53 protein-coding genes and 1 tRNA gene (1 of these 54 running past the window's edge) are annotated in these 57,196 nt (G+C 62.2%); 22 read left to right on the top strand and 32 right to left on the bottom strand.

Annotated features, from left to right (window positions below; translation table 11 throughout):
• The 19 genes from mtrB to BP869_RS09540 all read right to left on the bottom strand — a co-directional run.
• Window positions 1-120, bottom strand: partial view of a tetrahydromethanopterin S-methyltransferase subunit MtrB gene (mtrB, locus tag BP869_RS09630; protein WP_342679093.1) — the 5' end (the start) only. The gene continues 165 nt to the left of window position 1, outside the view; only the first 120 of its 285 coding nucleotides appear in the window; the start codon lies at window positions 118-120; the stop codon falls past the left edge of the window.
• On the bottom strand, window positions 120-986 hold the full coding sequence (gene mtrC, locus BP869_RS09625) for a tetrahydromethanopterin S-methyltransferase subunit MtrC (RefSeq protein WP_342679091.1): 867 nt from the start codon (window positions 984-986) through the stop codon (window positions 120-122). Before mtrC ends, mtrB begins: the two co-directional genes overlap by 1 nt.
• Window position 987: 1 nt before the next feature.
• Window positions 988-1,827, bottom strand: coding sequence for a tetrahydromethanopterin S-methyltransferase subunit D (mtrD, locus tag BP869_RS09620; RefSeq protein ID WP_342679089.1), 840 nt, complete (start codon window positions 1,825-1,827; stop codon window positions 988-990).
• Window positions 1,824-2,723 (bottom strand): tetrahydromethanopterin S-methyltransferase subunit E, encoded by a 900-nt coding sequence (gene mtrE / locus BP869_RS09615; protein ID WP_342679087.1) that lies wholly within the window; start codon window positions 2,721-2,723, stop codon window positions 1,824-1,826. The genes mtrD and mtrE overlap by 4 nt, the downstream gene beginning before the upstream one ends.
• 232 nt (window positions 2,724-2,955) lie before the next feature.
• A complete protein-coding gene (gene mcrA, locus BP869_RS09610) occupies window positions 2,956-4,662 on the bottom strand; it encodes a coenzyme-B sulfoethylthiotransferase subunit alpha (RefSeq protein WP_342679085.1) in 1,707 nt (568 codons plus the stop codon).
• Window positions 4,663-4,667: 5 nt separating this feature from the next.
• Complete coding sequence (gene mcrG / locus BP869_RS09605; RefSeq protein WP_342679084.1) at window positions 4,668-5,432, bottom strand: coenzyme-B sulfoethylthiotransferase subunit gamma; 765 nt, start codon at window positions 5,430-5,432, stop codon at window positions 4,668-4,670.
• A 14-nt stretch (window positions 5,433-5,446) separates the two neighbouring features.
• Window positions 5,447-6,076: a methyl-coenzyme M reductase I operon protein C gene (mcrC, locus tag BP869_RS09600; RefSeq protein WP_067048376.1), complete on the bottom strand. Its 630-nt coding sequence runs from the start codon at window positions 6,074-6,076 to the stop codon at window positions 5,447-5,449.
• Between the two features lie 4 nt (window positions 6,077-6,080).
• On the bottom strand, window positions 6,081-6,551 hold the full coding sequence (gene mcrD, locus BP869_RS09595; protein WP_067048380.1) for a methyl-coenzyme M reductase operon protein D: 471 nt from the start codon (window positions 6,549-6,551) through the stop codon (window positions 6,081-6,083).
• Between the two features lie 12 nt (window positions 6,552-6,563).
• Window positions 6,564-7,871, bottom strand: a complete 1,308-nt coding sequence (gene mcrB, locus BP869_RS09590; protein WP_342679081.1) for a coenzyme-B sulfoethylthiotransferase subunit beta — start codon at window positions 7,869-7,871, stop codon at window positions 6,564-6,566.
• 339 nt (window positions 7,872-8,210) lie between these two features.
• A complete protein-coding gene (locus BP869_RS09585; protein WP_342679080.1) occupies window positions 8,211-9,011 on the bottom strand; it encodes a formylmethanofuran dehydrogenase subunit C in 801 nt (266 codons plus the stop codon).
• Window positions 9,012-9,021: 10 nt separating this feature from the next.
• On the bottom strand, window positions 9,022-10,731 hold the full coding sequence (locus BP869_RS09580) for a formylmethanofuran dehydrogenase subunit A (protein WP_342679079.1): 1,710 nt from the start codon (window positions 10,729-10,731) through the stop codon (window positions 9,022-9,024).
• A 2-nt stretch (window positions 10,732-10,733) separates the two neighbouring features.
• Window positions 10,734-12,050, bottom strand: a complete 1,317-nt coding sequence (locus BP869_RS09575; protein WP_342679078.1) for a formylmethanofuran dehydrogenase subunit B — start codon at window positions 12,048-12,050, stop codon at window positions 10,734-10,736.
• Complete coding sequence (locus tag BP869_RS09570) at window positions 12,050-12,451, bottom strand: molybdopterin dinucleotide binding domain-containing protein (RefSeq protein ID WP_342679077.1); 402 nt, start codon at window positions 12,449-12,451, stop codon at window positions 12,050-12,052. The genes BP869_RS09575 and BP869_RS09570 overlap by 1 nt, the downstream gene beginning before the upstream one ends.
• An 18-nt stretch (window positions 12,452-12,469) precedes the next feature.
• On the bottom strand, window positions 12,470-12,895 hold the full coding sequence (locus BP869_RS09565) for a hydrogenase iron-sulfur subunit (RefSeq protein WP_342679075.1): 426 nt from the start codon (window positions 12,893-12,895) through the stop codon (window positions 12,470-12,472).
• A complete protein-coding gene (locus BP869_RS09560) occupies window positions 12,896-14,911 on the bottom strand; it encodes a CoB--CoM heterodisulfide reductase iron-sulfur subunit A family protein (RefSeq protein ID WP_342679073.1) in 2,016 nt (671 codons plus the stop codon).
• 13 nt (window positions 14,912-14,924) lie between these two features.
• Complete coding sequence (hdrB, locus tag BP869_RS09555; protein WP_342679071.1) at window positions 14,925-15,815, bottom strand: CoB--CoM heterodisulfide reductase subunit B; 891 nt, start codon at window positions 15,813-15,815, stop codon at window positions 14,925-14,927.
• Window positions 15,815-16,366 carry a CoB--CoM heterodisulfide reductase subunit C gene (gene hdrC, locus BP869_RS09550; RefSeq protein ID WP_394339036.1) on the bottom strand — a complete coding sequence of 184 codons (552 nt, stop codon included), beginning with the start codon at window positions 16,364-16,366 and terminating at the stop codon, window positions 15,815-15,817. Before hdrC ends, hdrB begins: the two co-directional genes overlap by 1 nt.
• A 36-nt stretch (window positions 16,367-16,402) precedes the next feature.
• Complete coding sequence (locus tag BP869_RS09545) at window positions 16,403-17,569, bottom strand: 4Fe-4S binding protein (protein ID WP_342679067.1); 1,167 nt, start codon at window positions 17,567-17,569, stop codon at window positions 16,403-16,405.
• Window positions 17,570-17,585: 16 nt separating this feature from the next.
• Complete coding sequence (locus BP869_RS09540) at window positions 17,586-17,858, bottom strand: 4Fe-4S binding protein (protein ID WP_342679065.1); 273 nt, start codon at window positions 17,856-17,858, stop codon at window positions 17,586-17,588.
• 345 nt (window positions 17,859-18,203) lie between these two features.
• Between BP869_RS09540 and fhcD the strand changes: the two genes are divergently transcribed.
• From fhcD to BP869_RS09490, 10 genes are all read left to right on the top strand, one after another.
• Complete coding sequence (fhcD, locus tag BP869_RS09535) at window positions 18,204-19,088, top strand: formylmethanofuran--tetrahydromethanopterin N-formyltransferase (protein WP_342679063.1); 885 nt, start codon at window positions 18,204-18,206, stop codon at window positions 19,086-19,088.
• Between the two features lie 1,165 nt (window positions 19,089-20,253).
• A complete protein-coding gene (locus BP869_RS09530) occupies window positions 20,254-21,219 on the top strand; it encodes a tRNA(Ile2) 2-agmatinylcytidine synthetase (protein ID WP_342679061.1) in 966 nt (321 codons plus the stop codon).
• Window positions 21,191-22,099: a methanogenesis marker protein 11 gene (gene mmp11 / locus BP869_RS09525; protein ID WP_342679059.1), complete on the top strand. Its 909-nt coding sequence runs from the start codon at window positions 21,191-21,193 to the stop codon at window positions 22,097-22,099. The genes BP869_RS09530 and mmp11 overlap by 29 nt, the downstream gene beginning before the upstream one ends.
• Window positions 22,087-23,052: a radical SAM protein gene (locus BP869_RS09520; RefSeq protein ID WP_342679057.1), complete on the top strand. Its 966-nt coding sequence runs from the start codon at window positions 22,087-22,089 to the stop codon at window positions 23,050-23,052. Before mmp11 ends, BP869_RS09520 begins: the two co-directional genes overlap by 13 nt.
• Window positions 23,053-23,054: 2 nt before the next feature.
• Window positions 23,055-24,200, top strand: coding sequence for a thiamine pyrophosphate-dependent enzyme (locus tag BP869_RS09515; protein ID WP_342679055.1), 1,146 nt, complete (start codon window positions 23,055-23,057; stop codon window positions 24,198-24,200).
• Window positions 24,181-25,308 (top strand): homocitrate synthase/isopropylmalate synthase family protein, encoded by a 1,128-nt coding sequence (locus BP869_RS09510; RefSeq protein WP_342679054.1) that lies wholly within the window; start codon window positions 24,181-24,183, stop codon window positions 25,306-25,308. Before BP869_RS09515 ends, BP869_RS09510 begins: the two co-directional genes overlap by 20 nt.
• Entirely contained in the window at window positions 25,308-26,519 is a 1,212-nt protein-coding gene (locus tag BP869_RS09505) for a 3-isopropylmalate dehydratase/homoaconitate hydratase family large subunit (RefSeq protein WP_342679053.1), read from the top strand. The genes BP869_RS09510 and BP869_RS09505 overlap by 1 nt, the downstream gene beginning before the upstream one ends.
• Window positions 26,516-26,989, top strand: a complete 474-nt coding sequence (locus BP869_RS09500; protein ID WP_342679052.1) for a 3-isopropylmalate dehydratase — start codon at window positions 26,516-26,518, stop codon at window positions 26,987-26,989. The genes BP869_RS09505 and BP869_RS09500 overlap by 4 nt, the downstream gene beginning before the upstream one ends.
• Entirely contained in the window at window positions 26,986-27,804 is an 819-nt protein-coding gene (locus tag BP869_RS09495; RefSeq protein WP_342679050.1) for a DUF7714 family protein, read from the top strand. The genes BP869_RS09500 and BP869_RS09495 overlap by 4 nt, the downstream gene beginning before the upstream one ends.
• The gene (locus tag BP869_RS09490; RefSeq protein ID WP_342679048.1) at window positions 27,779-28,729 is read left to right on the top strand and encodes an isocitrate/isopropylmalate dehydrogenase family protein; all 951 of its coding nucleotides are present in this window, start codon (window positions 27,779-27,781) and stop codon (window positions 28,727-28,729) included. The genes BP869_RS09495 and BP869_RS09490 overlap by 26 nt, the downstream gene beginning before the upstream one ends.
• 88 nt (window positions 28,730-28,817) lie before the next feature.
• Here BP869_RS09490 and BP869_RS09485 read toward each other — a convergent pair whose 3' ends face one another.
• The 3 genes from BP869_RS09485 to BP869_RS09475 all read right to left on the bottom strand — a co-directional run bounded on the left by BP869_RS09485 (window position 28,818) and on the right by BP869_RS09475 (window position 32,220).
• Window positions 28,818-29,861, bottom strand: a complete 1,044-nt coding sequence (locus tag BP869_RS09485; RefSeq protein WP_342679046.1) for a LamG domain-containing protein — start codon at window positions 29,859-29,861, stop codon at window positions 28,818-28,820.
• 107 nt (window positions 29,862-29,968) lie between these two features.
• Window positions 29,969-31,300, bottom strand: a complete 1,332-nt coding sequence (locus BP869_RS09480) for an NAD(P)/FAD-dependent oxidoreductase (protein ID WP_342679044.1) — start codon at window positions 31,298-31,300, stop codon at window positions 29,969-29,971.
• 5 nt (window positions 31,301-31,305) lie between these two features.
• Window positions 31,306-32,220 carry a hypothetical protein gene (locus BP869_RS09475; protein WP_342679042.1) on the bottom strand — a complete coding sequence of 305 codons (915 nt, stop codon included), beginning with the start codon at window positions 32,218-32,220 and terminating at the stop codon, window positions 31,306-31,308.
• A gap of 73 nt (window positions 32,221-32,293) precedes the next feature.
• On the opposite strand from BP869_RS09475, the gene BP869_RS09470 reads away from it, so the two are divergent.
• Window positions 32,294-33,040 (top strand): DUF128 domain-containing protein, encoded by a 747-nt coding sequence (locus tag BP869_RS09470; protein WP_342679040.1) that lies wholly within the window; start codon window positions 32,294-32,296, stop codon window positions 33,038-33,040.
• Window positions 33,041-33,054: 14 nt separating this feature from the next.
• On the opposite strand, the gene BP869_RS09465 is transcribed toward BP869_RS09470, so the two are convergent.
• The gene (locus tag BP869_RS09465; RefSeq protein WP_342679038.1) at window positions 33,055-33,819 is read right to left on the bottom strand and encodes a TrmB family transcriptional regulator; all 765 of its coding nucleotides are present in this window, start codon (window positions 33,817-33,819) and stop codon (window positions 33,055-33,057) included.
• A gap of 66 nt (window positions 33,820-33,885) precedes the next feature.
• Between BP869_RS09465 and BP869_RS09460 the strand changes: the two genes are divergently transcribed.
• Window positions 33,886-35,175 (top strand): S-layer protein, encoded by a 1,290-nt coding sequence (locus BP869_RS09460; protein WP_342679036.1) that lies wholly within the window; start codon window positions 33,886-33,888, stop codon window positions 35,173-35,175.
• Window positions 35,175-35,921 carry a glucose-6-phosphate isomerase family protein gene (locus BP869_RS09455; protein WP_342679140.1) on the top strand — a complete coding sequence of 249 codons (747 nt, stop codon included), beginning with the start codon at window positions 35,175-35,177 and terminating at the stop codon, window positions 35,919-35,921. Before BP869_RS09460 ends, BP869_RS09455 begins: the two co-directional genes overlap by 1 nt.
• On the opposite strand, the gene BP869_RS09450 is transcribed toward BP869_RS09455, so the two are convergent.
• The 3 genes from BP869_RS09450 to BP869_RS09440 are packed head-to-tail and all read right to left on the bottom strand — an operon-like array spanning window position 35,866 to window position 39,011.
• Entirely contained in the window at window positions 35,866-36,615 is a 750-nt protein-coding gene (locus BP869_RS09450; RefSeq protein ID WP_342679034.1) for an NAD+ synthase, read from the bottom strand. The two genes, BP869_RS09455 and BP869_RS09450, sit on opposite strands and share 56 nt — an antisense overlap.
• A 12-nt stretch (window positions 36,616-36,627) precedes the next feature.
• Entirely contained in the window at window positions 36,628-38,307 is a 1,680-nt protein-coding gene (locus BP869_RS09445; RefSeq protein ID WP_342679032.1) for a potassium channel family protein, read from the bottom strand.
• Window positions 38,304-39,011, bottom strand: a complete 708-nt coding sequence (locus tag BP869_RS09440) for a tRNA(Ile)-lysidine synthase (RefSeq protein WP_342679030.1) — start codon at window positions 39,009-39,011, stop codon at window positions 38,304-38,306. The genes BP869_RS09445 and BP869_RS09440 overlap by 4 nt, the downstream gene beginning before the upstream one ends.
• 53 nt (window positions 39,012-39,064) lie before the next feature.
• Here BP869_RS09440 and BP869_RS09435 point away from each other — a divergent pair, with 53 nt between their 5' ends.
• From BP869_RS09435 to BP869_RS09415, 5 genes are all read left to right on the top strand, one after another.
• The gene (locus BP869_RS09435) at window positions 39,065-39,922 is read left to right on the top strand and encodes a serine/threonine-protein kinase RIO2 (RefSeq protein ID WP_342679028.1); all 858 of its coding nucleotides are present in this window, start codon (window positions 39,065-39,067) and stop codon (window positions 39,920-39,922) included.
• Window positions 39,919-41,886, top strand: a complete 1,968-nt coding sequence (locus BP869_RS09430; RefSeq protein ID WP_342679026.1) for a DUF460 domain-containing protein — start codon at window positions 39,919-39,921, stop codon at window positions 41,884-41,886. The genes BP869_RS09435 and BP869_RS09430 overlap by 4 nt, the downstream gene beginning before the upstream one ends.
• Complete coding sequence (gene thiL / locus BP869_RS09425) at window positions 41,879-42,745, top strand: thiamine-phosphate kinase (RefSeq protein WP_342679024.1); 867 nt, start codon at window positions 41,879-41,881, stop codon at window positions 42,743-42,745. The genes BP869_RS09430 and thiL overlap by 8 nt, the downstream gene beginning before the upstream one ends.
• 380 nt (window positions 42,746-43,125) lie before the next feature.
• Window positions 43,126-45,882: a PKD domain-containing protein gene (locus tag BP869_RS09420; RefSeq protein WP_342679022.1), complete on the top strand. Its 2,757-nt coding sequence runs from the start codon at window positions 43,126-43,128 to the stop codon at window positions 45,880-45,882.
• Between the two features lie 58 nt (window positions 45,883-45,940).
• A complete protein-coding gene (locus BP869_RS09415) occupies window positions 45,941-46,135 on the top strand; it encodes a hypothetical protein (protein WP_342679020.1) in 195 nt (64 codons plus the stop codon).
• Between the two features lie 15 nt (window positions 46,136-46,150).
• Here the strand turns inward: BP869_RS09415 and BP869_RS09410 are convergent, their stop codons facing one another.
• Window positions 46,151-46,864: a TIGR00266 family protein gene (locus tag BP869_RS09410; protein WP_342679018.1), complete on the bottom strand. Its 714-nt coding sequence runs from the start codon at window positions 46,862-46,864 to the stop codon at window positions 46,151-46,153.
• A 385-nt stretch (window positions 46,865-47,249) separates the two neighbouring features.
• On the opposite strand from BP869_RS09410, the gene BP869_RS09405 reads away from it, so the two are divergent.
• Window positions 47,250-50,873 carry a lectin like domain-containing protein gene (locus BP869_RS09405; protein ID WP_342679016.1) on the top strand — a complete coding sequence of 1,208 codons (3,624 nt, stop codon included), beginning with the start codon at window positions 47,250-47,252 and terminating at the stop codon, window positions 50,871-50,873.
• 155 nt (window positions 50,874-51,028) lie between these two features.
• Here the strand turns inward: BP869_RS09405 and BP869_RS09400 are convergent.
• The 4 genes from BP869_RS09400 to BP869_RS09385 form a co-directional block, all read right to left on the bottom strand.
• Window positions 51,029-51,100: transfer RNA gene (locus BP869_RS09400), tRNA-Ala, on the bottom strand.
• Between the two features lie 138 nt (window positions 51,101-51,238).
• Entirely contained in the window at window positions 51,239-52,249 is a 1,011-nt protein-coding gene (locus tag BP869_RS09395; protein WP_300162191.1) for a transcription initiation factor IIB, read from the bottom strand.
• 327 nt (window positions 52,250-52,576) lie between these two features.
• Window positions 52,577-53,236 (bottom strand): histidinol phosphate phosphatase domain-containing protein, encoded by a 660-nt coding sequence (locus BP869_RS09390; protein ID WP_342679013.1) that lies wholly within the window; start codon window positions 53,234-53,236, stop codon window positions 52,577-52,579.
• Complete coding sequence (locus tag BP869_RS09385) at window positions 53,233-53,505, bottom strand: signal recognition particle subunit SRP19/SEC65 family protein (RefSeq protein WP_342679011.1); 273 nt, start codon at window positions 53,503-53,505, stop codon at window positions 53,233-53,235. The genes BP869_RS09390 and BP869_RS09385 overlap by 4 nt, the downstream gene beginning before the upstream one ends.
• Before the next feature lie 53 nt (window positions 53,506-53,558).
• Between BP869_RS09385 and hypB the strand changes: the two genes are divergently transcribed.
• Together hypB and BP869_RS09375 are read left to right on the top strand one after the other, a co-directional pair.
• Window positions 53,559-54,206 carry a hydrogenase nickel incorporation protein HypB gene (hypB, locus tag BP869_RS09380; RefSeq protein WP_342679009.1) on the top strand — a complete coding sequence of 216 codons (648 nt, stop codon included), beginning with the start codon at window positions 53,559-53,561 and terminating at the stop codon, window positions 54,204-54,206.
• Window positions 54,207-54,291: 85 nt separating this feature from the next.
• Window positions 54,292-54,669 carry a 30S ribosomal protein S8e gene (locus BP869_RS09375; RefSeq protein ID WP_067048522.1) on the top strand — a complete coding sequence of 126 codons (378 nt, stop codon included), beginning with the start codon at window positions 54,292-54,294 and terminating at the stop codon, window positions 54,667-54,669.
• 76 nt (window positions 54,670-54,745) lie between these two features.
• On the opposite strand, the gene BP869_RS09370 is transcribed toward BP869_RS09375, so the two are convergent.
• Window positions 54,746-55,087, bottom strand: coding sequence for a DsrE family protein (locus BP869_RS09370; RefSeq protein WP_342679007.1), 342 nt, complete (start codon window positions 55,085-55,087; stop codon window positions 54,746-54,748).
• A 103-nt stretch (window positions 55,088-55,190) separates the two neighbouring features.
• Between BP869_RS09370 and BP869_RS09365 the strand changes: the two genes are divergently transcribed.
• On the top strand, window positions 55,191-57,196 hold a 2,006-nt coding region (locus BP869_RS09365), incomplete at its 3' end, for a PKD domain-containing protein (RefSeq protein WP_342679005.1).

The raw sequence follows: 57,196 nt of genomic DNA, 5'->3' as shown, positions 1-57,196 counted from the left end.
CTTCTCGAGTTCGGCGACCTTGTCGATCACCGGCTGATAGGAAACTCCTGCCGTGGTGACAACGCCGACCATCGGGTCGACGACCAGCCCGAATTCGGGCAGTACGTGGACATATCCCATTAGTCCTCACCCTTTGGTTCCAGAATCGGCTTTGCGTCGAGCCATGCGAACGCGTCGCGCTTCGAGAGTTCGAGGAAGCGGACGTAGGTGTAGTACCAACCGGCGACTGCCACGATGAGGGAGAGAACTGCCGCACCGATGCCGACGAAGGCAAAGGAGATCACGGCGACCGGGATCATGGAGAGGAAGCCGCACTCTGCGGCGAGCATGAGGGTCCGGTCCTGCTTCTCGCCGGGGCCGAGGCAGGCGTTGAATGGGTGCTGCAGCGCGATGGAGCCGAGCATGAAGGAGACTGCCACAAGACAGCCGCCGAGGACCGTGAATTCGAAGTTCTTCATGGCAAGAGGCCCGAGAAGGGCGAACTCGCGTGCAGAGAGGGCTTCGAACCCGAATCCTCCGGCCATGACGGCCGTGAAGCCCATGAGGACGATCGCACCAATGATAGCCATCTCGGTGAGCGAGCGGACCATGACCGGGATGTTCATCCTCATGACGTTGTTTGCAAGCCAGCCGGCCACTCCGCCGATGATGGCGCCGAAGACGACGGCCATGATGGGGGAGAGGAACATGCTGTTGAACACGTCTGCGGTCGCAAGGAGCATGGCGATGACGCCGGAGCCGAATGCGATCATACCGGCAGAAGGCACGCCGGTTCCGATACCGTAACTGCAGAGGTGCTTGATGGTGTCAGTGCCCCATATCAGGGCGAAGATCGCCGCAAGGCCGCCGAAGAGAGCGGCGTACTCGACAGAGAGGTACTGGTTCAGGTAGGTCAGGTACAGGCAGACAATCGATCCCACAAGACCATATGCCATGATCGTGTTGTGGGGAATGCCACCCTTTGACGCGGTAACTTGTACTGTCATTTTACACCACCACAATCAGGACTGCAAACAGACCGGCAACTGCCGAAGCGACTGCGCATCCGATGACGGCACGGGGGAAGCGCTTGAACTTCGGGTCGTGGGGGCCTTCGATCGTGCCCGTGATGTTGTACGCAGCAAGCACGGCGTTCATGAGGAACATGCCGACGGCGAAGATGCCCGCAAGAGAGACGGCGACAGGGAGTACTTCCGCAGCGGTCGCGCTGAAGAGCTCAGGGAGCTTTGCGGCGTAGACCTGGAGGAGCTCGTAGTAGATGAGCGTACCGCCGGCACCGCCGAGCATGCCGCCGATCACGCCGCCAACATAGGAGACGAATGGCAGGCCGTGGCCTTCAGTGCCCTGGGACTTGTACTCGGCCTGGGAGTCGCCGGTGATCGGGTCCTTTGCGACCTTGCCTGATGCGGCCGGGATACCCATGCCGAAGATGTAGACGATGTTGACCATCAGACAGGTGACTGCCATCAGGAGACCGCCGCCGATAGCGCCGGCAGCGATGACAATGGCGATGCCGAACGCGGGGTTCGCCGCGGCCCATGCGCCGCCGAAGAGACCGGCAAGGCCGGCACCGGCTGCGAGCATGGCGACACCGGTTGCAATGCCCGGAGACTGGCCCATGGCTGCAGGTGCGCCGCCGACCGGCACGAAGTGAACACCGAAGCCGATGAGAAGGCCGCCGATGATCACGCCGATAAGAGCGGCGAGGGCGAAGTTCGCAAAGACTGCCGCGATGGCAACCGCCGCGATGATGATCACGATACCGATAACAGATGCGACCGGGTTGATGCCCTCGGACGCACTGGGCTTGGCTGCAATTGCGGTCATGCAGATGCCTCCTCAGCCTTGACGTACGGACCGTAGTTCTTCCTGGCCCAGACTTCGATGTAACGGTCGATGATCATGAAGATCAGGATAATGACGACACCAGCGATGATCGCACCCCATCCTCCGGCGACGCTCTCGAAGAGAACGGTTCTCCAGAGTTCGAGGAACACGATCAGACCGAAGCAGACACCCGATGCCGGGCCGCCGAGCTTGGCGGTGAACCAGCCGTTGTCAAGGGAGCTGCGCTGACCGGCCTCGGCGTACCTGACAATGTTGCCGGACGCGGAGATCGGCACACCGGCGCCGAAGTTCTGGGTCTGATACTGGCGTTCCTTGCCATAGAACGGGTTGCCGGTTGCGGACCCGGCGGCACCGAGGGCGATACCCCAGACGATGCCGAGAAGAGGCAGCGGGAACGGGTGATTGAGCGCCGCGACGAGGAGATAACACATCGCTACGGTCGTAAATATTGCAACAAAGGCGTGAGCCATTGTGACGGTGGTCACCGACTTGATGACGTCGATGTACACCGGCTGTTCAAACTTGGAAAGACTCGCAGTCCTGCCAAGATAAGCGGTTGTTGCATACACACCCTGCACAAATACCGCAAGTGCGGATGCGATGACAATCGCGAGCACCGGGTTCATCCCGGTGATCATGAATGCCCAGGCCACGCCTGCGCTGATAGTGACCCACAGACCATATGCGGGCGGTTCGCCGGATACTGCTTTGTTGTAGATCCGGTGAATGTAGCCCATCTGTGGAGCCAGCTGGACCTGAGAGTTCGGGTCACCCTGTGATCCGATGTTGGACTCAGTATCCTCAGCAGCGCCGGCAACGGTGGCGAGAGCACCTGCCAATGCTGTGACTCCTATGCCTAATAATACGCTTTCCATTCGTCTCCCTCCCAGCGCACAGAGATGCACGAGAGTTTTCAGTTCGCGTTACCACAGAGATGGAGTTCAAACTCGTTGTGGTTCATTTAACAGTCGTTTATGATTTAATTAAATGTTTCGGAAAGTATTGGGATTAATCCAATTATCTGGTTTAAATCTTCCAAACGGGCGAGATACTGCCGGTTTCGGCATGCCAGTTTGTCGTAGGTAAAAAAAAGTTGAGTTGTGGGATTTACCTGGCCGGGATGATCAGGGAGCGCTCACCCGCAGGCATGTACTCGCGGATCGCACCCTTTGCAAATTCGCGCCTGGGTTCGGCAAAGTCGAACTTCAGGGACGGGTCGGCGAAGGTGATCTTGATCAGCGGGGAGAGCGACCAGGCGTCGGCGCGGGTGTAGTGGGCACTGCCGACGATGGCGGCGTATTCGCCCTGGTGACCGACGTTCATGGCGTAGTTCGGGTAGTTGGGCCCGCGGAATTCGCCGATACAGCCCTCGTCAGGCCTGACAGAGAGCGAGTTCGTGGAACCGCACTGGTCCTGCAGGTCGTAGCCGAAGAAGCCGAGACGGCTCCAACCTTCCTTGTGCAGGAGCATCGAAAGGTACCAGCCGTTGAGACCGGCGTTCGAGTTGCCGGTCGCGATGGCGGAGGAGAGACCGGAAGCAGCGGCGATGACACCGGCACGCTGGGAACCGCCGAAGTGGTCCTCCATCATGGTCGGGAACTGCTCGTACTGCTCCATCGCGTTGAGGGTGACCTCGGTGGCAATGTCGTTGACGATCTCCTGGGTCGGCTTGACCTTGTCGGCCGGGTTCGGGTTCTTCCAGTCCACCTTGTACTTGTCCTTGATGTAGTCCATGCCGTAGTAGGTGAACTCATCGAGGATGTTGTCGGTGTACGCGGCGGTCGCGTACTGGGTGAAACCGACACCGCCGGACATGTAGGATCCGAGCCAGATCTGGTCGAAGAGCATGCAGCCTGCACCGACGACTTCGAGAGAAGCCCTGGCCGGGTCGTTCGGGTACTTGCGGTCGGCCTGCACCATGTCGGCGAAGTGGCCGAACTTGATGCCGCCGGGCTCGTTCGGACCGCGTGCACGGCGGGCCGGGAGGATGTCGGCCATCTGGATGACGCCGGCGTGCTTTGCAGCGAAGGAGAGGTCGGCGACTGCCGCTTCGCCGGCGCACATGCGGTACGCGGCGATGTACGACATGCCAAGCTGCATCGCAGACCAGCGGGAGGTGGTGCCGCCGTCGCACGTCCTGGAGACGATGGTCGGGATGTGCACGGCCTGGAACATCGACTTGCCGACGGCGGCCTTGAGGGCCTCCGCGGACTTGCCCGGGAAGAGCTTCTCGATGTTCAGGAGGAACTGGGGTTCGATGTCGTCGGCGAGTTCGTCGTCGCCGGTGAAGACCTTCACATAACAGTCCTCGGTGAGGGCCGGGTGGGTCTCGACCATGTGTTCCTGGACGACTGCCGCACCGGGCATCGCGTGGTTGAGGATGTGCAGGTACTCGTTGATCGTCTCAGGGGTGACTTCCTTGCCAAGACGCTTCTGCAGGGTGGCGTGGGCGAGGTCCATGCCGACGATGATTGTCCGGCGGATGTCGTCCCACATCTGCTGCATGGCAGCGTTGTTGACGAAGTGGAGGTCGTCACCCTCGACGAAGACGCCGGTGCCGGAGACCTCGTAGGTCATCAGCTGGCGCTGACCCATGGGCAGGCCGCCGAGGTGGCAACGCTCCGGGTCATACATGGAGATACCACGCTGCATCTCGACGGCGCGGGACTCCTTCATGAACTCGAGTTTCCTCGCGGACTGGCGGATGCCGCCGAACTTGTAGAACTCGGCTTTCTCAGACTGCACGTCCTGTCCCTGGAACTTCTCCTTGAGTGCCTTCAGGAACAGTTTCTGCGCTCTCTCAATCTTTGCCATGGTGATCACTCCTCCTTCGGCATGAAGCCGTACTTGGTCCTCAGCGAGTGGATCCGCTGGACGTACTCGACATATTCCTGGTCCTCGCGGAAACCGGTCCCGGCGAGGGAGTGGAACATGGTCGTGTGGGCCTTGAGCCAGTTCTCGTCCATCGGCTTGCCGACGTTCACGGCACGGTCGAGGGGTTCGCCGATCTGGTTCTTGACGTACTTGACGTTGCCGTCGGCGCCGAGCACGCAGCGCTGGAGCATGTCGAACATCATGCCATCCTCTGCAAGACGGAGGGAGTGGCCGTGCACGGTCGCACCGCGGATGCCGATGCGTGCCGGGTCGAAGACCTCGGTCTCGACGAGGAGTTTGGAGTACTGGTCGAGGTCGCGCTCGCGGCACTCAACGATCTGGCGGCCCGACAGGGTGCCGGGGTCGATGCCGCGGAAGCGGTAGCACTCCATGTACGTCCTCTGGTACGGCTGGGACGGTGCGTTGAACATCGAGTCCGCAAACTGGATGTACCGCACGCGGTCGCCGGCCTTGGCGCCCTCGGTCGGGGCGACGATCTTCCTGATCGGGCAGGCTGGTTCCTGCTGCTCGGCGAGCGGCGGGTGGGCGGTCGGGTAGGCCGCACCGGGCGCACGGTGGCCGAGAACCAGGACAATGTCCTCGTCGGTCACGTCACGAAGCTTTTCAAGCTTGTAGTCCGGGTCCATCTGCTTGCGCCTGTTTTCGGCGATGACGGAGGTTCCCGGTCCGAACTGTGGTTTGTATGCCATAGACAATTTTCACCTCAATTGTTCTGTTCTTTCATGAGTCTGGTAACGGCAGCGATAACATCGGCCATCTTCTCCCTGGTGGGTGTCTGCCCTCTGGTGACACCGGAGATGATCGCCTCCACACTTCCTTTTGTCCTGACTTTCTCAGGAGGAGGCATAACGAGGGCGGTCTTGACGCCCTCTTTTGCAAGATCCTCGTAGTCGATCGGGCACTGGGAGACGACGACGGCCTTGACGCCGACGTGTTCCAGGATGAACCGGATCTTCTGCACCACATGGGACCGCACATTCCCGTGGTGGAGGATCGCGACCTTATGTTCTTCGATCTGCTCGATCTCTTTCTCGGTTAACCCGAAGTAGGCGCCAAGGACTGATCCGGCAATCTTCGGAGCGTCGGGAGGCACGCCGCTTCCGGCGTTCAGCACGAGGGTGCTGACCGAGAACTCCACCCCTTCCCTCCTGAGGGCGGACGTGATGTCACAGACCGGCTTTGTGACGTGCCGGCGTCCCGGTGACATCCCGACGACGATGACGTCCGGATGACGGCATTCTGAAATGGTTCCGCGCTGGGCAAGGCCCCCGCCTTTTCCCATTCCCATGCTCTCTCTGCAGTCCACTACCTGGGTTACCCTTCCGATCGGCATGTAATCACTTTGTTCCCTGGATGATGAGCGGCCCGCTGCGACTCTTCGGATCGGTGGTTCCGAGGATCCGTTTGTCGGCGTCGGGCCCGTATTTTGCGTAGTCTGAAACGGTCGCCTGGGTCTTCATGAACTTCCCTTCCGACAGGGAATACGGGAACTTCGTGAAGACTTCGTCGCATGCTTTCCTGATCCCGTCGATGGGGGACCGATCTTCCAGTTCGAGGAGGATCGTTCCCACCTGCACCTGAAGTTCCACGTCCTGGTCGCCGACCCGGATCACCCTCCGCATCGGGTGCGGGTTCGGCTGACCGCGAGCAGGGCCGTACGGGACGGTGGTGGGGATACGCTGGCCGTTGAGGACCAGCTTCCGTATCCCGCCAACGTCGAGGAGCCTGTTGAGGAGGAGCTCGACGGTCTCAGGGTTGAGGAAACGTGCGGGCACAATCCTGCACTGGGGATATGTGGCTTCTGTCATCTGGCTTTTACCTTAGATTGCCTTTGCGATGTTCTGCAGCGGCTTTGCGAACTCATCGATCTTGCCGTAGGTCTCGCCGTAGATCTTCGAGGTGCCCTCGGGTGAGAACATCTGGGTGCCCGCATCAAGAGAGCAGGCTGCGACGACGCACGGGATGGCGAAGCCGGCCGAGTGCCTGGTCACGACGTGGTTGCCGTTGAAGATACCCGGACCGCCGCCGCCGTAGATCGAGTGGCTGAAGAAGGAGAAACCGACGGCTGTACCCATTACACGGCCGTAGTCACAGCCGGGGAGACCAGTCTCGTGCTCGAGAAGGTCGTTGAAGTACAGCAGGGTCGAGGAGACTGCCTGGGCGAACCGGCCTGCACCGCAGTTGACCATGGTGGCCGCAAGGGTGCCTGCCGCCGCATAGGCGTTCCAGAGCATCGGGTCCTTGGTGTCGTAGTACTGGAAGTACCCGCCCTTCTTGCCCGGTGCGACGACCTTGTCCTCGATCGCACGCTCGACAAGGGACTGCATCACGGTACCGATGGTGCCGGTCTGGCCGTTCTTCTTGACGAGGTCGTAGACGAGGTTGTTGGCGTTCAGGCCCTGGAAAGCGTAGCCGAGGAGCTGCGCCCTCTCGAAGGGTCCGATGGCGTTGCCCATCTCGAACTGGCCGGCCTGCTCGAAGGTCGAGGCAAGGGCGGCGCCCTGCATGGCGTTCTTGCCGGTGATCATCACGACGTGGTTGGCAGGGATGTTCCTGAGAGCAAAGCCGAGACCTTCGTTGTTCTGCGGGATGGACAGGATGGAGGTGACGTTCGCTCCCTTCATGTCCATGGTCTGCGGGTAGGTACCCCAGACTGCCGCCTTGACCATCGAGGCGTCAAAGGGCCCGATGTCGTACTGGTCGATGATCGCGTAGGTCGTTGCCGCCGCGACGGCGGTGATGGCCGCGTCGTACGTGGCTGCAGCCTCGATACGGGCCTTCGGAACCTCTACGAGGAGAAGCTTGCCGCCGAAGTCCTTGATCTTCGTGTCGTCGCCGTCTTCGATCTGAACCATGGACTGGATCTTCGCCTTGATCGCGTCGGCATCCTTGACGATGCTGAGGTCGAGGGTCCGACCGCCAATCTGGTCCAGCTTGCCCCCGACGGATCCGGTCCTGACGCCGTTCTCGATGCCGGCGAGGTTGACCGCGATCGTCCTCTTGGTGAGGTCGATCATCTTCTTGATCGCAGGGTTCACAACCGGGCTGACCTTTTCAAGGGCAACACCGCTCTTGAGAAGTTTGCCCTCATCATCGTAGAGGTCAATCGTGTCTGAGTATTTTGCCATATATTTCCTCCAGATTCGGTTTAATTCCGATACAATACGATAACTGTGCAATGATTACTAAAGGAGTCGCTGACAATTGCTGGAGTCACTACTGCACGTCCCTCAAGGGACAATTGCATACTCATCATCTCGCCATATAAGCATTGTGATTATCGGCGGCGGAAATCTCAGTATATAAATCGACATATATGGGGGGATCGAAACAATATCGGCTTTGATCCCTGCTCGGGGTGTGTGTGTGTGACGATGGCCTCTGCCAGTAGCACGGATTGGCATTTCCTGTGGGGCGGTATAACAACCGTGCCTGCGCTTCGTCCAAAAGAAAAAAAGAGGTTAAATTTAGTATTTCTGGTAAATGTGGCCGTAAATGACTTCGCCCTTCCGCTTGCCATGGCGTTCGCCCATGTCGCCCTCGTACATGGCAAACGTGGCCTTGGTACCGTCGACCTCGAGGTCGACGTCCTTGCGGTAGACGTAGCCCGGCATCATGACGTCGATGGTGCCAAAGACGTAGATCTCGCCTTTCACCATCTGTCCGCCGATCTTGGACTTGCCGTTGCCCTTCACGATGATGGTGCCACCCTCGGCATGGGTGCCGACATGGACGTCGACATCGCCGTCGATGATGATCGTGCCGCCGTTCATGAAGGTACCGATATCGGACCCTGCGTTGCCGTGGACACGGATGGTCCCGGACTGCATGCCTCTCCAGTCGCCGCGGTAGGCGGCGCCGAGGTAGTTGCCGGCATTGCCGTCGACCTCAATCTCGCCGCCCTTCATGCCCGTGCCGGAGAACGCGTCGATATTGCCCTTGACATGGATCCTGCCGCCTTCCATCCAGGCACCGATGTACATGTCGGCCGAGCCCTCGACGAGGATCTCGCCTGCGGTCATCCGCATGCCGATGTACTTCACCTTGAGGACATCGCCCTTGATGACGATCTTCGTCTCGGCAGCGGTTGCGCCAGCCTTGCCCGAGACGTCGAAATAGGTGCCGAGGAGACCGGTCTGGTTCCCCTCGTGCACATGGAATGCTGCGATCTCGGCTGCGGTCTTCCCGGCGAATGCGTCAGGAGTGATGTTCTCTGCATCGATGTAGAGGTCAGGCTGAGCCTTTGGTGTAAGTGTTACCGTCTCCATCATCATCACCTCACTGGGTCGCATCCACCTCGATGCGATACGGGTTCTTCATGAACACCTTCTCGTTCACCTCGTAGTTGGCCTCGGTGACTGTGTAGTACCTGAGGAACTTCTCGGTGATGTCGCGGCGGACCTGCGGGTTGTCGTTGACCTTGGCATCGACCCACAGCGTCTTCTTGTTGCCGTTGCTGACGATCTCGCCGTCCTTAACGACGACCTCGCCGCCCTTGAGGAGGTAGGCCGCGTTGCCGAAGGCCTTCTCGATGAGCTCGGGATCCTCTGCAGTCTCGGGGTTGTAGTCGTAGACTGCAACGTCTCCCTGGAGACCGGGCTTGAGGCCGCCGCACATGCTGGAGAGGCCGAGGGCCTGTGCCGTGCCTGCCCTGGTCATCGCCGCGATCTCGTAGAGAGTGAGTTCGCGGTCGAGGCCGGAGAGGAACGTAGCGCTTCTGACCTTCTCTGCCCACTTGAGCGAGTCCATCTGGGCCTCACGGGCCTTCTGGCTCATGAGCCACTTCATGACCCGCGGGTACCGGAAGAACGGACCTGCGTTCGGGTGGTCGGTGGTGATGAACACACGCATCGGGTCCTTGGCCATGAGTGCGAGTTCAAGGCCGATGGCCCACTGGATGCCGCAGACCTTGATGTTCGGGGAATAGACGTACGGGACGACGCCTGCGGCGGTCTCGAGTTCCACATCGGTGTTCGCCCACTTGAGGTGGTTGAGTTCGGTGAGGTGGTGCTCGAACGGCCCGTCGGCGGTCATCGTCGTGGTCTCGTCGAGAGTCACGCAGCCAAGGTCCATGGTCATGTTGTCGTGGCTGTTGACATACTTCATGATCTCGTCGGCCTTCGACTCCACGTTGGCCCAGCTGTCGCCGCCATAGGAGTGGAACTGGACGTGGGTGTGGTGCATGACCTGCTTGCGCCCGAAGTCGTTGTTCGCCTTTGCGCCCTCGAAGAGCTTGAAGGTCTCGAGGGTCGTCTCGAAGTTGCCCGGGTTGCCCAGGTTGTTCGTGTGGATGTGGACGGAGTGCGGGAGCCTCAGGGCTTCGTTTGCGTCCATCAGGCCTTTCATGATCTGGGCCGGGGTGATGTCGAAGTACGGGACCGGGTCGTGGATGGAGTTGCAGTTCAGACCCCAGCCCCAGGCCTCGGTGCCGCCGGGGTTGACGATCTTGATCGCATACCCGCGGGTGATCCGCAGGAGCCAGGAGATGTACGCCTCAACGTTCTCCAGTTCGTTGTTCTTCAGGTACTCGAGGACAAACCAGTTGTTCCCGAAGACCGGATAGGCGCCCTGGTCGAGGATCGGGGTGTCCCGCATCTCTTCGTGGGTGTGCCGGGCGTACAGGGGCGGCATGGCCGCTTCCATGACGGTGCCGTAACCCATCTTCGCGTACAGGTACCCGGTCTTGAAGACGGTCGGGACCGAAAAGCCGCCGGCCATCCTCCTGACACCCTTCCCTGCCTCGTAGGTAAAGAGCTTGTCCTCGGGCCGGAAGTTCCGGCCGACATTGACCTTCGGACCGGCGACGTGGGCGTGGATGTCCACACCGGCAGCCATGACGGTCTTGCCTGCGGCGTCAATGACCTGAGGGTTCGAGAGAGCGGTTGACTCGACGATCTTGCCGTCTTTCACGGCAATATCGGCCTTGTCTCCGTTGATCCCGAGGACCGGGTCAAAGACGAATCCGTTTTTGATGAGGTATTCTGCCATGTTTACGCAACCCCCTTGATTTCCTTGACGCGCTTGAGGACCATTTTCAGGAATTCCTCGTCGCTGACCATGCCTTCGGGGGCTTCGACGACCTTTCTGGTCTCGATCGGGACATTGTCCATGCGGTATGCGCACCCGGGTTCCTCGACGCCCACAAATGCCACAGGCATGTGGAGCTTGCAGACTGCAGAGGTCGGGGTGTGGTGTGGGTCAACGCAGACGGACGGGAGCTGTGCGATCTTCTTCACCGAGGAGATCGGGAAGTGCGCACCCGGGTCAGACCCGAGGACGAAGACCGCGTCCACCTCGCCGCGCCGCAGGAGATCGTTCGAGGACGAGTCGCCCGGGTTGTAACGGGCGAAGCCGCGGGAGAGGTCTACCGAGAACGGATATCCGAACTGCCAGCCGAGCACCTGGCCGGAGCCGGTGACATTGTAGTGGCCACGCATCGGCATGATTGCCGCCTTCGTGTACTCGTTGAGGTCGCGGGTAAGCGAGATGGCGATGTCGATGTTGTGGTTCTTCGAGAGCGTCTGGGTGACACCCATGCCGAAGAAGATGATCACGAAACGGCCCGACTTGAGGGTCTCGGCGACGTCCTGGATCGTCTCTCTCGGGATCCCGGCGACTGTCTCGGGGAGAGGTGCGCCGCGGACGGCGACACGGAGGGCGCTCAGGAGCTCGTAGTCCCGGCCCTGCTCGATCTGCATGTGGACGTCGGCCATCTTCGCGGTGTCTGTGCTCCGCGGGTCGACGACGACCATCTTCCGTGCCTTGTGGCCCTTTCCGGTGAAGAAACCACGGGGGAAGATCGAGTACCTGCTCATGTGCCGCGGGTGGGCGTGGGCAGGGTTGCAGCCCCAGAAGACGATCCTGTCAGCACGGTTCTTGACCTCACCGAGTGTGCAGCTCGGCACACCGACGTCCTGCACGGCGATGAGGGTGGTGCCGTGGCAGACGGTTGCGGTGTTGTCGACGACCGCACCACAGATCTCTGCGATCTCGTTGCCGACGCTCTGAGCCTCGCAGTTGGTCGAGGACCAGCCGTACATGAGAGGCTTTTTCGCCTTGCAGAGCATCTGGGCGGTGTAATCGACGGCGTTTTCGATGCTGGTCTCCTTCCAGTTGCCGTCCTTGTCCTGCATCTGCGGGACAGTGAGGCGGTCTTTGGCCTGCGAGTGGAGGAACTTCTCCGTGCCGATGACACAGGCATTGTAGACCTCAAGGATCTGCTTGCCGTCGTCGGAGACCTTGACCTCAAGGTCGTCGCAGAGTGTTCCGCAGAACGGACAGACTACATCGGTTACAATCTTTGCCATTAGATTTCACCCCTGCAGGCTTTGCGGACAAGGACGAGCGAGTCATACACCGGTTCGTCTCCGGCGACCTCTACCTTGACCGGCACGCCCTTGAAGGTCGGCATCCCGGTGGAGTAGGTGTTCGGGCTGATGACCATGTTTGCCCAGGGACCCATCGGGATGAAGGCAAGGCCCGGGTGGGGGCCCTGGGTCGTCTGGACTGCCTTGACAACGACGCTGCCGAATTCGCTGGTGACGCGTACGTTGGTGTTTCTCCATGTCCCAAGGCGCTTGAAATCGGCGTCATCCATCTCGATGATGCCACATGCCTTGGTGTAGGCGGGCTTCTCCTTGCCCGCCTCCATGGATACGCCCTGCTGGATCGTACGCCCTGAGATTAGATTCAATTCTATTTCTGGCACCGTAACATCCTCCGTAGGTTACTGCTTCATCTGGTTGAGGGGGCTGGGACCCAGGTCCTTGACCGTCTTGACGACGTCTTCAATGACCTTTGCCCACTTTGCACCTTCTGATGCTGAGACGAAGGTCATCCTGAGGCGGTTATCCTCGATGCCCAGGTCCTTGAGGATGCTCTTCATGAGGAACATCCTCTTTGCGCACTTGAAGTTGCCTGCAATGTAGTGGCAGTCACCGAAGTGGCACCCTGAGACGAGCACGCCGTCGGCACCGTCGGCGAAGGCCTTCATGATGAAGAGCGGGTCGACACGGCCGGTGCACATGATACGGATGGCACGGACGTCGGGCGGGTACTGGGTACGGGCGCTACCGGCGAGGTCTGCACCGGCGTACGAACACCAGTTGCAGATGATAGCGAGAATCTTAGGTTTCCATTCTTCGTCTGCCATTTACTGCTCACCTCCAAGGAGGAATGCATCGATCTGCGCAACGATCTGCGGGGTGGTGAAGTGCTGCATGTAGATCGCACCGCCGGGGCAGAAGCCACCGCAGGTACCGCAGCCCTTGCACTTTGCTTCGGTGACGTGCATGACCTTCTTGCCGTCCTTCTCGATGAGGTCGAGGGCGGAGTACGGGCAGAGGCTGATGCACATGCCGCAGCCTGCGCACTTGTCTTCCATGCACTGGGCGAAGTACGGTTCGAGTTCGACCTTGCCCGTGTGGATCGGGATGGATGCTGCGGATGCCGCACCCTCGGCCTGGGCGACTGTGTCGGGGATATCCTTCGGGCCCTGACAGACACCGGCGAGGAAGACGCCGGCGGTCGTGGTGCCGCAGGGGTTGAGCTTCGGGTGGGCCTCAAGCAGCCAGCCGTCCTGCGAGCAGGAGACGCCGAAGAGGTGCCTGACGTGGTCGGTCTCGGCGGTCGGCTGAACGGCGGCGGCGAGCACCACCATGTCGACTTCGACGTCGACAGGCCTGCCGAGGAGCGTGTCTTCCGCATAGACGTGGAGGTTCTTCGACTTCGCGTCTTCAAGGATGTTGGCGACGCGGCCGCGGATGAACTTCGCGCCTTCGTTCTGGATGCGGTAGTAGAACTCCTCGTACATCTTGCCGAAGGACCTGATGTCCATGTAGAAGATGTAGGGGATGCATCCGGGGATCTTCTCGATGATCTGGTGGGCGTGCTTGAGCGAGTACATGCAGCAGAAGCGGCTGCAGTACGGCTTGCCGACGCCGGTGTTGTCACGAGAGCCTGCACAGAGGAGGAAGGCGACCTTCATCGGGGTTCTGCCGTCGGACGGACGGATCAGGTGGCCGCCGGTCGGGCCGGACGCGCAGATGAGCCGCTCGAACTCGAGCGAGGTGATGACGTTGTCGAACTGCTTGTAGCCCCACTCGCGCTTCTTCTCGATCGGGAAGGACTCGTAGCCGGTTGCAAGGATGACGGTGCCGACCTTGACAGTCTCGAAGGTGTCCTGCATCTCGAGGTCGATGGCCTTCTTCTCACCGCATGCCTCGACACAGAGGCCACACTTGACACAGGCGTCGAAGTCGATCGTGTAGATCAGAGGGACGACCTGCGGGTGGTAGATGTAGATGGCATTTCTCGGCTTCATGCCGAACTCGAAGGGGTTCGGCTTGATGACCGGGCAGACTGCGGTACAGTCGCCGCAGCCGTTGCAGCCGCCGCCGACGATGCCCTTTGCCGCAGCCTCGGTCGGGCTCATGACCCCGCGGGCCTTCTTTCTGAGGGTGACGTCGAAGTTGCCGATGTAGCCGTCGACGCCCTCGACCTCGGTGTAGGTGTGGAGCTCGATGTTCGGGTGACGCCCGACGTCCACCATCTTCGGGGTGAGGATGCACTGGGAACAGTCGAGGGTCGGGAAGGTCTTGTCGAGCTGGGACATGCGACCGCCGATTGTCGGGGTCTTCTCGATGAGGTAGGTCTTGATGCCGGCGTTTGCAAGGTCGAGTGCGGCCTGGATGCCGCCGACACCTGCGCCGACGACCATCGCGGCGTGCTCGACGGGCACGCTCTTCGGGTAGAGGTCCTCGAGGAGTGCTGCCTTTGCGACGGCGATCCTGACGGCGTCCTTTGCCTTGGCGGTGGCGCCCTCGTGGTCGTGCATGTGAACCCACGAGTTCTGGTCACGGATGTTTGCCATCTCGAACCTGAACGGGTTCAGGCCGCCCTCTTTCGTGGCCGTCCTGAAGGTCGGCTCGTGGAGACGGGGCGTGCATGCAGCGACGACAATGCCGTTGAGGTCATGTTCCTTGATGGCGTCGACGATCTTCGACTGGCCGGGCGTCGAGCACATGTACTGGTAGTCGTCGGAGACGATGACGCCGGGGAGGGTCTTTGCGTACTCCATGACGGCAGCCACGTCGATGGATCCGGCGATGTTGGTGCCGCAGTGGCACACGAATACGCCTATTCTTGGCTGTTTATTCTCTTCTGCCATGTATTTTCCTCCCTTACAGAATCTTGTCCAGGAACGGCTTGCAGTCGATGCCGTGGAGGTCAAGCGCCAGTTCCTGCGGACTCATTCCCTGGGCAAGGCCCAGCAGTTCGTTGTAGTGAAGCACAGGGATGTGCCACTCGATGCCGAACTTCTCGCCGATCTCGATCTGGCCGCGGTCGAACTGGAGCTGGCAGAACGGGCAGACTTCGGTGATTGCGTCCGCGCCGACTTCGTTGATATTGGTCAGCTTCTCGTTCGTGATGTCCAGCGAGTGGGCAATGTCGAAGCCACGGACACCGCCGCCTGCACCGCAACACTGCATCTTGTTGCGGTACTGCACTGCCTCGGCGCCGAGTGCCTCGACGATTGCCTCGATCCACATCGGGTTCTCGGCGTCGTCGAAGCGGCGCTCCTTGATGGGCTTGAGAAGGTGGCAGCCGTAGTGGACGGCGATCTTCGTGCCGGTGAGCGGTCTGACGACGGACTCGCGGATCTTGTCGGGTCCGCAGATCTTGCTGTCATAGTAGAGCTCGGCGAGGTGGTACACGTCGATCGAGCCCTTGAATTCCATGTCGATCTCGGAGAGGACTTCGTTGACGCCGTCGCGGAGCTCGTCGTCTTCCTTGAGGCGTTCGTTGACCTCGTAGATCGACTTGTAGCAGCCGTTGCAGATGAGGGCGATGTCCTTGTTCATCTGCTCGGCCAGGACGATGTTCCTGGCTGCCATCGCATACCAGACGTTCAGGTCGACAGCGCCGAACGCGCCCGGTGCCGGGCAGCAGCTCGCACCCTTCAGGGGGAGGAGCTCGATGCCGAGGTTCCTGCTCGTCTTGATGGCGGCGGCCTCACAACCGGGATAACGGTTCGGTGCGATACAACCCAGGAAAAAGGCATACTGCTGCATCAGTGTTCACCCTCTGAGAGGATCCTGTCTGCATTCTCTTTCATGTGGTAGTGGTCCATGATCTTCCTGATACCCGGCAGGTACTCGGGGTACTTGTGGGTGGTTTCGGGTTCGGCCTCAAGGCCTAACTTGACCCGGGCTGCCCGGTTCACGTCGTTGTTCGGCACACCGTGACCGGTGTTGTAGATGAGCTGGATCGTCTTGAGGAAGTTCCTCGGGACGATGTCCCACTTGAATGCAAGGTTCCGCATTGCCATGATGACGTCGGTCGGGGCAATGTCACGCGGGCAGCGGTCGGTGCAGCTGTAGCAGGTGGTGCAGAGCCACAGGTCGGGGTCGGTCAGCGACTCTTTCTCAAGTCCGAGAACGGCGCGGCGGACGAACTTCCGGATCCGGTAGCTCGAACGAGGGGCCGAGGGGCAGGAGCCCGTGCAGGTGCCGCACTGGAAGCACATGTGCGGGATCGAGCGGGAGAGCTTCTCCACGTCCTTGAGGAATTCAGGATTGCTGTCCGTTGTGTGGAAATACCTGTCCTGGAATTTCTCTTCCATTGCAGGGTCAGAATATCCTTTTACCATGTCACTACCTCACGCGTTTTCAAGGGCCTTGAGCTCCACTTCTCCTGGCTTTACGTCCTCTTTAACCATGGAGGTCCGTGGGGTGAAGAGCTTTGCCTTGATCCTGTTGAAGAGGTCGGTTTCCTTGCCCTTCATCCGGATGCCTGTTCTCTTCAGAACGATGATGTCCTCGCCGGGGCAGGCGTTGACACATGCGCCGCAGAGGATACAGAGATCCTTGTTGACGGCGATGTTTGCCTCCTTCTGGCCCTTCATCTGGGCTGCAGGGGACGGGGACGGGAGATATATTGCATGAGCCGGGCAGATCTCGGCACAGGTCGAGCAGCCGCCGGGGCACTTCTCGGCGTGGAATTCGATATCGCCGGTGAAGATCTTCTCGACGGTGATTGCCTCGGTCGGACAGTTCGTTGCGCACCAGCGGCAGGTGCAGCAGTCGTCCTCGATGATGTTGACCTTGCCGGGGAGCTTCTTCGCCTCAACCTCACGGTTGACGGTGATTGCCTCTTCGGGGCAGGCGTCGACGCAGACCTTGCAGCCGTCGCAGAGTTTCTCGTCCCAGAGGACGTCGCCCTCGACCTTGCCGGTCTCGGCGGTGAAGTCCTTGCGCTTGACGTCGATGGCCGGGCAGAGTGATCCGCAGATGCCGCAGACCGTGCACTTCTCGGTGTCGACCTCGAACGTGGTCTTGGCGGTCAGTGCAGTCTGGCGTTCGCGGCCGTCCTCGACGGTGCCCTCGAATGCCGGGACGTCGCGGTCGATCGCGTCACGCGGGCAGACATCCTCGCAGGTTGTGCACCGCACGCACTTCTCGTCGTCGATCGTGGCGAGCATGTCGTACTCGGGGAAGCCCTCCTTCTCGATGATGGGAAGCCGCTCTTCGCCATTGATCTTCAGTGTCAGAGAGTTGAACGGGCACATAACGACGCAGACACCACAGTACGAGCACTTGACCTCGTCAATGTTCACCGGGCTTGCGTAGTCGATTGCGTTCTTTCTCTTGGTCGCTCCAACCATGCTGACGGTAATAGCGTCCTCGGGGCAGGACTCGGCACAGATACCGCAGCCTGTGCACCTCTGGCTGTCAAGGATCAGGTGGTTGACTGCCTGAAGGAGCCGCTGTTCATTGATGATGTTGACACCATCTCTCTTTTTGGAGAATTTTGGAAATATCGCCATGAATAACCCTCACTCCTTATGCCTGTGTCTGGGCACCGGGCCCGGACTGCATTGGTCCTACGACCAGTCGTATCACATTGTATGGGCATGCCTCGACGCAAACGCCGCATCCGGCACAGAGCTCGTGATCAACGTCAAGGACGGTTGCCTTGCCGTTCATCACCTTGTAGATCTTGTCAGTGGTGACAGGATCCACGGTGTTGAGCTCCAGTGCGTCTACGGGGCACGCGACCACACAATTGTTACAACCGGTACAACGTTCCATGTTTACGTGCACTGCAAATGCCATGGTTTCACGCACCAGCTATCTCGATTAAAATCGATTATGAAAGAGTTGTCAAATAATATAGATAAACTTTCTGAAAGAAGGCACCCGAAAAAATCCGTATCCTGCATCGGGCAATGCTAATATGTTAATTTGTAACCCTGATTAAACGTCTCCCTGTCGCACTGCCGCCAGATCACCGGCGCGTGGTGTTTCATTGGAAGGCGCGCTCCTTCCTGTCGACCCGTGACATTGGTGGCCGGGTGGGGGCGGAAGAATTAGAAATCTTCTTCTATTCCCCTGTTGCATTCTGTAACAGAGTAGAGAAGGCAGGAAATTGTCCTGCGACTCTGCATATGAGGTGCAAACATGGAGTTAAATGGTGTGACCATCGACGATACGTACGCAGAGGCGTTTCCGACCTGGGTTTCCCGGGTCATTATAACTGCAGTCACCGAGGACTACGCATACAAGGCCGCCGCCGAGGCGACCGGTTTTGCGACTTCGGCTATTGGCTGCCCCTGTGAGGCAGGCATCGAGGGCTTTGTCCCGGCCGAGGAGACTCCGGACGGAAGGCCGGGCTATGCGATCCTGATCTGTGCGGGCAAGAAGAAGCTGAAGGAGCAGGTCGTCGAGAGGCTTGCCGAGTGCGTCCTCACCGCCGCGACGACCGCGGTCTTCGACGGTCTGCCCGAGGCGGAGGAGCGTATCGCGGTGAAGCTCCACTTCTTCGGCGATGGTTACGAGTACCAGAAGGAGGTCGGCGGCAGGAAGTGCTGGGCGATCCCGATCATGAACGGCGAGTACGTCGGCGAGGAGGAGTTCGGCATTGTCAAGGGCGTTGCCGGCGGGAACTTCTTCGTGATGGGTGAGAACCAGATGGCTGCCCTCATGGGCGCCCAGGCGGCGGTCGACGCGATCGCCGGTGTCTTCGGTGTCATCACCTCCTTCCCTGGCGGCATCGTTGCCTCGGGCTCGAAGGTCGGCTCGAAGAAGTACAAGTTCATGGCGGCAAGCACCAATGAGAAGTACTGCCCGACTCTCAGGGAGAAGGTCGAGGACTCCATGGTGCCCGAGGGTGTCAAGGCGATCTACGAGATCGTCATCGACGGCCTTGACGAGGACTGCGTGAAGGAAGCGATGGCCGAGGGCATCAAGGCGGCGACCAAGGTGCCGGGCGTCGTCTTCATCAGCGCCGGCAACTTCGGCGGCAACCTCGGTCCCTTCAAGATCGAGCTGAAGGACCTTATCTAATTTTTTTTCGTTTCCTCCCCTGCGCTGGGCGATATCTTCCCGTGATGGGGTGATTTTGTCGCCGGGATAGGTGGGGCCGGTTCGCGTGGCCTGTATCGGGTGATCTGTTCCTCTTTCTGGTATCGGGAGCGGACAGCACCGCGCACGGTGTGCCTGTCTGGTGTCTGGTCGCTTTTCAACCGGTACCTGACGGCTTTTCTGCGGCATGTGATGTCTGTGATCCTGTCTGACGATCGGGTGAGGGCGCCAGAGGGTGCGAGAAACACGGACTGTGTAAAATTTTTCCGAAGTGCCTGTAGCGGGGGACTACCACCGAAAACCAAAGGTTTTCTCGAACTCGCTGACGCTCGTTTCCCCCGGCAGCAAAAACCGTAGGTTTTCGAGGACCGAACGAAGTGAGTTCAAGAAGACCGTTAGGTCTTCGCTGTAGTCTCCCGGTTTCAATTGTGGGAGAAGGCGGTGGATCCACATGTCCCCTCAGCGGATCAGCGACTCATCGACGGGTGCAGGAGGGTTTCTAAAGAGCCGAAACACGAAGTTTTCGGGGTTTTGCTCCCCCCTTGAGGGCATCAGGCACCTGAAAAATCGGCCATGTTGACATCTTCATACCGGGGTATCGTCATGGCCCGGTTCGGGACAATTTTCGGCCTCGCTCCCTCCCCTTTCCTGGTACGATGGGGGGCCGGGAGGGGTGGACATTACCTGCAATCATATCGGCGACCTGGGGGCGTTGAGTCTTGCTGGATTTCATCCTGTTTTGTGCACAGACCCCTGTATGCCGGGATTGCCTGATCTCCCCGATCTGACCCGCAAAGGACGGTGTAATTCCCTGATTAGACGCACATTTGGGCTTCTTTGACCCGGGCCATGTCCTGCGGGGTCGATAGCCCTTTTTTTAAACCGACTGTATCATCGCCGGGTCGGCCCTCCCGACCCCCCCTGTCCTTTCATCTATACGGTGAGGGGCGACCGTCTCCTCTCCTTAACCTGCTCGGGGAAGGGGATGTCCGGCTGGGCCTCCTGCAGGATGGCGTGAGTATCTCCTTCTCGAATCACACGATCGGATCACTCCCCTCTTCTCCTGCTTATTCTTGCCCCCGGAAGGGCGATCCATTTATCTCCGATGACGCCGAATATTTCGTCAACGAAATTTTCGGTGTATATCATGATCACGCTGACTCCCGCAGAAGTGAAAGGGCGCTTCGGACCGCTCTTTGCAGAGAAGTTCATTGTCATGGTGGACGAGCAGGCCGGCATGGCCGAGATCCTGGAGACCTGCCGCCACCGCGGCACCATCGAGTGGGACATGATGAACAGGCGGCGTGCCTGCGGCGCTCTCTCCTCCGCGGAGGTGCAGGGGTCCTCGATGACGATGCTTGCCCGCCTCGGGAAGTACGAGGCGAACTTCGGTGCGGCCGGCCAGGAAATCGGCGGCCAGGCCCTGGAGGGTGTCGAGGTGCAGGGCGACGAGGTTGTCACCTCCTGGGCAGGGATCGCCGGTGCCGGTGTCGGCGTCGCCGCCTGCCTCCCGCAGGCGCCCGGCGTGATCCGGGCCGAGTACCCGACAGACGAGGACCTCCACATCGGGGGGTCGCGGGTCTGCCGGGTGCGGATCGTCACCCCGAAGTACGAGAAACTGACCATCGGGATCGACGACACCGACACGAAGCAGGAGGGGGCCACCTGGGTGCTCGCCCTCAAGTGTGCCGAGGCGTGCAGGGTTCCGGGAGCTGAGTACCTTAATATGCGCCTCGTGCAGCTCAACCCGAAGGCCCCTGAAAAGACGACGAACTGCGTCGGTTCGGTGCTGAACTTCGCCGTGAGGCCGGGATCGGTCGAGCCCCTCCTCGCCTTCGTGAAGGAGTACATCGAGGGGCACGCGGTCTCCGGCGACACCGGGATCGCTTACTATCGCGGCCTCTGTCTCCCCGAGTCTGACTACGAGAAGAAGATCAAGATCGACCTCATTTCCCGGGAGGAGGTGGAGGCCGAGGCCGCCCGTCTCGGCGTCACTTTCATCGACTCCGCGGCGAGCAAGGGACGGATCGGTGCATTCGGTGCGGTGCTCTGGGGCAACCGCGGCGTGGAGGCAGCAGGTCTCTATGGAGAACAACCGGGCGGCCGTGTCTGAGGGGCTTACAGACCCCTATGTGGTGGCGTACCCCCTGATCGCGGCGGTCGCCGATGGTGAAGGCAGCCGGATAGAACTGGTGGAGTTCTTCGACTGCCTGGGCGGGGCCCACTGGGTCCGCCGCCACTATGCACAGAGTCCCATCGTCGTCTCCGCCCGGACAGTGGGGGCGACGACACGGTACGTCCTCAGGGCCGGATGTGTCCACCTGTCTCTTGAGGGCTCCCGCTTCCCCGCGGGGATCGCGGGTGCCGCGGTGGAGGGCGACGAGATCGCGGTCACCTATCTTGGCATGGGCGGCGGCGGCGTCGGGGCCTCGGCCTGCCGCGCCCGCGGCGGCGGGGTGATCCGGGCGTCATGCGACGAGTCCGGCGGCGGCAAACTGGCCGGGTCGACGATCTGGCTGCCGCGGCGCGAGCGGGTAGTCATCGGGGTCGACGACACCGACACTCCCGAGGAGGGGGCGACCTGGACCCTCGTCCACAACATTGCGAAGGCGGTCGCCGACGCGTCCTCGGTGTACCTCTCCCACACCATCGTCCAGCTCTACCCGGTCCCGGAGAGGACGAAGAACTGCGTCGCCTGTGCGGTGGAGTTCGCGTCGTCCGACCCCGACGGACTTATCGAGCGGTTTGCCGCCCTGCTCCGCCGCCACACGCTCTCCGACGAGACAGGGATGGCGGCATACGTCGGTTTCGACCCGTCGTTGCTCAGGCACTACGGCGAGACGGTGAAGAGGGGTAAGGTCGCATGGGCCGACCTCGAAGCCGTGCTCGGCGAGGTCAGGGTCGTGATGGACGGCCACGGCCTCATCGGTGCGGTGGCGGCGATCCCCTTCTATACGGACTACGGGGAGGCGACGTCCTTATGGACAGGCTGAGGCTGAAGGCCGCACTCCTTGCCGCGGGAAAGGTGAAGGTTGGGGGCGTCCCCCCCGGCACATACCTCTCCTCTTCCACCGCGGGGCCCGGTGCGGGCGGCGAGGGTTCTGTCTTTTTTTCTGTCGACGGCATGAGAGTCCGTCTTTCTGTGGACCCGCATGCCGATCTCGTCCTCATCCACGAGGGGAAGGGGAACGCGACCCTTCCCTTCCGCGGCGAGATGGTAAGGGGCGTCCTTGAGGTGCCGGGTTTCCACTGCCCTGGGCAGGCCTTCATCACCCTCACCACCTCCTGCATCTTCTCCTGCCTGTACTGTGCCGTCCCCGGCCGGGTCGGGCGGACGAAGAGTACGGAGGAGGTCGTGGCGATGGTCAGGTCTGTCATCGGGAGGATCGACGCGATCTCCTTGACGAGCGGCGTGGCCGGGAGTATCGAGGAGGAGGAGAGACGCACCCTCGACGCTGTGCGGGCCCTCGTCCCCTTCGGCCTGCCCGTCGGCGTCTCCATCTACCCGACGCGGGACTCCCCCCGTCTCCTGAAAGAGGCCGGGGCCGCGGAGGTGAAGTTCAACATCGAGGCGGCGACACCCGGCCTCTTTGCGGAGATGTGTCCGGGCCTTGAGTGGAACCTCGTCTGGGAAGTGCTTGAGGAGTCGGTGCGCCTCTTCGGGAAGAACCATGTCCAGAGCAACATCATCGTTGGCCTGGGCGAGAGCGACGAGGAGATGGCGGCTACCGTCAGGAGGCTCTGCTCGATCGGGGTGATCCCTGTCCTCAGGCCTCTCACTCCGTCGGCGGGCCTCGCGCACTTCACGCGCCCTTCAGCAGAGCGTCTGCTCAGGCTGCATGCGATCGCACGGGAGGAGATGGTTGCGGCCGGCCTCGACGCCAGAGAGGCGCGGACGATGTGTGCGGCGTGTATGGGCTGCGACCTCGTGCCCGGGAGGGACTGAAAATGGACGGGGAGGAGGTGCTGGCTCTCGCCCTTTCTGGTGCGGCTGACGCCCTGTACACGGTGCCCGGCTATCCGGTGACCGGGTGTGCGACGCGGACCGGTGCGGAGGTCTGCACGAACGAGAAGGTCGCCCTGGAGTACGCCCTCGGCGCCTCCCTCACCGGCAGGCGGGTCGCGGTGGTCGTGAAGCACGTCGGCATGAACCTCCTGGCCGACCCTCTGGTGCAGGCGACGGCCCAGGGGATCGTGGGAGGCGTCGTCGTCGTCGCGGGGGACGATCCCCTGGCACGCGCCTCGCAGGTTGGGGAGGACTCCCGCCACTTCGGCCCCCTGGCGATGGTGCCGATTGTCGAGGCCGACGGGCCCGACGCCTTCCCTGCCGCGGTGGAGGAGGCCTTCGCCCTCTCGGAGGCAATGGCGCGGGTTGCAGTCCTCCGCGTCATTCCCGAGATCCTCGACGCACCGGCAGCGGCCCGGCCCGCTCTCCGCGGTGCGAGGGGTGCGGGCACCCTCGCCGACCCCGCGCTGACGATGCGGGGCAGGTGGGAGCGGGCCCTCCAGGTAACGGCGGCGCATGCCAGCCATCGGGCCCCGGCCGGCGTTATGGTTACAATTCCGCAGGTCTCTCCCCCGCCCGGGGAGCCTGAACGCTTTGCCAACCGGGGGTTCTGCCGGACCTTCTGCCGGCACTGCCCGTACCGCCCGCTCGTCTCCCTCCTTGCTGAGCGGGGGATGCGGCCCGCGGTCGATGCCGGGTGTTCCCTCCTTGCGACAAACCCGCCGTACAGGATCGGCATTGCGAGTTACGGCCTCGGGTCCGCGGTGGCAGTTGGGGTAAGGAGCACAGGGATCGCCCTGATAGGGGACTATGGGCTCCTGCACTCCGGCATAAACGCACTTATCGACGTCTATGAGAAGGGTCTGCCCCTTCTCTGTATTGTCCTTGAGAACAGGCGCATGGGCATGGTCGGCGGTCAGGAGGTGGCCGGGGTGGCGAGGTACCTCGACTGGGCCGGGCCGACAGTCTGCCGCGCCGACAACCTGGCCGGACTGGCGCGGCTGATCGTGCCCGTCGACAGGCCGACGACGGTGGTCGTCACCGGGGCATGCCCCAAAGGAGAGAGTCATGAAAAGGTGGAATGTTGAGATATGCGACGTCACGCTCCGTGACGGTGAGCAGACGCCCGGTGTAACGTTTAACTGCGACGAGAAGAAGGAGATAGCGGGAATCCTCGACGCCACCGGTGTCGAGGTGATCGAGGCCGGTTTTCCGGCTGTCTCGGCGAACGAGAAGACAGCGGTCCGTGAGATCTGCGGGATGGGCCTCGACGCCCGGATCTGCGCACTCGCCCGCGCGAAACAGTACGACATCGATGCCTCCCTCGACTGCGGCGTGGACATGATCGGCGTCTTTGCGGCCACGTCAGACCTCCATATCAGGACGAAGTACGGCAGGACGCGCGAAGAGGTAATGACCGAGACCTGCGCGATGATCGAGTACGCCCATGACCACGGCGTCACCGTCAGGTTCGGCGCCGAAGACGCCTCCCGGACCTCTCTCCCCGACCTCATACAGGCGTACAGGCAGGTCACCGATGCCGGGGCCGACCTCGTCACCTTTGCCGACACTGTCGGGTGCATGACGCCCTCGGAGATCGGGGAGAGGGTGCGCGAGATCGCGGCCGCTATCGACACGCCAATCTGTATCCACTGCCACGACGACCTCGGGTGCGCCACCGCAAACACCATCACTGCCGCCGCGGAAGGCGCTTTCCAGCTCCACACCACGGTGAACGGCCTCGGCGAACGGGCCGGGAACGCCGCCCTCGAGGAGGTGCTCGTCGTCCTGGCCATGAAGGCCGGGATCACCAGGTACGACCTCTCGCCCCTCCAGAAACTCTCTGAGCGGGTCGAGAAGGCCTCGGGGATTGCGGTCGCGAAGAACAAGGCGGTCGTGGGCGCCCATGCCTTTGCGCATGAGAGCGGCATCCATATCGCCGCGATCCTCAGGGAACCGGAGACCTACGAGTACGTGCGCCCCTCTCTCGTCGGTGCGTCGAGGACGTTCATCCTCGGCAAACATACCGGGAAACACGCGATCGAGCATGTCGCCGCAACACTCGGCTACGACCTCGACGACGCCGGGGTCTCCTGGGTGCTCGCCGAGGTGAAGAGGCGGAGCGAGGCGAAGTGCACGGTGACGCCTGAAGTCCTCCAGGAGATCCTCTGTGCCGCGCGGAAGGGGGCGGTCTGATGGCCACCCTTGCCGAGGAGATCCTGGGGGCGCCGGCCGGGGAATACGTGGACCGCCGGGTGGACAGGGCCTATGCCCATGACGGCACCGGCGTCCTTGCACGGGAGGCCTGGCTCTCGATCGGAACCGGGGCCTTTCCCGACCCCGACCGCAGGTACCTCATCTTCGATCACATCGTCCCGGCAAACACCTCCCTGACCGCCGACCTCCAGAAGGAACTGCGGGTCTTTGCCCGGCAGCAGGGGATGCACCTCTCCGATGTCGGCGGCGGCGTCTGCCACCAGGTGATGGCCGAGGGTTATGCCCTGCCCGGCGAGGTGATCGTCGGGGCGGACTCGCACTCCTGCACCCTCGGGGCCTTCGGCGCCTTTGCGACAGGCGTCGGGGCGACAGACATGGCCGGCATCTGGGCGACGGGCGAGACCTGGTTCCGGGTGCCGGAGACGACCGGCGTCTTCCTGGAAGGTTCTCTGACAGGTGCGGCCGCGGCAAAGGACGTCGCCCTCGCCTATGTCGCCGCCCTCGGCATGGACGGTGCGACATACCGCGCCCTGGAGTTTGTCGGCGAGGGGGCGTCGGGGCTCTCGATGGCCGACCGCCTCACTCTCTCCAACATGGCGGTGGAGACAGGAGCGAAGGCCGGCATGTTCTATGCCGATGCGGTGACGCGGGAGTACCTCGCCGGTTTCGGCCATGTGGCGGAGGCGCAGACTCCAGCGGCCGGATACCCGGATGAGATCACCCTCGATCTCGGAAATATCGAGCCCCTCCTTGCCCTGCCGCCGCGGGTGGACACGGTCTGCCCGGTGGCCGAGAAGGAGGGTCTGGCCGTGGACCAGGTCTTCCTGGGCACCTGCACCTGCGGGCGGTACGAGGATCTGGAGGCCTTCGCCCGTATCGTGCGCGGGAAGAAGGTGGCGGTCAGGACCGTCGTCGTCCCGGCGTCGCGGGCCGTGTTTGCCCGTGCTGCCTCGACAGGTGTGCTCTCCACGCTCATCGAGGCCGGATGCGCCCTCGGGACGCCCGGATGCGGCCCCTGTCTCGGCGCCCATATGGGCGTGATCGGCGAGGGAGAGGTCTGCCTCTCGACCGCGAACCGGAATTTCAGGAACAGGATGGGCGTCGGCGGCGAGATCTACCTGGCGTCGCCCCTGACCGCGGCGGCGACCGCCCTTGCCGGCGAGATCCGGTCCCCGGAGGGATGCCTGTGAAGGGCGAAGGGCATGCCGTCTGCCTCGGCCGGGACATCGACACCGACCTGGTCATCGCGGGGCGGTACCTGCGGACCAAGGACAGGTCTGTCTGGGCGGCCCATGTCTTCGAGGACCTCGACCCCTCCCTTGCCGGGCGCCTTGCCGGTGCGGTGGTCGTCGCCGGCCCGAATTTCGGCTGCGGGTCGTCGCGGGAGCAGGCGGCGGTTGCCCTGAAGGAGGCCGGGGTCGTCGCCGTCGCCGCCCCGACCTTTGCCAGAATCTTCTTCAGGAACGCCGTCAATATAGGTCTCCTGGTGCTTGAGTGCGAGATCCCCTGCCATGAGGGCGAGGCGGTGCGCTTCGACCTCGAGGAGGGCTGGATAGAGGCCGGCGGGATCCGCCGCCCTCTCCATCCCCTCTCCCCGCGTATGCGTGAGATCCTCCGGTCAGGGGGTCTTGTCCCCTATCTCAGCGGAGGCCATGGATGATATTTCCTGAAGAGTGCAAATACGTGGGCCTTGCGAACACAAGGCCCCTCGGGGAGAAGGTCTATTTCCTCTCCCGCTGGCTGATCCGGGAGACCCCCGAAGGCTACGAGATCCTGTCGGTGAAACCTGCCGATGGGGAAGGGCTGATGCGTGACGTCACGGCGACATGGGTGCTCGCGAGGCCGGACGAGACCGTCCTGTATCCCGAACCGGTAAACTTCAATGACAGGTCGCGCCTGATCAGCCTTGCGGCGGCCTCGGGGTATCGGTGCACCATCTTCAGGAGCCCTGACGAGTCACGGACCTTCGTCCTCGACCCTGACCAGGGGTCGCTCCTGACCGTGCATGTCTACGACATCATTCCGCCGCGCCCCCACCTTGCGGCGATCCTGGAGGAACTCGAGGGTGTCGGTCTTTTCGGCGACCTCGGCGTCCGTTTTGAGTATCATATCAGGGACATCAGGGAGACGGCGGCAGAGGTATATCCCTGCCGTGCCGGCGGCTTTGACCGGACCCTCGATGCCGACCCACTTGCCGGGAAGGAGCATGTGGCCGGATGCCTCACAGCGCAGCAGTTCTGTGCGGAGAACTACGGGGACGAGGTGGAGATCGCGGAGATCTGCCCCCTGACGCAGGTGGCGGAGGAGCCTTTTATCGCCCGGTGCTGTCGGGGGGAGCGCGAGGGTGTCGGGGAGTGGAACGGAAAGTTCGGCGGCGTGGTCCACTGGGGCGCGGCGCCCCACACCATCGACGCGGTCCTCAGGAGTGCGGTGGCCGGGTGGCGGGAGCATGAAGGTAGCGGTCGTCCCCGGTGACGGGATTGGGCAGGAGGTGGTCCCGGTGGCCGAGGCGGTACTCCGTCGCCTCCATCCTGACTGGGACTACTACCCTGTCGAGGTCGGGTACGGCCGCTGGCAGAGGTGCGGTTCGGCCATCGGTCCCGAGGAGATGCGGGCCCTAGGGGAGGCCGATGCCATCCTCTTCGGTGCGGTGACCACGCCCCCCGACCCTGCCTACCGGAGTGTGCTCGTGCAGATGAGGAAGGATCTCGACCTGTATGCGAATGTGCGGCCGGTGAAGGGACCGGGTGTCGACCTCACGATCGTGCGGGAGAACACCGAGGGGCTGTACTCAGGGATCGAGTGGGAATTGCCGGGCTCGTACTGCACCCTGCGGGTTGTCACCGAGGAGGGGAGCCGACGGATTGCACGCTTCGCCGCCGGGCTTGCGAAAGGGAGGCGGTTCACCATCGGGACAAAGGCGAATGTCCTCAAGTCAGACACCCTCTTCCGCCGCTGTGCCGTCGAGGAGGCCGAGGCCGCGGGGGTGGCGTGGGAGGAGAAGTTCATCGACGCCCTCTGCCTGGACGTGCTGATGCACCCGGCCCGCTACGGCGTCATCGTGACGACGAACATCTTCGGGGACATCCTTTCCGACGCCGCGGGGGCGCTTGTCGGCGGCCTCGGCACCCTCCCTTCGGCGAACATCGGCGACGGCCACGCCCTCTTCGAACCTGTCCACGGTTCGGCACCCGACATCGCGGGGAAGGGCATTGCAAACCCGGTGGCGGCGATACGGAGCGCCGCGATGCTCCTCGCCCATGCAGGCGACCGGGAAGGGGCGGCCGCGGTGGATGCGACGGTGGACGCCGTCCTTGCCGCGGGCATCCGGACCCCTGACCTCGGCGGCACGGCCTCGACCGGGCGGTTCGGTGCAGCGGTGCTGGCGCGGCTGGGCTGAGAGAATAGATGCCGGGTGCGTGCGGCTGTAATATCTGGTCTCGAAAACTGCTCGGAAAAAGATGGCTGGAACCCCGGCCTTTCTATCTTCAGGCCGCAGGAAGTCCTCGGGAGTAGTGGGAGAGGATATCGGCCTCGCTCATCGCCCCCTCCCACGTCCGAAGCCCTCTGATCTCGCCGGCGAACTTCCGCTGGTGGGCACCTTTGAAGTCCACCCCCTCAGGCCCGCCGACCTGATAAAAGCCCGGTGAATCCCTGATGTCGCTCCCGTCGGGCTGAATGTTCCTGATGCCGCTTGCCTTCGCCCCGTTTACATAGATCTCGAGGGTGGGCGTGGTCTGGTTGTACACGCTCACGACATAATACCAGACGCCCTGCTCAGGACGTGTCGTCGACTGGACATAATGACCGATCCCGCCGGCGTTGTTCCGGGTCCGTATGGCAAATTCAAAATTTTTGTTGTTTTTGTCGTGCTGGAGATGATACCGGCGGTTTATATCACTGTTGCCGTTCACGACGATCGTCGCCCACTTCTCATCCTCCGAGAGCGGCGACGGGCTTTTTGTCCATTTCACCCATGCTTCCACAGTGAAGCCCTCGCCGAGGACCGGCGGTGTCTCTCCTGACCCGCTGATCCTCACCCCATGTTTTGCGATAAGAACATTGGACCTGGTGTCCACGAGGGCGACCTGCCAGAGTCCGGCGGCAAGGCCGTCAGAGGCGGGCGGGGCCTCTTTTCCGATCAGGTACTCCGTCCCGTTACGGGAGATGAAAAGATGGTCGCCCGGTTTCCAGTCGAGCGAGCCGTTTTCTGGGTATGCGCAGCCTGTAATCCCTCCGGGTGTGGTCAGGGCGATGCGGGCGGTGCCCCCTTCTCCAAAGCGCATCTCGTCCCCTCCTTCCAGAAAGAGGGCGATGGCCTCGGTGCCGGGCATTCCGGTCGTGGCGTTCAGGGATAAGGGGACGTCTTCTGCCGTGGTTGCGGCAAAGATGTGGGGCGTCAGGACGTCTGTATATCCGAGAAGGACGGACGCGGTGACCCCGACGAGAACAAGGACCAGTGCGATGATGAGGGTGATCGAGACGATCTCTGACAGGGCGTCATCGTCTTCAGGATATGTATCTGATATCATCGTTTTCCAATTATTTTCAAATATACTCAAATATTCATTTTTCGACCTTATCTCAGGTATTTTCGCCAACAGCGGTGCCCCATGCAAGACCCCTTGAAGGGGAGACCTTAGTTCCCCTTCCTCTTCTGCAGGAAGGCAGCGGCAGGCGGTATCAGGCCGTGGACGCCGTCCGCGAGGGGGTGGACCTCGATGAGGTCTTCGAAGTCGGAGATCGTCCGCCTGTGCCGGATCGCCGCGGCCATGTAGGTGGCGATGATGCCGGCGCCCGGCGAGGCCGCCCAGACGCCCCGTACCTCCCCGGTCTCCGGTTCGACCAGGATCTTCCCGAGGCCGGTGTCGCCCGCGGGCACGGACCAGAAGGAACCCGGCCCTGCCGGTGCCGGTACCGAGAGTTCGATCCCCCCGTCATCCTCCGCGAGGGCGAAGGCGAGGTCGTTTGCGAGGCTGATGCTCTGCGGGACGACCGCAGGGGCATAGCGCATGTCATGGCCCAGGATGTTCTCCGCCGCCACAATCCCCTGCAGGCGGGCGACAGGGGTAAGGTACGGCCCGCCGGTGACGTCGCCCGCGGCGTACACTCCCGGGACCGAGGTCTGCATCCTGTCGTCCGTGACGATCTCGCCCTTCTGGCCGGTGGCGACGCCGCTGACCATCGAGGCGTTCGGCACGAGGCCGGCGGCAAGGAGGACGGCATCTGCCTGGCACTCCCCCGGCGTCTCCCCGCCATATGCCGCACCGTCTGCATGTCCTGTCCCGGTGATACGGGTGAGGGGGGCGTTCTCCCTGATCTCGACTCCGGCCAGTTCCTTCAGGGCGAGTTTCCGCAGGCGCGGGTCAAGACCCTTGAGAAAATCGCTCCGTGCGAGGACCGTCACGCGGCTCCCCAGTTGCCGGAAGATGTAGGCGAACTCCGCGGCCGCGATCCCGCCGCCGACGATGACGAGGTCATGGGGAAGGTCGTGCATCCGCGGCAGGGTGTGGGCGGTGAAGACCCCGGCAAGGCCTGTCCCTTCGACCTCCGGGACGGCGGGCACAGACCCGGTGGCGACGATGACCGCCTCAGTCTCGACCTCCTCATCGTCGATGAAGACCTGCCGCCCGCAGAGCCGCGCCGTGCTCCCGTACCTGATCTCGACCCCCGCACCCCGAGTCTCATGGTCAAGGACGGCCCTGATCTTTGCCTGCACCTCCTCCATCCCGGCAAGGAGGGAGGGGAAATCGATCACCGGTTCGTCCTTGAAGATGCCCGCACCGGCGAACTGTCTGGCCCTCGCCACCGTCCGTGCGGCGTCGTTCAGGGCGCAGACAGCCATACACCCGTAGTTCAGGCACTGCCCTCCGATTGCGCCCTTCTCAACAAGGGTCACCTCCCGCCCGGTATGGCCGAGGCGGATGGCCGCAAACCGCCCTGCCGGTCCTCCACCGATGATCACGATCATGGTGCTCAGAATATCTCCACGCCCTCGTCCATGGGCGTGGTGAGGATCTCGCCGGTATAGGCATTAACCTCGACGATCCTGTTCTTCCCCTCGATCTCCCAGACCGGGACATAGACGAGGGTGATCTCGGTCGATATGTTCCTCCTGTCCGGTTTCAGCGTCTCTTCCTGGTAGAATACGGCGTCGCCCTCTTCCTTCCTGAACCTGACCTTCTGAGTCAGTTCGGCGATGAGATTTGTGACTGTCTGGTTTTCTGCCTCTTCTTTTGCGATCTTGGGCTGGAGCACTTCGCAGTCATCGGGCATGGCCGAGTCCACCGCATCGGAGAGGGTCATCTCCATCTTCGAACCATTGATGGCGTTCAGACCACCCCAGCGGTCGGCGTCGAAGGAGACCCTGCGGGAAAGGACGGTCTGGGAACCACTGCTCGTGCAGTGGTAACACCAATACGGGACGAAACGGCAGCGCACTTCTCCCCGTGTCCCCGAGATGATCGCGGCGTTCCGGTCGCTGACCTTGACCGGGAGGTGGAAGATCCCGCCGCCGCTCATGGCACGTTGCGCCGGGGAGGCCGGCGTGCTCCTGCCGAGAGAGAGAGTTCTCCCGAAGATCCGCGCAAGGGCTGCCTCTCCGGCATATCTGGCAATCTCGTCCTCCCCCCAGACGGTGCAGTTGTCGGCCCGTGCCGCGGGGCTGAAGGTCACCAGGATCTTCCGGCACTCCTCGATCTCTTCGCCCTGCCTGATACGGAACCTCCTTCCATCAAAGTGCCCGATCTCGTCGGCGTCGTCGGATATGAGGACGACATAACTTTCCCTGTCGCCGACGGCCGAGAGGTCGAAGGGTTCGTCGGCGCATTCGACGCCGTAACCGGCGGACTCCAGGATCGTTGCCACAATATCCTGCGTCCGTTCCCGCATTTCTCCTTCCATCTCCTAGAATGTGTCCCTGAACTATAGAACAATTTTTCTATTCTCATGGCGAGAGTATGGTGTGTATCCTCCCCTGAAGTTCATCAACCACCTGATCGAGGAAGAGGCCATGACAGTGACCTACGACCCTGCGGAGGACGAGGGCCTGGTCATCTACAACCTCTCGATGATCGGTGCCGGGGACTTCGAACCGGTCCTCGCCGTCATGAAAGAGGTGTTCCGGGCAGGGATCAGCCCGAGTGGCCTTGTCAGATTCTACCTGGCCGGTGAGCGTATCGGTGACTATACCATACCCGATGGGAGGGTCGGGATCTGCACGGTCTGCTCCACCACCATTGATGGCGTGATGATCCGGCGCGGCGCTCCCATCCACCCGATAGGTGGCGGCGTCGTGGAGATCGAAGGGGGCCTGCCCAGGCGCTTCACCGACATGATCCTGTACGACGCCACCACTATCGACCCCCTGGAGGTGCTCGTCTCTCAGGAGATCACCGACATCACCGGTGTAATCCGGCGTGGGCGGGGAAGCGTGCTCGCCAACCTGCGGGAGTGTCATATGGAGGCCGAATCCGTGGTCGCCGCGGTCATCGATGACCTGGAGCAGAGCATGATCGCCGGCGTCCTTGAGGTCTCGGCGCCGAACGCCCCGATCCTGGGATTCGGCTGTTCCCCCCAGTACTTCGGGATCTCCATCCTCGGCGGCACCAATGTGATGGCCGCGGTGAAGGAGGCCGGGTATGAGGTCGAGATCAACTCTTTAAGCGGCCTCATCGATGTCGGCGACCTCGCGCCGATCTACTCGCTCTGAAAAAAGATATATCCCTATTTTTTCTCACTGAAACCGTGGATGAGGTCCCAGTACCGGGAAAAAAAACGGACAAAACCTTCCGCCTCGGAGAAGAGGGCGGTTGGCGCCTCTCCCTGCGACCCCATCGCCACCATCACCTTTGTGCCGTCCGCGAAGAGCATCCCTGCACGGTCCCCCATCTTTCCTTTTTCATGCCATACAGGTGGCATTGCGGTCGTGACCGTGATGCCTTCGGGGACCTCTCCCTCCCAGCGATTGGCGATCACCTCGATCCGCACCTCTCCGGCCCTCTCCCCGAGTGCGTCCCTGAGATCCTTCAGGAGGGCCCAGCTCCCCATGATCCTGATCTCGCGCCCTGCCTGGTAGATGAGGTCGCGCAGGCGGCTGGTGATATTGGCCTCGCCGAGGATGTTCCAGATCAGTTCCTGGTCCCCTCCCTCGATACTGGTCCGGTCCTGCCAGAGTTCCCCGAGGACGTCCTTTGCATAGGCCGCCTTCTCCTCGATCTCGCGCATCAGGGTGTTGATGGCGTCTTCCGGCGGAGTGGCCGAGAAGCGTTTGGGCGTGGTGTGCGAGACCGTGACCATGTTCTTCTGGAGGAGGCGGTCGAGGACGGGATACACGGATGCGCGTGGCACCCCGGAGAGTTCGTGGATCTCGGTTGCAGTCGCCTTCGTCACCTGGAGGAGGGCGACATAAACGAGCGCTTCATATTTTGTGAGCCCGAGGGTCTTGAGCGCTTCGGCAACGCTCCGGGCATAGTCTGGTGGGGCGGGCATGACACCATATATTTATAGAGTACGCAGATAAATGTTGTTACAACAAAAACAACACGGTGCATATACATGGATATCCGGAAATTCTGTATTCTGGGTCTGGCCCTTGCGGCGCTCATCGCTCCCGCTCTTGCGGGAACAGAGTTCCTGTACGGCAGCCCTGACATGTCTGCGGCAATCTCGGGTACGAACGAGTTTGTCCCCGGCACCGAGGTGCCGGTCACGGTGATCATCTCGAACAGCGGTACAAACCCGGTCATGGTGGTCGATCCGAAGACTATCACCCCACAGGACCCGCCGAATCTCGCAAAGCTCGTGAATGCTGGACTTTCGGCAGGGGACGCACCCGTGGAGATCAGGTCTGACGCCCAGCAGATCGGGGACATACCGGGCGGCGTGAGCAAGCCGGTCACCTTCATGGTGAAGTTCAACAAGGACGCCCCGGCGGGCACCTATGACCTCCCCCTGACCCTGAAGTACCAGTATGTCGACTGGACTGAACAGGATGACCATGGCAGTTTCCTGCGGACAAATTACCTCAACAAGAAGGTGACCCTTCCCCTGAAGGTCACGGTCAAGTCCAATGTCAACCTTGAGGTGGACGAGGTCTCGACCGACCACATCAATGTCGGGACCGAGGGTTACCTCACCCTGAAACTCAGGAACGCGGGCTTTGAGCATGCACAGAAGGCTGTCGCGAAACTCGCTCGCGACGGTGCAAGCCCCCTGATCCCGACCGACGGGAGCGTCTATATCGGTGACTTCAACCCCGGCGACGTCGTCGAGTGCACCTTCAAGGTCTCGGCCTCCAACGACGCCGAGGCACAGACCTATCCCCTCGATGTGATGGTCCAGTACGAGAAGAGCAACGGTGAGAAGGAAACCTCGGACACTGAGATCGTCGGCGTGCCCGTCGGCGGAAAGATCGACTTCGCCATCGTCTCGTCTGCGGCGACCGTGCACCCCGGCCAGAAGGCGACGATCGACGTCACCTATAAGAATGTCGGCTCGGCGACCGCCTACAATGCCCAGGCACGGATCAGCGCCGTCGACCCCTTCACCTCCAATGACGACACCGCCTATCTCGGCGACCTCGAACCCAGCCAGACCGCTGTCGCCCACTACTCGGTGAGCGTGGACAAGGAGGCGACCGTAAAGCAGTACGGTCTCGACTCCGAGATCCGGTACCGCGACGCTCTGGACAACAGCCAGATCTCCGACACGATGAAGATGACCGTGTCCGTCGTGAAGCCTGATCCGCTGGCGGGAGCCCTCACGAACCCGATCGTTATCGCGGTCATCATCGCCGTCCTGATCGGGGCGGGGTATTATATATACAGACGGCGCACATCCGAGTGATGTATTCATGGGACGGACCGCTGCCAGAAGCCCATGTCAGGACTGTCGCCGACATGGCCGGTGTTCTGGCGGCCCCTGACGCCGCGGGTGAAGACCCCGGTCGCCCTCTCTATTTTATGTACCGGGACCTTGCAAAGACCCCGGACGACCATTCCTGGCTCGCCTCCCATGCCCTGAGGTACGACATGACGGTGATCCCGGCGGGTCATGTCGGCCCTGAGTTCGTCAAGACGAAAGGGCACTTCCACCCGGCAAACCCTGCCGGCACCGGCTATCCCGAGGTCTATGAGGTTCTTGCCGGCAAGGCGCACTTCCTCCTCCAGACGCGGGACGCCTCCGATGTCGTGCTCGTGGAGGCAGTGGCAGGGGACGTCGTGGTGATCCCCCCCGGATACGGCCATGTGACGATCAACCCCGGGGCTGAAGCGCTCGCCCTTGCCAATATCGTCTCGACCGCCTTTGAAAGCGACTATACGCAGTACGTGGCGATGCGGGGCGCCGCCTATTACGAGATGGCTGACGGGTCACTGGTGAGGAACCCGCGGTACAGCAAGGCGGCACTGGTGCGGCTGGTTGTGCCCGCGCCTGTCCCGGAGTTCTGTACTGCGCACGGGACGCCGCTCTCCTCCCTTGTCGGGCATGAGTCCTGCCTCAGGTACCTCAACAGTCCCGAGGAGTACGCCCCGGAGTTCACCGGGTGCCTGCGAGATTTGGCGGTGCGGACCGTTTGTGCTCGGACGCCCTGACCCTTTTTAAGACCAGTTCCTCGGTCCCGGTTTCGGGGTCTGTCCACCTTTTCTTTTCGAGCGCCTGCAGTGCCGCGTCGATTTCGGCGTAGGTAGCCCCGAGTTCCCCTTCGTCTGTCTGGCCCGGCCAGAGGCCTGCTGACGGCGCTTTTTCGACGATCTGCTGCGGCAGGTGCATTGCCCTCGCCACCGCGAAGACCTCGGTCTTGTACAGGTGGAGGATGGGCTGGATGTCCGCGGCGGCGTCGCCGTGTTTGGTGGAGTAGCCGAGGAGGTACTCTGTCCTGTTCGAGGTGCCGCAGACCATCAGGTTCTCCCTGTTGGCGACTGCATAGAGAATCGCCATCCTCGTCCTCGCCATCAGGTTGCCGGTGAGGTACGGCGTCGCGGTGAGGTCGGGGTACTGCCTGTAGGCCTCCATCACCGGTTCGATCGAGATCACCCGGTGCTCTATCCCGAGGAAACGGCAGAGTTCCGCGGCGTCCGCCAGGTCTTCGGCTCTCGTCACCGCACTCGGGAGGGCAATCCCGACGACGTGCTCGGGTCCGATTGCACGAGCGGCGAAGGCCGCCGCCACGGCCGAGTCCACGCCCCCGCTGACGCCGACGACGATTCCCTTTGCCCCGGCACTCCATACCGCGTGGCGGATCATCTGGTCCACCGCTTCCATGACGCATCCAATCTCTTTTTCCATGATTTTCACCTGTTATACCGTTCTGATAAACCGTCTGAGCGCCTGTGCGTCGCCGATGGCGATGACGACGTCTCCCTGGTTGATCACCTCGGCGTCGCCCGGGGCGACGACCGCCCTGCCCTCCCTCTCGATCCCAGCGACCCGCACGCCGCACCGGGCCTTCACCCTGCTGACAGAGGCCTGCGCCCGCTTCATCGCCCGGCGCATGACCACCTTCTGCCCGTCAGGGAGGTCGAGGAGGATCCTCACCGATTCCGAGAGGATGACGCCGGCGATCGCCTGACCCCCGATTGTCGGGAGGAGCGTGACAAAGTCGGCGCCTGCAAGATACAGTTTGTCGACCGAAGCCGGTTCATTTGCCCGTGCAAGGATCCTGATGCCGGGGTTGAGGTTTCTTGCCATCAGGGTGGTGAAGATGTTCGTGTCGTCGTTATTGAGGGCGACGATGCAGGTCGTCGCGTCCTCAATATGGGCTTTCTTCAGCACTTCTTCGTCTTCAGCCTTTCCGACGACGTCTGCGGCCGGGTCTTTTCTGTCGATGACGATTGTGGGGGTACCTGCGACGGCGAGTTCGCGGCCGGCCGCCTTCCCGACGTCCCCGAGGCCCGCGATGATGACAACCTCGCCGCTGTCTCCCTCCCCGGCAAAGACCTCTGCCGACGCCCGCCTGATGCCCTCGGCCGTGCCGAGGAGAACGAGCATCGTCGCGACGTCCAGCCTATCGCTTGCCGCCGGGATGGCGATGAAACGTCCGCCCTTCCAGAAGAAGAGTGCGGAAGCATTGTATTTTTCCAGGAGTGCCAGTTCGGCGAGGGTCCGCCCTGCGGCATGGGACCCGGCAGTGATCGGGATGCTGACCAGGGTGAGACCGGCCGTCCCCTCGCCCCCGTCCCCGGCAGATCCCAGGATCGTCTCCCCCGGCCTCCATGCGGCCGCGTGCCGCCCGAGGATCTTTCCTGCCGTGTTCTTCGGGGAGAGGATGTATTCGGCCCCGGCGTACCTGAGGTACCGGTCGTAGGTCGGGTTGTCGACGACGGCGATGATCCGCCCCCGCGTCATCCCCCTGATGCCGAGGATGATCGAGGCGGCGACCCCTTCACGTTCGCAGACGACGACGGTGTCGGCATCCTTGATGCAGGCGTTTCTCCAGGTGGCGGCCCGGGCGTAATCGCCCCTGACCACCCACGCCTCTTTCCCGAAGTGCTCCAGAAACTGCTTTGCCCGTTCCTTCTGCTCCTCGACGATGACGATGGGGAGGTCGGCGATGCTGAGACTCTCGATGAGTGACCAGATCATCTCCCCCGGGCCGACGATGATCACATGGCCCTTCAGGGGCGAGGGGAGGACGCCGGGCGGGTCGGCCCTGAGGTGTTCGGAGATCGCCGGTGCGAGGAGGAGAGGGATGAGCATGAAGATGAGGAAGACGCCGCTTGCGATCATCAGGATGGCAAGGAGGATCGTGTACCCGCTCTGGAAGGGCAGGAGGTCGCCGTAGCCAACGGTGGTGATAGTCTCCACGACAAAGAGGGCGGCCTCCTCCCACGAGAGGGCCCGCCCCTCCCAGAGGGGAAAGACATGCCGTACGATCACGGTGAAGACGATGAGGTAGGACGCAAGGAGGCTGAGGTAGAGGATGATCCGGGCCCGCGGCATGGCCGTGACCTGCTGCCACAGGGTGCCCGGCCTCCTCATCGCATCCCCCCGCTGTCCCGGCAAATCGCGGAGAGTTCGTCCCTGAGATTTTTGAGGGCGAACTTCGTTGCCGGGTGGCGGCCGGTATAGTCGTCAAGGAGGGCCCGTGCATCGGCCCCGAGGCCTTTGGAGGCCTGCGCTGGAGCCTCCACGGCGTGTTCCAGGGTGAGGCGTGCATAGAGGGCGACCTCCTCCGCGGGGATGGTCGAGAAGGGTGCGATCCGCGGGAGGGGAGACGGTTCTGTTTCCCTGGGCCCTGCCAGGCTGTCGGCGCCACCTTCGAGGGCGGTCACCAGCACGTCAAGGGCGATGTCGTCGAGGACTGTCTCGACGGCGATTTTCGTCGCCCCGAGGTCCTGTGCGACCGTTTCCGGGTCGCGCCCTCCTGTCACCTCATGGTAGGGGACGCCGAGGTTCCGGGCGATCTGCCTGGCGGTGTCGGCCCCATCGTCCGTGGCTAGGGCGAGGACCGAGATGTCGGGCCGCCCCCCGAAGGCCGTCACCAGGAAGCGGAGAAGAGCGGCCGAGGCCAGGTCCCCCCGGAGGAGGACGGCGATGACGTCGCCAGTGGCCAACCAGCGCTGCCGCCTGATCTCCCGTTTCGCCTTCGCCTCCACGTCGGCGATGAAGTGGTCGCGGCAGAGTCGGAGCCCTGAATAACGCTGGAAGATGACGGCGTCTCTCCTGCACTTTGAGCACTTCATTGCCCTGACCCAATCAACTTTTATCCCGCTACCTGATATAATCTGTAGTATTCATGCCAGTTTCTCCAGAGCGCGTCAGGGCGCTTCATAAATACGACCTTCGCGTCCTCTTATCCCTCGAGCGGCTCATGCAGCGATACGAGTGGGTGCCCCTGGACGCCCTGAAGGCTTCGACAAAGTTGTCTGACTCGGAACTTGAATATCGCCTCCAGCGTCTCATCGAGTGGGATATGGTGCGCTACGACGCCGTTCCCTATCCGGGCTATGCCCTGATCTTCGGGGGGTACGACACCATCGCCCTCCACACCCTCACGAAGAAAGGGGCGGTCACGGCACTCGGCAGCCTTATTGGCGTCGGGAAGGAGTCGGAGGTCTACGAGGGCCTCGGCCTCGGCCCTGTCGTCCTGAAGTTCCACCATGTGGGCCAGCAGTCCTTTCAGGCAGTGCGGAAAGAGCGGGGCTATATGCCGGATTCGGGACACTGCCCCTGGGTCTTCGCGTCCGCACGCTCGGCAGAGCAGGAGTTCACCGCCCTCCAGCAACTCTCTCCCGAGGTCTCGGTGCCGCTGCCGATCGAGCGCTCCCGCCATGTCGTCGTGATGTCGCAGATCCCCGGTGTGAACCTCAACCGGTGCACCCTTGAGGAGCCGCGGCCTGTCCTCGACAAGATCCTGGAGAATGTGAGGCGTGCCTATGCAAAGGGTTTCATCCACGGCGACCTCTCCGAGTACAATGTGATGGTCGATGACAGCGAGGTCTGGATCATCGACTGGCCTCAGTGGATCGGGACCGACCACCCGAATGCCGACGTCATCCTGCGGCGCGATATCGAGAACGTGCTCAGGTTTTTCAGGAGGAAGTACAGGATAGACTATCCCACCGAGGAGGCGGTGGGATTGGTGGTCAGGTGAAGGTCTTCGGGATCGACATTATCAGGGGGTCGGTGCGGTCCAGGACCCAGCGGCCGCTGTACGCTCTCGTCGTCCTGGAGGACGGGACGGTCGTCTCGACCTCGCAGGTGACGGCGTTCAGGCTCTCCAGGCTCGTCGCCGTGGAGGAGCCCGATATCCTCGCCACCGATTCGGTCCAGGAACTCGCTCCCGACCAGCACGCCCTCGTCGCCTTCATGCAGACTCTCCCGACCCGGACCCTGCTCGTGCAGGTGACAGGCGGCGAGCGGAAGGAGACCCTCCAGAAGGTGGCGGCTAGGTACAATATCGCGGTGGAGAAGACCGACCCCTTTGCCGAGGCCGGTGCGGCGGCGCGGATCGCCTATCTCGGCGGCGGCGCGGCGGTGATCGCCTTCGAGAACACGACCGGGATCGTCGTCTCCCGTCACCGCTCGCCGGGACGGGGCGGGTGGAGCCAGAACAGGTACGTGCGCAAGATGCACGGGGATGTGCGGGAGAAGGCCCGCGAGGTGGAGGGGCACCTCGTGGCCGCGGGTCTGCGGTACGAGAAGAGCGAACGCCTTGCCTTCGGAGGGTTCTCCCGCGTGGACTTCACGGTCTATGCGCCGCGGGGCGAGATCCCTATCAGGGCCTATACGGGCGCCGACGCGCAGGTGCGGGTCGAGGGGAAGAAACTCGACAGGATCCGGTATCGGCCCCTCATGAGAAAGAGACGGTACCTTATTGTCGGGATCGACCCGGGGACGACGACCGGCATCGGGGCGGTGGACCTCGACGGCGAGGTGGTGGACCTCTATTCCTCCCGCCAGATGGGGACGGCCGAGATTATCGAGCACCTCACCGGGGTGGGCAAGCCCCTGATCGTCGCCTCTGACGTCACGCCGATGCCCGATGCGGTGGAGAAGGTGCGGCGTGCCTTCAACGCGATCGCGTACGTGCCCCCGCAGGACAGGAGCGTCGAGGGCAAACTCGAACTGACGGCCGGGACAGGGTATGCAAACCCCCATGAGAGGGACGCCCTCTCCGCGGCCCTGGACGCCTACCGGTCGAACAAGAACAAGTTCCTGAATATCGTAAAGAGGGTGCCGCCAGGTTTCGACCTGGACGAGGTGCGGGCCGGTGTCCTGCGGGGCCGGTCGATCGAGGCGGTGCTCGCCGACCTCTCGGGACGCCCGCCCGTGCCCGAGAAGAAGCCGCCGGCCGAGGAGGTTCCTCCGGTGCCGGAGAAGGGCGAGCGTGAGGAGAGACTGCTCCAGCTTGAAAGGACGGCAAAGCGCCTGAAGGAGTTTGTGCAGGAACTGGAGGAAGGGCTCGCGGAGAAGGACCGGGAGATCGCACGTCTGAATAGGCAGATCCGGAGAGAACGATCTGATCGCGGCCGCGACCTCCAGAGGGACACGGAGATCACGAAGAGGGACGCGATCATAAAGAACCTCAAAAAACTTCTCCGGAAGGAGGAGAAGAGGAACAAGAGCCTGATGAAGCGGATCGAGCGGATGAAGCGGGTGGAGGAGCTCCAGATCGGCGAGGGGCAGGTGCCGGTGAAGGTGATCGCCTCTCTCACCCATGACGCGGTCGGCGGTCTCGCGGCAGATCTCGGGATCGACGAGGGTGACGTGATCTCGGTCGGGACGACCGGGGGATGGGGCCGGAGCGTGGTGCGGGAGGTCGCGGCCCTGCAGGTGGCGGCGGTCGTGGTCCCCGGCGCCTCGGTCGAGGAGCAGGACCAGCACCTCGTCGCCGCGGCCCTCGCGGCCTCCCTGCCCCTCGTGCCGGCCTCTGCGATCGGGCTTGTCGTCCAGGGGAAGATCGGGGTCGCGGACGAGGGGTGTTTTGCGGTGGCCCTGGAGACATGGAACACCCTTGTCGCGGAGAATGAAAAGAGGAAGAAGGCGGCGATGCTCAACCAGGTCTTCAAGGAGTACAGGACGGAGAGGGAGAAGGAGGTGCGGAAACATGGATGAACGCGGGTTGATCAGGGCCGTCTCCTCTCTCCTTCCCGAGGGTGCGACGGCAGACGACTGTGCGGTGCTCAGGCACGGTGGGGAGTGCCTTGTCCTCTCGACCGACATGCTCCACGAGACGACAGACTTCCCTGTCGGGATGACGGACGCGGAGATCGGGTGGATGGCGGCGGCGGTGACGATCTCCGACATCGCGGGGATGGGTGCGCGGCCTCTCGCCCTCCTCCTTGCCACCGGCCTCGACCGTCCGGAGCGCCTTGCCGGGATCACGGAGGGGGCGGCACGCTGCTGCCGCACCTATGGCGCCTCTCTCGTCGGCGGAGACACCGACGCCCACACCGAACTGACGCTCGTCTCCACCGGCCTCGGCACGGCGGAGAAGGTGGTAGGGCGGCGGGGTGCCGTGCCCGGCGACCTGGTCTGCGTCACGGGGTACCTCGGGGGGGCGCAAGCGGCGCTCTCCGGTTACGACGCCTACTGGGAGAGGTTGATCGCCCCGCAGCCCCGCGTCGCCGAGGGCATCGCCCTCAATGCCGCGGGGGCGACGGCGATGATGGACATCTCCGACGGCCTTGCGATGTCCCTCCACGACATGCTCGGGGTGAATGACTGCGGTTTCGCGGTGGAGACGGCCCGTCTCCCCCTCCCCGCGGGTATCTCTGAGGCCGAGGGGAGGGAGTTCGCGCTCTTTGGCGGCGGCGACTTCGAACTCCTCTTCACCATCCCGCCCGAAAAGTTCCCTGTGGCAGGGGTGGAGGCGACGGCCATCGGCCGGGTCGTGGCGGAGCATGGCGTCTTTGCCGACGGCACGCCCCTCCCGGCAGAGGGCTACATGCACAGGTGGGCGGAGGAGGGATAGGTGCGGCCTGTGACACCGGGCAGAATGTGGTTTTATTCTGCTCGTGCCCTGGCCCCGAAGAAATCTCCTTTTTGCAGGTATATTCTGGAATAAGTGCCTTCTGCGCCCGGATAGTCTGCGGGGCGGCACCATCGGTCTCTCTTTTTCTCGTCCCTTTCGTTTTTGTGAATTCCCGTTCCATCGCTATTTTTTTGATTCATTCTCTGGTATTCAGCTTTTCCAGACATTTTTTTAGAAATGGCTGTATATCTGCCTTAAAATAATAGGGATATTTTTATTTTAGTTCGTGTTTATATCAGAATTATCTTTCATCCAATGCACGCGAAGGGATCATTATTGCTCAGATGTCCACTATATCCATATTTTCAGAAAATAATGGAGTGACGAGGATTTTTCCCCTCCTCCTTGCAACCCTCCTCCTCTGCGCGCTTGCCGTCCTGCCGGCGGCGGCGACGTGGACGGTCGGGTGCGACGGCAACTTCACCACCATCGGCACGGCGGTCGCGAACACCACGGTGGCGGCCGGCGACACCCTCCTCATACGCCCCGGCACCTATGTCGAGACCGTGACCGTGAACAAACGCCTCACCCTCAGGGGCGACGCGGGCGCGACGGTGAATGGCAGCATCAAGATCACCGCCGCCGGTACGACGGTCGAGGGCCTCACTGTGAAGAGGGCCGGTTCCACGGCCATCGAGATCTATGGGGCCGACACCGTGGTGCGGGGGTGCACGGTCTCCAGCGGGTACGACGGGATCTCTATCGAATCCGCGACGAACTGCACCGTGGAGGGGTGCACGCTGGGCGGCACTATCCCTGGCAGCGGTATCTATCTCTCCTCCGCAGGCGGGTCACAGATCCTGGACAACCAGGTGACCGGATGCGGGAGTCCCGGGATCATGTTCTATGGCGATTGCCCCGACTGCATCATCTCCGGGAACTCCGTCCAGGACTGCAGTGGTGCAGGCATTCAACTCCAGTCCGGGTGCCAGGGCTCTGTTGTCGTCGCCAATACCGTGTCCAACAACAGTGGTGGTTTCATGATCTACGGATGCACCGGCACGACCACTGTCCTGAGAGACAACGTCGTCCAGAAAGATAGATTCATAGCAGTCCAGCTGGAGAGTCTGGACTCCGTCATAGTCGAGAATGTCACGGTCAGGGACGGGAAATTTGGCTTTATCCTCTTCGATGTTGAGAATATCACGCTCACCAACAGCACCGTCACCGGAACCGGAGACCCCGGACTTTGTGCCAGATCTGCCGTAACAAATTCCCTCATCGCAAACAACCTCTTCAACAACACACAGAACCTTGATATCAGGTCAGGTACCGACATGACCGACACCCGCTGGAACACGACGAAGACCTTCGGGAAAAACATCCACGGCGGCCCCTTCCTCGGCGGGAACTACTGGCTGACGCCTGACGGCACCGGGTTCTCGGAGACCCACGAAGACCGCAACGGCGACGGGATCTGTGACGAGGGCTACGACCTCGGGGCGGGGTGTATCGACCACCTCCCGCTCCACACCTGCATCCCGACCGCGAACTTCACCGCCGTTCCGGCCGGCGGCAGCACCCCGCTCACCGTGCAGTTCGCCGACACGTCGTACGGCGTCCCCTTCCTCTCCCGCTCATGGGACTTCGGGGACAACAGTCCCCTGGTCGACCACACCCGCCCCTCCCACACCTTCTCGACCAACGGCACCCACCAGGTCACCCTGACGGTCACGAACGCCTTCGGGAGCGACACGATGACGAAGACGGTCGTCGCCCTCGACCCGCCGAAGGCCGTCGTCTCCGCAAACCCGACCGAAGGGAACGCCCCGCTGACCGTGCGGTTCACCGACGCCTCGACCGGGTGCGTCTTCGAGCGCCTCTGGACGTTCGACGACAACGGTGCGACCTCGACCGATGCGACGCTCCCGCACACCTTCGAGAACGCCGGCACCTACAATGTCACCCTCAACGTGAGCAACACCTACGCCTCCAACGAGACGACGGTGAAGGTCGTCGTGCACACCGCGCCGAAGGCGGACTTCACCTTCACGCCGACAGCAGGTCTTGCCCCCCTCTCCGTGACCTTCAACGATACCTCGACCGGCGACGTCGACACCTGGGAGTGGGACTTTGGGGACGGCACGAACGCCATGGGGCGGCAGCATGTCCATACGTACAGGGATGCCGGGAACTACACCGTCACCCTGACGGCATCCAACGCTTTCGGCTCCGACACCGCCACGGCGTCTGTCCGGACCTTCGAGGCCCCCGCGGCCAACTTCACCGTCAACCCCGCCGGAGGATACGCCCCGCTCACCGTCTCTTTCACCGACACGTCGACCGGCGACGTCACCGGCTGGAGATGGGACTTCGGCGACGGTTCGACCTCGACAGAAGAGCACCCGTCCCACACCTACGCGTCGGCCGGGACGTACACCGTCTCCCTGATGGTCAGCAACCCGTACGCCTCGAACACGACGGTGCAGAAGAACTGCATCATGGTTGAGGCGCCGGCCGTGAGCGGCGGCGGGGGAGGCGGTCATTCTGATGCCTCGGCCGGTGCGGCAAGCAACATCCCTGCCGGCGGTCACACGTCCTTCGGCGTCCGGAATTCCGCGATCTATGAGGTCGGGGTGACGGCCGGCGAGAGGATCCCCGAGATTCTGGTCACTGTGGAGAGGAAGGGACTTCCTGCGGGCGCGGATGCCCCGGCCGCCGCGGTCTACGAATACGACGAAGTGACGCTGTACCGCACCCCCGACGCCGCCCTTGCTGGAGCTTCCCTGAACTTCACCGTCCCGAAGGCATGGCTGGAGGCGCGGGGCTGTGCGCCGGAAGACGTGGTGCTGTACAGATACCACGGCGGTGCCTGGCAGGCCCTCACGACCTCGATAGTCAGTGAAGACGAGTCTTGCTACTCCTTCGTCGCCGAAAGCCCCGGTTTCTCCCTCTTCGCGATCGGGGTGAACACCCCGGCGCCCGAACCGACGGTGACACCTGCGGAGACCCTGACCGCTCACCCGGAGACGACCGGAGTGGCGGAAACGCCGACTGCACCGCAGCAGAGCCCGCTTCCCGCAGGTCTTGTGGTTCTCGGTCTTTGTGCCGCCCTCCTCTTCCTGCGGCGGCGGTGATCCCCTCCTCTTTTTTCCCGGGAAAGGGTTATCCTCCCCCCTCTCCCATGCTGATCAGATGTACGTCCTCCCGCGAGCGACACTCCTGACTCTTTTCGCGGCAGTCCTTGCCGGTCTTGCCGTCGGTACTATTGTCCGGGGTATCTGGCACGATCAGGTCCTCACCGTCCTGGCCTCGGCCGTTGCGATCGTCCTTGCCGACACCGCGATCACCCGTCTGATGCGGCATTTCGGGATCGCAATAGGGGACTGAAAAAGAGAGGGGCGTTCAGATCCCGATCTGGAACCCGCCGCTCCCGCTCCCCGACGAGTCATGGGGCAGGAAGGGCATCAGGGAGGAGGCGAGTTTCGCGATGTCCATCGACTGGAGGACGACTTTGCCCGGTCCTGTGAGGGTCGTCAGGAAGAGTCCTTCGCCGCCGAAGAAGACCGTCTTCACGCCGCCGGCCAGTTCGATGGAGTACTCGACCGTCGAGTCGAAGCCGACCACAAGGCCGGTCTCCACCCGCACCGTCTCCCCGGCCGCGAGGTCCATCTCGATGGTGTCGCCGCAGCAGTGGAGGAAGACTCTGCCGTTCCCATGGAGGCGCTGGAGGATGAAACCCTCGCCGCCGAAGAACCCGGACCGCAGCTTCTTTGTAAAGGCGATGTCGAGGTTCACGCCCTCTTCGGAACAGAGGTAGGCATCCTTCTGGGCGATGAACTCCTTCCCGTTCACGTCCACGGGAAAGATCCGGCCCGGCACGTTCCCGGCGAAGGAGACAAAGCCTTCCCGGCCCTGAGGGGTGAACTCGGTCAGGAAGATGCTCTCGTTGGTGAGTATCCTCTTGAGTCCGCCGAAGAGGCCGCCCTTCATGTGGGAGTCCATCTGCATGTTCCCGCTCATGTTCACCATGGCGCCAGCCTCTGCATTGATCTTCTCGCCAGGGGAGAGGGTGAGTTTCACCATCTGGAGGTTGTCCCCGATAATCTCGTATCTCATGGTCTTCTCCAGATCTTCAGAAGAGAAACATATCAGGTTTCGCATATTCTGAAGGGAAGTCTGCGACGTCTCTCTCCATATGCGGTACCTGCATATGCGGTACCTGCAACGCAGGTCTGCCTCCTCATGACCATGATGGGCGGATCTGACCTTCCGTGTCGTTGCCCTGTCCGCCTCTTATCTTATGCTTTGTGTTCCTGTGTTCTCATGGGTCGAAGGGTGGCGGATGGGATTTTCTTTAATCTCGTGTCACATTATATCATGTTTTTTCTTTTTCACTCACTTTCTATCTTAATTTTATTGCATATTCTTTATTTTGAAGCATAATCGGCTGCTATTTATCCTATTTTATCCTACGTCTGGGAATCACACGGAAGATGAAACCATGACTCCCCGGCAACAATGTCTTATAATACTGCTCGTCTGCGTGGGGCTTGCCCTTCTCGGGATGCCCGGTGCGACCGCACTCACGAATACGACACTTCTCTTTCCAGACGAACAGGAATATTTCCCCGGTGCAGGCGCCTCCCCGGCCGCCGGCGCCGACCTCCGCGTGGAGGCCGCACCCCTGAACCCGGCATTCGTCCGGTATCAGGAGGAGCAGGAGGCGACCTCGGCTGAAAACGACATTGCGCTCCTCTGTGCGGCCGCCCCTGAGGCCCCGGAGAACGAGTCCTTCCCCCCTCTGGACGGACTTATCCCCTCGCCCGCCACCATTTTCTGGTCGGGCAATCCGGTTTCAACTCTCTCCGCCCCGCCCTCTGAGTCTTATTTCAACCTCGCCGACGAAGGGCGGGTGACCCCGGTGAAGGACCAGGGAAAGTGTGGATCCTGCTGGACCTTCGCCTCCCTCGGGTCGCTTGAGTCCGCGCTCCTCACCGACGGGTTGGGCGCGTGGGACCTCTCTGAGAACAACATGAAGAATACCCATGGTTTTGACGGGGGGCCCTGCGACGGCGGCAACCCCTTCATGGCGACCGCCTACCTTGCCCGGTGGTCCGGACCGGTGGACGAGAGCGACGATCCCTATTTACTACCCATGCCGTTGAACGACTCACCCGCCGGTCTTGCGCCGGTGATGCAGGTGCAGAACGTCACCTTCCTCCCGCCGCGTGACGGCCCCCTCGACAACGACCTGATCAAGACGACGATCAAGGAGGAGGGCGGCCTCTATACTTCTTTCCGGGTGAACCTCTCCTGCTTCGGGCCGAACGCGACCACCTATTACCTGCCCGAGAATAGCACCGCAAAACTCGATGGCGGCCACGCCGTCCTCCTTGTCGGCTGGGACGACACCTACCCGGCGGCGAACTTCGTCGAAACACCGCCCGGCGACGGCGCCTTCATCGCCAAAAACTCGTGGGGCACCTCGCTCGGGGACCATGGTTACTTCTACATCTCCTACTATGATCGGTACTTCGGGCGCTTCGTGAACCGGAGCAATACGTATATTGGTGATGATCGGGCGGCCGTGCTCTTCACCGGCGAACCGGTCGAGACCTACGACCACATCTACCAGTACGACCCCCTTGGCTGGACAGAGAGCATCGGTACCGGCGCCTCGACGACGGCGTACGGTGCGAACGTCTTCGCAGCGGAACACTACGAAGAACTCCATGCTGTGAGTTTCTACACCCGCGAACCCGGCACGGCGTACGAGGTCGTGGTCGATCTCATGCAAGATGGTTTCGTCCGCCGTGCCTACGCCGCGGACGGGACGATGGCGCTCCCCGGCTACCACACCCTTCCCCTCGCCACCCCCGTGCCCCTCGGCCCGGGCGATATATTCTCGGTGACCCTCAAACTCACCGCCCCGACCGACACCCGCCCTCTCGTTGTCGAGATGCCTTTCGAGCATTATTCGAGCAACGCCACCGCCGCACCTGGCCAGAGTTATGTGAGCGCCGACGGGGTGCACTGGAAAGACCTGACCACGTATGTCCCGGATACCAACCTCTGCATCAAGGCCTTCACGCGCGACCCCCTCAGAGTGCCCGAGGACCATGCCACCATCCAGGAGGCCGTCGACACCGTACTGTCCGGTGGGATGGTCCTCGTCGGAGATGGGGTCTATGTCGAGAACGTCGTCGTCGATCACCCCCTCACCCTCGCCGGGTCGCACGACGCCGTCATCGACGGCAACGGCGGGACCGCGCTCACCCTGACCGGGTCGACCATCACCGTCAGGGGCTTCACTCTCACCAATGGTGACGACGGCGTCCTTGCCACCGGTGAGGACATCACGCTCATGGACGTGAATGTCACCGATTGCAGCGGCGACGGCATCGCTCTCGAAGGTGCGTCGCGGGCCTCCATTGTCCTGACTGACGTCCGCGGCGCAGGGCACGCGGGTCTCCGCGTCAATGATTCCGTGCGGGTCGGCGTGGCCCTCTCCGATCTCTCGGAGAACGGTGAAAGCGGCGTCAATGTTTCCCGGTCAACCGACGTCTGGTTCGTCGGCGTGAATGTCACGGTAAATGGAGGGGACGGGATATCTCTCGCCTCCCAGGACTCCTTTATGGTGGCGGATTGTGTCATTGCCGGGAATGCCGGGACAGGCCTTGCCCTCGACGGTGTGAAGAACGGCGAAGTGTTCGAGACAGCGATGACCGAAAACGGATGGAACCTCCGCCTCGTCCCCTTCCCGGGATATGAGAGTACCGTCGTGGTTGACGAGACGAACACTGTCGACGGCAGACCTGTCTATGTCTGGACCGGACGGGAGGACGCGGTCGTGCCCGACGACGCAGGTATGGTGTACCTCTTCGGGTGCCGGAACATCACCGCGGAGGATCTCACCCTCTCGGGTACCTATGTCGGCCTCACCGTCTTCAACTCCACCGGCATCACAGTCAGAAATGTCACGGCCACCGGCAATTATGCCGGGGCGATCTGCAAGGACCTGGACGACTTCTTGATCGATGCCTCCGCCTTCGTGGGCAACGAGTTTTCGGGGCTTTCCTGTTTCGGCTGCACGGCGTCTACCGTCACCGGTTCGCTCATCGCCGATAACGGCATTGGCGCGTACCTTTTTGCCGCGAGTCCGGGCGATACGGTTCTCTGGCACAACACCTTTGCAAACAACACCCGCGGCCACCTCCCCGCCGTGAACTCGGTCTCCCTGAATTCTACCCTGCCGATCTCGTACCGGTATAATAACACTTATTTCACGCATGTCCTCGGGAACTTCTGGGACGACTATGCTGGCAACGACACCGACGGCGACGGCATCGGCGAGACGCCATACTCCATCACGGGCCTCAACGACACCTGCCCGCTGGTCGCACCGGCAGACAGGTACGTGCTCTCCGTGCCTCCTCCGCCCGCTACCGGAGGGGATGGGGGCGGCGACCCTGACTATTCTGTTGACGCTGCGGGAGGTCTGGACCCCGGTGAGTCCGCGACCCTCTCCTTCGACCGCACGGCGGTCTCCAGCATCACCCTCACCGCCGCGGAGCGGATTGACGGGGTCATGATCACCCTCGAGCCTGCGGCAGACGGCCCGGAGGGCCTCGCTGGTTCTGTCTACCAGTACATTCTGGCCGACCTGACGTACACGACCGACGACGCCCTCGCGGAGGCGGTCTTCACCTTCTCTGTGCCGGCATCCTGGCTGAAAGAGCACGATCTCTCGCCTGCAGGTGTCGCCCTCTGGCGGCACCACAACGAGACCTGGACGTCTCTCCAGACTGAGGTCGTCAGGGAGACTGCCGATCGCATCTATTTCCTTGCTGTCTCACCGGGCTTCTCGTACTTCGCCATTGCGACCGGCCCTGATCCGGTTCCGACGGTGACCCCGCCTGTGCCTGCAGAGGTCACTGCATCGGCTGCGACGAACGCGACTGCGGTGCACACTCCGACAACTACTCCGACGGCGAATGTAACTGCCGTGCACACCGCAACACCCGCGCCAGCAGCGACCCCCACCCCGCAGCAGAGTCCAATCTTCCCTGTCATACCTCTTGGCGCGGCTGGTCTTGCTGCTCTCCTCCTTGCCCGGAGGAGATGAGGCCTCTCTTTTTTACAAAAAATACTTCGACAGATTGACCCCTGCGAGTGTGATTGCAGAGAGGGGAGGACGGTTTCCCTGACCCCCCGGAGATGGAGAGAGTATGCCCCGAAGAACCGCTCACGCTCCCCTCTAAAACTATTCTTCAAAATGGATGGACCCGGCGGGATTTGAACCCGCGGCCTCATCGTTGCGAACGATGCGATCTTCCCCTGATCTACGAGCCCTTATGCCTGATCAGTGCCTGATCCTGCCCAGTACTTTTGCCTCTGTTCCCTTATATCTGTTCCCATTCCGGCGCCCGGGGCCGGTGCCCGTGACCATCCGGCAGAGTGGGGCACGCACGCGCCCCGAAAAAAAGGAGATCAGAGAATGATCTCGATATCGAGTTTCTCAGCGAGTTCCTTGTACCGGTTCCGGATCGTCACCTCGGTGACGCCCGCCACCTCGGCGACCTCGCGCTGGGTCCGCCTCTCCCCCGAGAGGATCGAGGAGATGTAGATGGCGGCGGCCGCGACGCCGGTCGGCCCCCTGCCGCTCGTCAGTTCACGCTCGCCCGCCTGCCGCAGGATCTCCACGGCGCGGCTCTGCACCTCGCCCTTGAGGGTGAGGCCGGAGCAGAAGCGGGGCACGTAGTCGATCGGCGAGGTCGGCAGGAGCTTGAGACCGAGTTCGCGGGAGATGAACCGGTAGGTGCGCCCGATCTCCTTCCTTGAGACCCGGGACACCTCGGCGATCTCGTCGAGCGTACGCGGCACCGAGCACTGGCGGCATGCCGCATACAGTGCGGCCGCGGCCACGCCCTCAATGGACCTGCCCCTGATCAGGTTCTTGTCCACGGCGTCGCGGTAGATGACCGCAGCAGTCTCCCGCACGTTCCGCGGCAGACCGAGGGCCGAGGCCATACGGTCCAGTTCGGAGAGCGCGAAGGCGAGGTTCCGCTCGGTGGCGTTCGAGACACGGATCCTCCGCTGCCACTTGCGAAGACGGTACAGTTGCGCCCTGTTCTTCGAGGAGATGGCACGGCCGTAGGAGTCGCGGTTCCTCCAGTCGATCATCGTCGAGAGACCCTTGTCGTGGATGGTAAAGGTCATCGGCGCACCGACACGGGAACGCTTCACCCGCTGGTCATGGTCGAAGGCACGCCACTCCGGGCCGCGGTCGATGAACTCCTCGTCGAGGACGAGGCCGCAGTTCTTGCAGACGAGTTCGGCACGCTCATAGTCGTGGACGAGCTGCCGGCTGCCACACTCGGGACAGACATTCTCGGTCGTTTCCTCGCGTTTCTTCTCCGTCTCCCGCACTGTCGTCCGTACACGTTTCTTCAGAGCCTCACGCTCGCTCTGAAGCGCCTTTAATTTCTCGATTTCTGCCATTTTCCATCACCCTTGGTATACAGTTTCTCTCCCACGCGTCCGCTACAGGCCCCCTTGCAGACGACCGCAGCATACGGCGAGGCCACATTCCCGAAGATGTCAACAACTTTCCCGGCCGGTCTCGTACGTCTGTCGAAGACATCCCCATAGAGGCGGGGCAGCTGGGCGGCGTCGCACCTGACGATCATCGTGCGAGAACCGCAAATCTTAACTATCAGCCCCACAAGTTTCAAGAGAACTCCTCATCAAAACTCCTGCAAAAGGGAGTATCGTATATAAATTGGGTGGCATGGCTATTTAAACATATCGACAAAATATAAATATGGATTAAATCCCGAGTAAATCCGAAACAATATTTATAGACAGCGATCTCGCGCACTCGTCCTCTGTTAGCCCTGCACCGCGTGCAACCGCCATCTTCGCCTCCCTGGTGAGAAGGTCTGAAGGCGCATGGGCGTCTGAGTCCACCACCACCATGCAACCCGCCTCCCGTGCAGTCACCGCCACATATCCATTTGTCCTGTTGTGCCCGTTCCTTGAGGTGATCTCAAGGGCGACACCGTTTTTCGCTGCAAGATGTGCGTCCTCTGGTGTGATGAAGCCCGGGTGGCCGAGGATATCGACGTCCCTCGAAGAACAGGCTGCATGGTTTGTGCCCGGAGCGACCGGTTCGACCGGCGACTCCCCGTGGACGACGACGACCTCGGCGCCCTTCTCTTTGGCGTACGCCGCGAGTTCGGGGATCTCCTCGGGCGGCACATGGGTGATCTCGACGCCGCAGAGAAGGTGGACGCCGAAGTGTCTTGCACTCTTCTTGAGGCACGACGTCGTCGTGATCACCTGATCGATATTCGAGCAGTCGACATGGTCGGCGATGGCGACGACCTCGTACCCGAGGACAGCAAGGCGGCGGACAAGTTCGATGGGGAGAAGGTCGCCGTCCGTCATCGTGGTGTGGGTGTGCAGATCGTAGAGGCCGCCGCTCACTGCCTCACCTCGATCGTCCCTGCCACCTTCTTGATGAGGGCCCCCTTCGACTCCGTGCACTCGACGACCACCCGCCCTTCGCGCTTGAACCAGTGGGCCGGGTGGTGTTTTTCCTCGGCCCGGTACGTATAGCCGCATCTCTTCAGGGCCGCCCCGAGATCGTCGACTGTCGGATTTTTGACGGCGCGACCGAGAGGGACACGCCTCCCCTCGGACCGCTTCAGACCGGCAGAAAAATAGCACGGATAAAGGATACAGACACTTTCCATTATAGAATGGTAGATGGTGAACCTATATAGGGGTCACGTTCAATACTCACTGTATGCACCACATCGACGTCCTTATCGAGAAGGATGTATATGCCGCAAACGATAATCTTGCCGCTGCGAACGCTGCACACCTGAAAGAGCACGGAGTCAGGGCATTTGACCTCCTCGGCGCCATCGGGTCGGGAAAGACCTCCTTGATCGAGCGGATGGTGCCCCTCCTTGCCGGGCGCGGCCTTGCGACCGGCGCCGTTGCCGGGGACGTCTATGGTGACGATGACTTCAAGAGGATCGTGGGCCTCGGCATCCCGGCCGTCAATGCCAACACCGGTACCGAGTGCCACCTCGATGCGCACCTCGTCGAACACGCCCTCGACCACCTCCCCCTCGACGATATCGATGTCCTGTTTATCGAGAACGTGGGCAACATGGTCTGCCCGACGGATTTCGCCCTCGGGGCCGAGAAGCGGGTCGTCGTCGTCTCCTCGACCGAGGGTGACGATGTCGTGAACAAGCACCCGATGATGTTCCGCGGCTGCTCGATCGGTGTGATCAACAAGGTCGACCTTGCCCCTCTCGTCGGCTGCAACATTGAGCGGATGGAGGCCGATATGCGGCGCTACAACCCGGAGATGAAGATCTTCAGGACAAATATGAAGACCGGCGAGGGTGTCTCCGCCGTGCTCGACGCGATCCTGGAGTGATCAGAGTTAAATACCGAGAGCCAGAATATATATAGAACTCTCTATGGGATTCCTGTCTCACAGATTGTAATCCTGAGGTGATACTATACAGTGGCAAGGTAGATCCGTACGGCGCCTCACCGGCGGCAGGAACCACCCGGCTTGCGGTAAGAGGCGATATGAGCACGGCCGGGCCCCCGCAGAAACTCATATCGGGGAGAATCGGAGCCGGATTGTCAGGGTACGCGGCGGCAACATGAAGGTTCGGGCACTCCGCCTGAACGTTGCCTCTGTCTCCAACCCTGCGACCGGCGAGACCAAGAAATCTGGCATCCTGAACGTGGAAGCAAACCCGGCAAACATCAACTATGTCCGCCGGAACCTCCTCACGAAGGGTGCGATCATCACGACCGAACTCGGGCGCGCACGGATTGTGAGCCGCCCCGGCCAGGACGGCGTCGTCAACGCCGTGTTGATCCAATAAACCCATTTTTTGTCCGGAGATCCCCGTGCAGGAGATCTTCGGGTGTTGCGGCTGTCCCGGACCGGGCGGCCCGCTGTCACAGTCTGATATACGCGTACCTTTCGGCCTGCCTCCTCACGATCTCGCTGATGCCCGAGGGCACGACCTCGACAGACCGCGGGAAGTCGTCCCTCGCGAAGGTCATCGCCCTGATGCTGTTGGCGCAGACCACAAAACGCACCCCCTGTTTGCTCATGTTCCTGACATCGTCCACGTACTGGCCTGTCAGGAGAAAGGCCTTCACGCCGTCGCCGTGTGCGACCACCTCAACCTCCACTCCATCGCCCATATCGGCAAGAAGGTTCCGGGCTGTTTGCAGGACCGCACCTGTCTTCCCGGTCTCGGTGAGGTGGAAGAGCGCCCTGTACCTGATCGTCATCGTCTCCTCCTCCGCGATGCGGGATCTGGCGTCCTCTCCCTATCAACCTTGTGCAGGTGCGATCCTCTTATATCTGCCAGGGTCTATTCCGCGGCACGTGACGATGCTGCTGCGTACGCGGATGCTGGTCTTTCTCCTGCTCATCGCCACTGCGCAGGGTGCGGCCGGCGTAGGACCTGACGTCTGGGAAAAAATACCTGAAAGGCCGCCACCCGATGACGACCTGGCCAAACTGTCCTCAGACCTCGTCGACCTGGTGGAGATGAATGTATCTGGGGAGAATATCTCCGACAATGCCGCCCTCGCCTCGGGATATGCCGCCCCTCCGCCTGTCACAGTCTATGTCTCTCTGTACCCTCCTGCCGGGACTGGGTGCGTCGACCCCTTTGCTGTGGAGGTGACGGCGCGGGACGAGGCCCGCCATCTGGCAGTGGCCCTGGTGCGGGTCGAGGACCTGAAAGGTCTTGCGTCCCTTCCTGAGGTACGGTCTGTGCGGACTGTCCTGCCGCCGTTCTTTGCTGCCGGTTCGGTGGACACGGAGGGCGATGCCATCCTCAGGGCGAAGGACCTCAGGGACACCACTGGATACAACGGAACTGGTGTGAAGATCGGCGTCATCTCGGATGGCGTGGACCACCTCGACGATGCCGTCCTGACCGGGGATATCCCTCCCGACGTCGAAGTCCTCTCGAACACCCTCGGCGGCGACGAGGGGACGGCGATGCTTGAGATCGTCCACGACATCGCCCCCGGTGCCTCCCTGTATTTTCATGACTGCGGGGGAGACGTGATCTCCTTCGATGGGGCATTCCAGGCCCTTGCCGACGCGGGGTGCACGATCATCTGCGACGACATCGTCTATCTTGACGAACCTTACTTTGACGAGAGTGCCGACGCCCCTCTCGGCGGCGTCAGGCGCCTCGCGGCTGAAGGGGAGGTTCTTCTGGTCTCCTCGGCCGGCAACTTCGGCCTGTCGCACTACCAGGAGGAGTACCGCGACTCGGGGAACACATACAATTCCCATGACTTCGGCGGCGGGAGCGTCCTCCTCCCCTTCAGGGTCTCTGCGGCGTCGCCGGCCTTTGTCGTGCTCCAGTGGGCCGACCCCTGGGTCTCGTCGGCGAACGACTACAACCTCTATGTCTGGGACCGCACCGGGTCTCTGGTGGGCATGAGCACCATCGTCCAGAAGGGGAACGGCACCCCCCTCGAAGTGGTCTCCTTCACCAATCCCGACCCCTTCGTCTCGACCTATTACGCAGGCATCACCCGTGTCCGCGGCTCGCCCCTTCTCCTTGAGGTCTACACCTTCTATGGGGCGGTCTCCCCTGACTACAACACCCCTTCAGACTCGATCTTCGGTCACCCGGCCTATCCCGGCGTGGTCACGGTCGGTGCGATCGATTTCCAGGACACACTCAGGCAATACTCCTCGCAGGGGCCGGTGACCATCGTCTACCCGGCGCCCGAGGAGAGGGCTAAGCCCGACCTTGCGGCGACCGACGGGGTGCAGGTGACGGGGGCGGGCGGTTTCCCGAACCCCTTCTATGGCACGAGTGCGTCGGCCCCGCATGTGGCCGGCATCGCAGCCCTGCTCATGGGCCAGGACCCCGCCCTGAATGCATCGGGGTTTGTGGACGCCCTCGTCTCCTCGTCTCTGGGCCCGGGTTTGCCCGCGTACGACCCCGGCTACGGTTATGGCAAGGCCGATGCCGTCGTCCTCAGGTCGGTGCTCAGTCCGCCGCTCATCGCAAACTTCTCGGCCTCTCCGGCCGCGGGTATGGTGCCCCTGACGGTCAGGTTCACCGACCTCTCCGGGGGGTCTCCCGATACATGGTCCTGGGACTTCGGCGACGGCAACGTTTCGTCCAACCCGAATCCTGTCCATGTCTATGAAGTGCCGGGCGTCTATACGGTGAACCTCACGGTCATGGCGGGGCAGTCGGCAAACTCAACTCGGAAAACCGGCCTTGTCACCGCGGTGGCGCAGGGCCCGCCTGCCGCGAACTTCTCCGCCGCCCCTCTCTCGGGCCCCGCGCCCCTGACGGTGAATTTCACCGACACCTCTGAGGGATTCCCGACCTCTTGGTCGTGGGCCTTCGGCGACGG

The organism is Methanofollis sp. UBA420, assembly GCF_002498315.1.
Taxonomy (GTDB): Archaea; Halobacteriota; Methanomicrobia; order Methanomicrobiales; family Methanofollaceae; genus Methanofollis.
The sequence above is the reverse complement of the archived record's forward strand: the minus strand, read 5'-3'. Positions and strand labels throughout refer to the sequence as shown.

Coding starts and splice junctions, on each gene's coding strand:
- BP869_RS09445 (WP_342679032.1), bottom strand. CDS start 38,307: ATGAGGAGGCCGGGCACCCTGTGGCAGCAGGTCACGGCCATGCCGCGG.
- BP869_RS09455 (WP_342679140.1), top strand. CDS start 35,175: ATGTATTCATGGGACGGACCGCTGCCAGAAGCCCATGTCAGGACTGTC.
- BP869_RS09410 (WP_342679018.1), bottom strand. CDS start 46,864: ATGAGATACGAGATTATCGGGGACAACCTCCAGATGGTGAAACTCACC.
- BP869_RS09510 (WP_342679054.1), top strand. CDS start 24,181: ATGAAAAGGTGGAATGTTGAGATATGCGACGTCACGCTCCGTGACGGT.
- BP869_RS09505 (WP_342679053.1), top strand. CDS start 25,308: ATGGCCACCCTTGCCGAGGAGATCCTGGGGGCGCCGGCCGGGGAATAC.
- BP869_RS09540 (WP_342679065.1), bottom strand. CDS start 17,858: ATGGCATTTGCAGTGCACGTAAACATGGAACGTTGTACCGGTTGTAAC.
- BP869_RS09395 (WP_300162191.1), bottom strand. CDS start 52,249: ATGGCAGAAATCGAGAAATTAAAGGCGCTTCAGAGCGAGCGTGAGGCT.
- mmp11 (WP_342679059.1), top strand. CDS start 21,191: ATGGAGAACAACCGGGCGGCCGTGTCTGAGGGGCTTACAGACCCCTAT.
- BP869_RS09405 (WP_342679016.1), top strand. CDS start 47,250: ATGACTCCCCGGCAACAATGTCTTATAATACTGCTCGTCTGCGTGGGG.
- mtrD (WP_342679089.1), bottom strand. CDS start 1,827: ATGACCGCAATTGCAGCCAAGCCCAGTGCGTCCGAGGGCATCAACCCG.
- BP869_RS09495 (WP_342679050.1), top strand. CDS start 26,986: ATGATATTTCCTGAAGAGTGCAAATACGTGGGCCTTGCGAACACAAGG.
- BP869_RS09415 (WP_342679020.1), top strand. CDS start 45,941: ATGTACGTCCTCCCGCGAGCGACACTCCTGACTCTTTTCGCGGCAGTC.
- BP869_RS09460 (WP_342679036.1), top strand. CDS start 33,886: ATGGATATCCGGAAATTCTGTATTCTGGGTCTGGCCCTTGCGGCGCTC.
- mtrC (WP_342679091.1), bottom strand. CDS start 986: ATGACAGTACAAGTTACCGCGTCAAAGGGTGGCATTCCCCACAACACG.
- mcrC (WP_067048376.1), bottom strand. CDS start 6,076: ATGCCGATCGGAAGGGTAACCCAGGTAGTGGACTGCAGAGAGAGCATG.
- thiL (WP_342679024.1), top strand. CDS start 41,879: ATGGATGAACGCGGGTTGATCAGGGCCGTCTCCTCTCTCCTTCCCGAG.
- mcrD (WP_067048380.1), bottom strand. CDS start 6,551: ATGACAGAAGCCACATATCCCCAGTGCAGGATTGTGCCCGCACGTTTC.
- BP869_RS09440 (WP_342679030.1), bottom strand. CDS start 39,011: ATGAAGTGCTCAAAGTGCAGGAGAGACGCCGTCATCTTCCAGCGTTAT.
- BP869_RS09385 (WP_342679011.1), bottom strand. CDS start 53,505: ATGGAAAGTGTCTGTATCCTTTATCCGTGCTATTTTTCTGCCGGTCTG.
- BP869_RS09465 (WP_342679038.1), bottom strand. CDS start 33,819: ATGCCCGCCCCACCAGACTATGCCCGGAGCGTTGCCGAAGCGCTCAAG.
- mcrG (WP_342679084.1), bottom strand. CDS start 5,432: ATGGCATACAAACCACAGTTCGGACCGGGAACCTCCGTCATCGCCGAA.
- BP869_RS09560 (WP_342679073.1), bottom strand. CDS start 14,911: ATGGCAGAAGAGAATAAACAGCCAAGAATAGGCGTATTCGTGTGCCAC.
- BP869_RS09580 (WP_342679079.1), bottom strand. CDS start 10,731: ATGGCAGAATACCTCATCAAAAACGGATTCGTCTTTGACCCGGTCCTC.
- BP869_RS09530 (WP_342679061.1), top strand. CDS start 20,254: ATGATCACGCTGACTCCCGCAGAAGTGAAAGGGCGCTTCGGACCGCTC.
- hypB (WP_342679009.1), top strand. CDS start 53,559: ATGCACCACATCGACGTCCTTATCGAGAAGGATGTATATGCCGCAAAC.
- mcrB (WP_342679081.1), bottom strand. CDS start 7,871: ATGGCAAAATACTCAGACACGATTGACCTCTACGATGATGAGGGCAAA.
- BP869_RS09565 (WP_342679075.1), bottom strand. CDS start 12,895: ATGGCAGACGAAGAATGGAAACCTAAGATTCTCGCTATCATCTGCAAC.
- BP869_RS09545 (WP_342679067.1), bottom strand. CDS start 17,569: ATGGCGATATTTCCAAAATTCTCCAAAAAGAGAGATGGTGTCAACATC.
- BP869_RS09515 (WP_342679055.1), top strand. CDS start 23,055: ATGGACGGGGAGGAGGTGCTGGCTCTCGCCCTTTCTGGTGCGGCTGAC.
- BP869_RS09435 (WP_342679028.1), top strand. CDS start 39,065: ATGCCAGTTTCTCCAGAGCGCGTCAGGGCGCTTCATAAATACGACCTT.
- BP869_RS09475 (WP_342679042.1), bottom strand. CDS start 32,220: ATGCGGGAACGGACGCAGGATATTGTGGCAACGATCCTGGAGTCCGCC.
- BP869_RS09585 (WP_342679080.1), bottom strand. CDS start 9,011: ATGGAGACGGTAACACTTACACCAAAGGCTCAGCCTGACCTCTACATC.
- BP869_RS09520 (WP_342679057.1), top strand. CDS start 22,087: ATGGACAGGCTGAGGCTGAAGGCCGCACTCCTTGCCGCGGGAAAGGTG.
- hdrC (WP_394339036.1), bottom strand. CDS start 16,366: ATGGAAGAGAAATTCCAGGACAGGTATTTCCACACAACGGACAGCAAT.
- mtrE (WP_342679087.1), bottom strand. CDS start 2,723: ATGGAAAGCGTATTATTAGGCATAGGAGTCACAGCATTGGCAGGTGCT.
- BP869_RS09490 (WP_342679048.1), top strand. CDS start 27,779: ATGAAGGTAGCGGTCGTCCCCGGTGACGGGATTGGGCAGGAGGTGGTC.
- BP869_RS09450 (WP_342679034.1), bottom strand. CDS start 36,615: ATGGAAAAAGAGATTGGATGCGTCATGGAAGCGGTGGACCAGATGATC.
- BP869_RS09485 (WP_342679046.1), bottom strand. CDS start 29,861: ATGATATCAGATACATATCCTGAAGACGATGACGCCCTGTCAGAGATC.
- BP869_RS09480 (WP_342679044.1), bottom strand. CDS start 31,300: ATGATCGTGATCATCGGTGGAGGACCGGCAGGGCGGTTTGCGGCCATC.
- BP869_RS09575 (WP_342679078.1), bottom strand. CDS start 12,050: ATGGCAAAGATTGTAACCGATGTAGTCTGTCCGTTCTGCGGAACACTC.
- fhcD (WP_342679063.1), top strand. CDS start 18,204: ATGGAGTTAAATGGTGTGACCATCGACGATACGTACGCAGAGGCGTTT.
- BP869_RS09370 (WP_342679007.1), bottom strand. CDS start 55,087: ATGACGATCAGGTACAGGGCGCTCTTCCACCTCACCGAGACCGGGAAG.
- hdrB (WP_342679071.1), bottom strand. CDS start 15,815: ATGCAGCAGTATGCCTTTTTCCTGGGTTGTATCGCACCGAACCGTTAT.
- mcrA (WP_342679085.1), bottom strand. CDS start 4,662: ATGGCAAAGATTGAGAGAGCGCAGAAACTGTTCCTGAAGGCACTCAAG.